The sequence below is a fragment of the Sandaracinaceae bacterium genome (assembly GCA_020633055.1).
GTDB lineage: Bacteria > Myxococcota_A > Polyangia > Polyangiales > Houyiibacteriaceae > JADJJE01.
The window spans coordinates 865,072-922,462 of sequence record JACKEJ010000005.1; the positions used below are offsets into that span (position 1 = coordinate 865,072).

The 57,391-nt window shown below is 70.4% G+C and carries 51 protein-coding genes and 1 pseudogene (1 of these 52 cut by a window edge); 24 read left to right on the forward strand and 28 right to left on the reverse strand.

Translation table 11 applies throughout. The annotated features are described in order from the left end of the window. On the reverse strand, nt 1-217 hold the 5' portion of the coding sequence (locus H6726_08515; protein ID MCB9657674.1) for a hypothetical protein. Its footprint begins 2,648 nt before the window's first position; only the first 217 of its 2,865 coding nucleotides appear in the window; its start codon is at nt 215-217; its stop codon lies off the left edge, out of view. 289 nt (nt 218-506) lie between these two features. On the opposite strand from H6726_08515, the gene H6726_08520 reads away from it, so the two are divergent. Then, complete coding sequence (locus H6726_08520) at nt 507-1,478, forward strand: aminoglycoside phosphotransferase family protein (GenBank protein MCB9657675.1); 972 nt, start codon at nt 507-509, stop codon at nt 1,476-1,478. 179 nt (nt 1,479-1,657) lie between these two features. Here H6726_08520 and H6726_08525 read toward each other — a convergent pair whose 3' ends face one another. Next, complete coding sequence (locus H6726_08525; protein ID MCB9657676.1) at nt 1,658-2,875, reverse strand: acyl-CoA desaturase; 1,218 nt, start codon at nt 2,873-2,875, stop codon at nt 1,658-1,660. Nucleotides 2,876-2,916: 41 nt separating this feature from the next. After that, the gene (locus tag H6726_08530; protein ID MCB9657677.1) at nt 2,917-4,026 is read right to left on the reverse strand and encodes a ferredoxin reductase; all 1,110 of its coding nucleotides are present in this window, start codon (nt 4,024-4,026) and stop codon (nt 2,917-2,919) included. A 221-nt stretch (nt 4,027-4,247) separates the two neighbouring features. Here H6726_08530 and H6726_08535 point away from each other — a divergent pair, with 221 nt between their 5' ends. The 4 genes from H6726_08535 (at nt 4,248) to H6726_08550 (ending at nt 8,215) form a co-directional block, all read left to right on the forward strand. Then, nucleotides 4,248-4,910 carry a TetR family transcriptional regulator gene (locus H6726_08535; GenBank protein ID MCB9657678.1) on the forward strand — a complete coding sequence of 221 codons (663 nt, stop codon included), beginning with the start codon at nt 4,248-4,250 and terminating at the stop codon, nt 4,908-4,910. Nucleotides 4,911-5,021: 111 nt separating this feature from the next. Next, the gene (locus H6726_08540; protein ID MCB9657679.1) at nt 5,022-5,783 is read left to right on the forward strand and encodes a glutathione S-transferase N-terminal domain-containing protein; all 762 of its coding nucleotides are present in this window, start codon (nt 5,022-5,024) and stop codon (nt 5,781-5,783) included. 35 nt (nt 5,784-5,818) lie between these two features. After that, a complete protein-coding gene (locus H6726_08545; GenBank protein ID MCB9657680.1) occupies nt 5,819-7,471 on the forward strand; it encodes a serine/threonine protein kinase in 1,653 nt (550 codons plus the stop codon). Nucleotides 7,472-7,510: 39 nt separating this feature from the next. Next, the gene (locus H6726_08550) at nt 7,511-8,215 is read left to right on the forward strand and encodes a sigma-70 family RNA polymerase sigma factor (GenBank protein MCB9657681.1); all 705 of its coding nucleotides are present in this window, start codon (nt 7,511-7,513) and stop codon (nt 8,213-8,215) included. A gap of 82 nt (nt 8,216-8,297) precedes the next feature. Here the strand turns inward: H6726_08550 and H6726_08555 are convergent, their stop codons facing one another. Together H6726_08555 and H6726_08560 are read right to left on the reverse strand one after the other, a co-directional pair. Continuing rightward, a complete protein-coding gene (locus H6726_08555) occupies nt 8,298-9,113 on the reverse strand; it encodes a hypothetical protein (GenBank protein MCB9657682.1) in 816 nt (271 codons plus the stop codon). After that, on the reverse strand, nt 9,110-10,042 hold the full coding sequence (locus H6726_08560) for a DUF2236 domain-containing protein (GenBank protein ID MCB9657683.1): 933 nt from the start codon (nt 10,040-10,042) through the stop codon (nt 9,110-9,112). Before H6726_08560 ends, H6726_08555 begins: the two co-directional genes overlap by 4 nt. 138 nt (nt 10,043-10,180) lie before the next feature. Here H6726_08560 and H6726_08565 point away from each other — a divergent pair, with 138 nt between their 5' ends. Further along, a complete protein-coding gene (locus tag H6726_08565) occupies nt 10,181-11,665 on the forward strand; it encodes a cytochrome P450 (protein ID MCB9657684.1) in 1,485 nt (494 codons plus the stop codon). On the opposite strand, the gene H6726_08570 is transcribed toward H6726_08565, so the two are convergent. Together H6726_08570 and H6726_08575 are read right to left on the reverse strand one after the other, a co-directional pair. Further along, complete coding sequence (locus H6726_08570; GenBank protein MCB9657685.1) at nt 11,635-12,648, reverse strand: AraC family transcriptional regulator ligand-binding domain-containing protein; 1,014 nt, start codon at nt 12,646-12,648, stop codon at nt 11,635-11,637. The genes H6726_08565 and H6726_08570 overlap by 31 nt on opposite strands. Beyond that, entirely contained in the window at nt 12,645-12,863 is a 219-nt protein-coding gene (locus H6726_08575) for a hypothetical protein (protein ID MCB9657686.1), read from the reverse strand. Before H6726_08575 ends, H6726_08570 begins: the two co-directional genes overlap by 4 nt. A gap of 143 nt (nt 12,864-13,006) precedes the next feature. On the opposite strand from H6726_08575, the gene H6726_08580 reads away from it, so the two are divergent. After that, nucleotides 13,007-14,455 carry a hypothetical protein gene (locus tag H6726_08580; GenBank protein ID MCB9657687.1) on the forward strand — a complete coding sequence of 483 codons (1,449 nt, stop codon included), beginning with the start codon at nt 13,007-13,009 and terminating at the stop codon, nt 14,453-14,455. A 39-nt stretch (nt 14,456-14,494) separates the two neighbouring features. Here H6726_08580 and H6726_08585 read toward each other — a convergent pair whose 3' ends face one another. From H6726_08585 to H6726_08615, 7 genes are all read right to left on the reverse strand, one after another. Next, nucleotides 14,495-15,130 carry a TetR/AcrR family transcriptional regulator gene (locus H6726_08585; protein MCB9657688.1) on the reverse strand — a complete coding sequence of 212 codons (636 nt, stop codon included), beginning with the start codon at nt 15,128-15,130 and terminating at the stop codon, nt 14,495-14,497. A gap of 105 nt (nt 15,131-15,235) precedes the next feature. Continuing rightward, nucleotides 15,236-15,655, reverse strand: coding sequence for a YeeE/YedE family protein (locus H6726_08590; GenBank protein ID MCB9657689.1), 420 nt, complete (start codon nt 15,653-15,655; stop codon nt 15,236-15,238). Further along, on the reverse strand, nt 15,652-16,275 hold the full coding sequence (locus H6726_08595; protein ID MCB9657690.1) for a hypothetical protein: 624 nt from the start codon (nt 16,273-16,275) through the stop codon (nt 15,652-15,654). The genes H6726_08590 and H6726_08595 overlap by 4 nt, the downstream gene beginning before the upstream one ends. Further along, the gene (locus H6726_08600; protein MCB9657691.1) at nt 16,272-16,493 is read right to left on the reverse strand and encodes a hypothetical protein; all 222 of its coding nucleotides are present in this window, start codon (nt 16,491-16,493) and stop codon (nt 16,272-16,274) included. The genes H6726_08595 and H6726_08600 overlap by 4 nt, the downstream gene beginning before the upstream one ends. A gap of 121 nt (nt 16,494-16,614) precedes the next feature. Continuing rightward, on the reverse strand, nt 16,615-17,052 hold the full coding sequence (locus H6726_08605; protein MCB9657692.1) for a hypothetical protein: 438 nt from the start codon (nt 17,050-17,052) through the stop codon (nt 16,615-16,617). A 152-nt stretch (nt 17,053-17,204) separates the two neighbouring features. Then, a complete protein-coding gene (locus tag H6726_08610) occupies nt 17,205-18,770 on the reverse strand; it encodes a hypothetical protein (protein ID MCB9657693.1) in 1,566 nt (521 codons plus the stop codon). After that, entirely contained in the window at nt 18,674-20,422 is a 1,749-nt protein-coding gene (locus tag H6726_08615; protein ID MCB9657694.1) for a fibronectin type III domain-containing protein, read from the reverse strand. The genes H6726_08610 and H6726_08615 overlap by 97 nt, the downstream gene beginning before the upstream one ends. 57 nt (nt 20,423-20,479) lie before the next feature. On the opposite strand from H6726_08615, the gene H6726_08620 reads away from it, so the two are divergent. From H6726_08620 to H6726_08635, 4 genes are all read left to right on the forward strand, one after another. Beyond that, nucleotides 20,480-21,895, forward strand: a complete 1,416-nt coding sequence (locus H6726_08620; GenBank protein MCB9657695.1) for a hypothetical protein — start codon at nt 20,480-20,482, stop codon at nt 21,893-21,895. A gap of 23 nt (nt 21,896-21,918) precedes the next feature. Further along, the gene (locus tag H6726_08625; GenBank protein MCB9657696.1) at nt 21,919-22,869 is read left to right on the forward strand and encodes a DUF1152 domain-containing protein; all 951 of its coding nucleotides are present in this window, start codon (nt 21,919-21,921) and stop codon (nt 22,867-22,869) included. A 254-nt stretch (nt 22,870-23,123) separates the two neighbouring features. After that, nucleotides 23,124-24,176, forward strand: a complete 1,053-nt coding sequence (locus H6726_08630; GenBank protein ID MCB9657697.1) for a sterol desaturase family protein — start codon at nt 23,124-23,126, stop codon at nt 24,174-24,176. Continuing rightward, nucleotides 24,160-24,774 (forward strand): TetR/AcrR family transcriptional regulator, encoded by a 615-nt coding sequence (locus tag H6726_08635; GenBank protein MCB9657698.1) that lies wholly within the window; start codon nt 24,160-24,162, stop codon nt 24,772-24,774. The genes H6726_08630 and H6726_08635 overlap by 17 nt, the downstream gene beginning before the upstream one ends. A 124-nt stretch (nt 24,775-24,898) precedes the next feature. Here the strand turns inward: H6726_08635 and H6726_08640 are convergent, their stop codons facing one another. From H6726_08640 to H6726_08650, 3 genes are all read right to left on the reverse strand, one after another. Next, nucleotides 24,899-25,411 carry a hypothetical protein gene (locus tag H6726_08640; GenBank protein MCB9657699.1) on the reverse strand — a complete coding sequence of 171 codons (513 nt, stop codon included), beginning with the start codon at nt 25,409-25,411 and terminating at the stop codon, nt 24,899-24,901. Nucleotides 25,412-25,533: 122 nt separating this feature from the next. Continuing rightward, nucleotides 25,534-26,184 (reverse strand): class I SAM-dependent methyltransferase, encoded by a 651-nt coding sequence (locus H6726_08645; GenBank protein MCB9657700.1) that lies wholly within the window; start codon nt 26,182-26,184, stop codon nt 25,534-25,536. Between the two features lie 80 nt (nt 26,185-26,264). Beyond that, nucleotides 26,265-28,067, reverse strand: coding sequence for a hypothetical protein (locus H6726_08650; protein MCB9657701.1), 1,803 nt, complete (start codon nt 28,065-28,067; stop codon nt 26,265-26,267). Between the two features lie 234 nt (nt 28,068-28,301). Here H6726_08650 and H6726_08655 point away from each other — a divergent pair, with 234 nt between their 5' ends. After that, complete coding sequence (locus H6726_08655) at nt 28,302-29,420, forward strand: LamG domain-containing protein (protein MCB9657702.1); 1,119 nt, start codon at nt 28,302-28,304, stop codon at nt 29,418-29,420. A gap of 43 nt (nt 29,421-29,463) precedes the next feature. Here H6726_08655 and H6726_08660 read toward each other — a convergent pair whose 3' ends face one another. The 4 genes from H6726_08660 to H6726_08675 form a co-directional block, all read right to left on the reverse strand. Further along, nucleotides 29,464-30,282 (reverse strand): hypothetical protein, encoded by an 819-nt coding sequence (locus tag H6726_08660; GenBank protein MCB9657703.1) that lies wholly within the window; start codon nt 30,280-30,282, stop codon nt 29,464-29,466. Between the two features lie 26 nt (nt 30,283-30,308). After that, on the reverse strand, nt 30,309-32,240 hold the full coding sequence (locus H6726_08665; protein ID MCB9657704.1) for a serine/threonine protein kinase: 1,932 nt from the start codon (nt 32,238-32,240) through the stop codon (nt 30,309-30,311). Between the two features lie 55 nt (nt 32,241-32,295). Continuing rightward, nucleotides 32,296-32,847, reverse strand: a complete 552-nt coding sequence (locus tag H6726_08670) for a hypothetical protein (GenBank protein ID MCB9657705.1) — start codon at nt 32,845-32,847, stop codon at nt 32,296-32,298. Nucleotides 32,848-32,909: 62 nt separating this feature from the next. Then, complete coding sequence (locus H6726_08675; protein ID MCB9657706.1) at nt 32,910-35,294, reverse strand: DUF5110 domain-containing protein; 2,385 nt, start codon at nt 35,292-35,294, stop codon at nt 32,910-32,912. A gap of 183 nt (nt 35,295-35,477) precedes the next feature. Here H6726_08675 and H6726_08680 point away from each other — a divergent pair, with 183 nt between their 5' ends. After that, nucleotides 35,478-36,101 carry a TetR/AcrR family transcriptional regulator gene (locus H6726_08680; protein MCB9657707.1) on the forward strand — a complete coding sequence of 208 codons (624 nt, stop codon included), beginning with the start codon at nt 35,478-35,480 and terminating at the stop codon, nt 36,099-36,101. Nucleotides 36,102-36,176: 75 nt separating this feature from the next. Here the strand turns inward: H6726_08680 and H6726_08685 are convergent, their stop codons facing one another. Further along, a complete protein-coding gene (locus H6726_08685) occupies nt 36,177-37,214 on the reverse strand; it encodes a hypothetical protein (protein MCB9657708.1) in 1,038 nt (345 codons plus the stop codon). A 367-nt stretch (nt 37,215-37,581) separates the two neighbouring features. Here H6726_08685 and H6726_08690 point away from each other — a divergent pair, with 367 nt between their 5' ends. From H6726_08690 to H6726_08715, 6 genes and pseudogenes are all read left to right on the forward strand, one after another. Continuing rightward, nucleotides 37,582-37,959, forward strand: coding sequence for a hypothetical protein (locus H6726_08690; GenBank protein MCB9657709.1), 378 nt, complete (start codon nt 37,582-37,584; stop codon nt 37,957-37,959). 420 nt (nt 37,960-38,379) lie between these two features. Beyond that, complete coding sequence (locus tag H6726_08695; protein ID MCB9657710.1) at nt 38,380-39,879, forward strand: TolC family protein; 1,500 nt, start codon at nt 38,380-38,382, stop codon at nt 39,877-39,879. 38 nt (nt 39,880-39,917) lie between these two features. Next, the gene (locus H6726_08700) at nt 39,918-41,048 is read left to right on the forward strand and encodes an efflux RND transporter periplasmic adaptor subunit (GenBank protein ID MCB9657711.1); all 1,131 of its coding nucleotides are present in this window, start codon (nt 39,918-39,920) and stop codon (nt 41,046-41,048) included. A 48-nt stretch (nt 41,049-41,096) separates the two neighbouring features. Beyond that, nucleotides 41,097-44,516: pseudogene (locus tag H6726_08705) on the forward strand (efflux RND transporter permease subunit). Nucleotides 44,517-45,163: 647 nt separating this feature from the next. Continuing rightward, nucleotides 45,164-45,832, forward strand: a complete 669-nt coding sequence (locus H6726_08710) for a hypothetical protein (GenBank protein ID MCB9657712.1) — start codon at nt 45,164-45,166, stop codon at nt 45,830-45,832. Between the two features lie 104 nt (nt 45,833-45,936). Next, the gene (locus H6726_08715) at nt 45,937-49,257 is read left to right on the forward strand and encodes a hypothetical protein (protein ID MCB9657713.1); all 3,321 of its coding nucleotides are present in this window, start codon (nt 45,937-45,939) and stop codon (nt 49,255-49,257) included. 16 nt (nt 49,258-49,273) lie between these two features. Here the strand turns inward: H6726_08715 and H6726_08720 are convergent, their stop codons facing one another. From H6726_08720 to H6726_08735, 4 genes are all read right to left on the reverse strand, one after another. Then, nucleotides 49,274-49,771: a hypothetical protein gene (locus tag H6726_08720; GenBank protein MCB9657714.1), complete on the reverse strand. Its 498-nt coding sequence runs from the start codon at nt 49,769-49,771 to the stop codon at nt 49,274-49,276. Between the two features lie 40 nt (nt 49,772-49,811). Then, on the reverse strand, nt 49,812-50,168 hold the full coding sequence (locus H6726_08725; protein ID MCB9657715.1) for a hypothetical protein: 357 nt from the start codon (nt 50,166-50,168) through the stop codon (nt 49,812-49,814). Nucleotides 50,169-50,237: 69 nt separating this feature from the next. Beyond that, the gene (locus tag H6726_08730; GenBank protein MCB9657716.1) at nt 50,238-51,128 is read right to left on the reverse strand and encodes a mechanosensitive ion channel family protein; all 891 of its coding nucleotides are present in this window, start codon (nt 51,126-51,128) and stop codon (nt 50,238-50,240) included. 45 nt (nt 51,129-51,173) lie between these two features. Next, nucleotides 51,174-51,380 (reverse strand): hypothetical protein, encoded by a 207-nt coding sequence (locus H6726_08735; GenBank protein MCB9657717.1) that lies wholly within the window; start codon nt 51,378-51,380, stop codon nt 51,174-51,176. A gap of 288 nt (nt 51,381-51,668) precedes the next feature. On the opposite strand from H6726_08735, the gene H6726_08740 reads away from it, so the two are divergent. Beyond that, entirely contained in the window at nt 51,669-52,226 is a 558-nt protein-coding gene (locus H6726_08740; protein ID MCB9657718.1) for a dihydrofolate reductase family protein, read from the forward strand. A 10-nt stretch (nt 52,227-52,236) separates the two neighbouring features. On the opposite strand, the gene H6726_08745 is transcribed toward H6726_08740, so the two are convergent. Next, nucleotides 52,237-52,674, reverse strand: a complete 438-nt coding sequence (locus H6726_08745; GenBank protein ID MCB9657719.1) for a hypothetical protein — start codon at nt 52,672-52,674, stop codon at nt 52,237-52,239. A gap of 221 nt (nt 52,675-52,895) precedes the next feature. Here H6726_08745 and H6726_08750 point away from each other — a divergent pair, with 221 nt between their 5' ends. Next, on the forward strand, nt 52,896-53,711 hold the full coding sequence (locus H6726_08750) for a ParA family protein (GenBank protein ID MCB9657720.1): 816 nt from the start codon (nt 52,896-52,898) through the stop codon (nt 53,709-53,711). Between the two features lie 531 nt (nt 53,712-54,242). After that, nucleotides 54,243-54,746, forward strand: coding sequence for a hypothetical protein (locus tag H6726_08755; protein ID MCB9657721.1), 504 nt, complete (start codon nt 54,243-54,245; stop codon nt 54,744-54,746). A 122-nt stretch (nt 54,747-54,868) separates the two neighbouring features. Here the strand turns inward: H6726_08755 and H6726_08760 are convergent, their stop codons facing one another. Continuing rightward, the gene (locus H6726_08760; protein ID MCB9657722.1) at nt 54,869-55,165 is read right to left on the reverse strand and encodes a PepSY domain-containing protein; all 297 of its coding nucleotides are present in this window, start codon (nt 55,163-55,165) and stop codon (nt 54,869-54,871) included. A gap of 128 nt (nt 55,166-55,293) precedes the next feature. On the opposite strand from H6726_08760, the gene H6726_08765 reads away from it, so the two are divergent. Both H6726_08765 and H6726_08770 read left to right on the forward strand, forming a co-directional pair. Further along, on the forward strand, nt 55,294-55,953 hold the full coding sequence (locus H6726_08765) for a response regulator transcription factor (protein ID MCB9657723.1): 660 nt from the start codon (nt 55,294-55,296) through the stop codon (nt 55,951-55,953). A 73-nt stretch (nt 55,954-56,026) separates the two neighbouring features. Next, entirely contained in the window at nt 56,027-57,385 is a 1,359-nt protein-coding gene (locus tag H6726_08770; protein ID MCB9657724.1) for a HAMP domain-containing histidine kinase, read from the forward strand. The last annotated feature ends 6 nt before the right edge of the window (nt 57,386-57,391 follow it).

Below are 57,391 nucleotides of genomic sequence, written 5' to 3' on the forward strand. Positions count from 1 at the left end.
TCTCCCTCGTCCGGTCGAAGCCGCCCGGGATGGGCCCCGTGGTGCAGCCGCAGCCATCGAGCGCGTCGCACTCTCCGCAGCCGCTGGCGCACGACTGCGCGCAGCCGCTGGCGTCGAGGCCGCAGCCCGACAGCGACAGCAGGCTCGCGTACAGCAGGGGCACGGCCATGGCCCATCGGGGCGCGTGCCCCACTCCGAATTCCAACGCTCTGCTCATGGTCACTCCTCGCGCGCCCGATTCCGTCGGCGCGTCGGGAGGCCGGATTGCAGGAGTCGGTCCAACCCGCTTTCGCGTGGAATCCAGAGGGTAACCGGCGGGAAAAGTGTGCAGCTCCGTGCGCACTGTGCAGAGAGCCCGCCAAGCGCTCGAAGTCCCACGTCAGGGAGGAGCCTCGTCGATTCCCTGTCGGCCGGCAGATCGCGAGGATGCTGACTGGCGACGCGTTGCATGGACGCCGGACCAGGTCAGTGTTGGAGATGCCTCGGAGAGGACCGTCACGTTGACCATGGGTCGTTCGTTCTCCGAGGAGTCTTGCGCCGCGGACTTCGGACTGGGACGGCCGAAGGCGGAGTTCACGCTGGCAGGGCGCGGCCAGATGAACCCGCTGGGCGTGCTTCGTTTGGAGACGGACCGCGGCACCTTTGCCATCAAGCAGTCGCTCTACCCACCTCGCCCCGTGGCGCTGCGCATCGAGCGAATGGCGCACGAGGCGGGCCTCACGATGCCGACGCCCATCCTCACCGTGGAAGGGCGGAGCTCAGCGAGGTACGCAGTGGACACCAAGCGCGTCTGGGTCCGTGCGTTCGGCTGGGTGGACGGAGAAGCGGGAGCCTGGGGAAGCGTCTCCGAACGCGCTTCGTTCGAGGTCGCTGGTGTCATCGGACGGGTTCAGCAATTGCCATTGATGGCGTTCATGCTCGAAGACAAGCCGCACCGCCCGCTCCACGAGCGGCACTGGCGCAAGCTGGCCCGCTCGGCGCGAGAGCGGCACAAGCCGTGGGCGCGGCTGTTGGACGAGCGCATCGATCTGCTGGTCGAAGCTGAAGCCCACGCGGACCGCGAGGCGCACTACCCGCAGTGCGTCAGCCATCGCGACTACCACCCACCCAACTTCATCGAGCCGAAGTCCGGTCCCCGTGCCCTGGTCGACTGGGACTCTGCCGGGACGGCCTCGCCCCGCCTCGAAGCGCTGCGCTTCGCACTGATTTGGGCGACGCCGGAAGTTGGTCCACCCCAACGCGACCTGGTGCGAGCGTTCGTCCGAGGCTACGAGGCCAGCGGGTTGCAGCTGCCGGCCCCGACGCTCGACGAGATGATCGCGCAGGCCCAGCCTAGGGTGCGGTGGATTCGCTTCAACGTGCTGCGAGGGCTGCGAAACGAAGTCGAGGTCGAGCCAGGCCTCGTGGAGGCGCTGCTGCAGACCGTCGCGCCGCTGGATCACGACGAACTCGAGTCGCTGCGCGGCTTCTTCGCATAGCGTGCTCGTCGGGCGCCTCCGCCACTCCTCGAGTGTGCCCTAGGCGTCGGACTCGGCGTGCCTCTTGAAGTTGTTCAGAATGGCCTGCCAACCCGCGCGCCGGCGGTCGCGTCCGCGCGGCGATCGCGATGACGTCGGACCCGCGCGAGCGCCGCACCATACCGCACCGCGCCCGAGGCTCACGAAAGGACGCGCAACCGGGGGCTGCGGGCGTCGCGTCGGGCGGCGACCTCGGCCGGGGTGGGGCTGCTGAGCCGGACGATGCGGCTGACCACGGAGCGGAACTGCGAGGACAGCGAGCCTGTGTTGTAGTGCTGCCCATAGCGCTCGCAGATCTCGCGCACCTTCACGGCCATCTCGGCGTAGCGCAGCGCCGGCACGTCCGGGAACAGGTGGTGCTCGATCTGGTGGCTGAGGTTGCCCGTGAAGAAGTGGAACACGGGTCCGCCCTCGAGGTTGCTGGACCCCTTGAGCTGCCGCAGGTACCAGGCGCCGCGCGTCTCGGTCTCGAGGGACTCGGGGGGGAACGTCTCGGCGTCCTCGGTGAAGTGGCCGCAGAAGATGATGGTGAAGGCCCAGAGGTTGCGCGCGAGGTTGGCGCTCATGTTGCCGAGCAACACGGGCAGGAAGCTGGGACCCGCGAGCAACGGGAAGAGCAGGTAGTCCTTGGCGCCGACGCGCGCCATCTTGCGCAGGACGGGGCCCAGCTCGGCGCGCATCTCGGCCCGCGACCGCTCGCCCTTGCGCACGCGGTCGAGCTCGAGGTCGTGCATGGCGACGCCCCACTGGAAGAAGGTCGCCAGCGCACCGGCGTACAGCAGCTGGAAGCGGTGTCGCGGTTCCCACGCCTCGTGCTCCGTCAGGCGCAGCACGCCGTAGCCGAGGTCACGGTCCTTGCCGAGGATGTTGGTGAAGTTGTGGTGGAGGTAATTGTGGCTGTGCCGCCACGCGTCGCCGGGGCACGCCGTGTCCCACTCGAACGTGTCGCCGCGGTACTCGGGGTCGTTGAGGAAGTTGTACTGCCCGTGCATCACGTTGTGCCCGAGCTCCATGTTGTCGACGATCTTGCTCACCGACAGCAGACCCGTACCGAGCACGAAGGCCGGCGGGAGCCACCCGGCGAACAGCAGCGTGCGCCCGCCGATCTCCGTGTAGCGAACGCAGGCGTGCACGCGACGGATGTAGGTGGCCTCACGCTCGCCGACGGTGGCCATGACCTCGGCGCGCAGCTGGTCGAGCTCGGCGCCGAACGCCTCCACCTCGGCGGCGGTCAGGGCGCGGCTGCGGCTGGGAGGCGCGGGTGGCGGCGGCACGAGGGCGACGTGGGGTGCGCGCTCGGGCGCTGGGCTCGGGGGAGGGGTCTTCTTGGTGAACGGGGTGCGAAGAGAGATGTTCATGGGGAACCTCGACCGCACATGGCGGCGACAGAGAGTGAGTTTCAGACGTCCAGCACGACGGGGCCGAGGGGCTCGCTGACGCACAGGCGGATGGGGCTGCCCGGGCGGTCGTCGATGGCCCCGGTCACGCGGTCGCGCACGACGCCTTCGACCTTGGTGCAGGTGCAGGTGTGGCAGATGCCGATGCGGCATCCGCTGCGTGGCTGAAGACCCGCCTCCTCGGCGGCCTCCAGGAGAGACGGCTTCTTGCTGATGGCCGTGACCCGGCTCTTGCGGAACTCGATGGTGGCCTCGGTGTCACGCTCGGCGCCGGCCGTGGGCAGCGCGAAGTACTCGCAGCGCAGGCGGTCCGTGAGACCGCGCCCGTCGAGCTCGCTGCGCACGCTGTGCACCAAGCCGGAGGGCCCGCACAGGTAGATGAGGTCCGGCGTGAGGCCGCCGAGCGCGTCGTCCAGCTGCGCGGAAGAGAAGCGCCCCACGTGCTCCGTGCTGGGCGCGCCCTGCAAGCTCGGGTGAGCTTCCGGGATGGCCAGCAGCCGGAAGCGTGAGTCGCGCTCGGCCAGGGCGCGCAGGTGCTGATGGAACGCGAAGTCGAGCACGCTGCGCGCGTAGTAGAGCAGCGTGACGCGCTGCACGTTGCGGCAGCGGAGGGCCGCGTCGAGCAGGCTGATCATCGGCGTGATGCCGCTGCCGCCCGCGATCAGGAGCAGCTGCGGGGGCACCTCGCGCGGGAGCACGAAGTCGCCCGCCGCGGCGCCCAGCTCGACCACGTCACCGACGCGCAGGCGCTCGTGGACGTAGCCCGACACGACACCGCCCGGCTGCTTCTTGATGCCGAGCTGCAGGGTGCGCGCCTTGGGCGAGCTGGTGAGGCTGTAGTAGCGCTCGTGCACGATGCCGCCGATGGTCACGCGCAGCGGGACGGCTTGGCCGGGGACGAAGCCCGCGAAGAGGCGGTTGGGGCGGAGCTCGACCCGCAACAGGTCGGGGGTCTCGTGCGTCATCGCGACGACGCGCGCCTTGACGCGCTGCACGCTGAGCAGCGGGTTGATGTGGGAGAGGGCGAAGTCGATCCAGTGCGGGTCGACGAAGTCGGTGAGGCCGAGCGTGGGGCCGGCCGGGGTCTGTGGGGTGTGGCTGTGGGGGAGCATGGTCACCTCGTGGTCTCCAGTCGTTTCAGTGAACAACCGTGTACTGAGATATGAGGCCTCCCCGCGATTCAGTCAACACTTGTGCTCTTAAATTTTCGCTACGAATCCGTAACTTTAGCTTTTATCGTTTATAACCAATACTTTACACATCGAACAAACGTATGCGTAACATATCGAAAACCGGCGGCGCAGCTTTCGGCGCGCACCTGCTAAGGTGAGGGGTGTCCACGCGCGCCCAGAAGAAGCTCGAGTCCCGCCAGGCCTTGATGGACGCGGTGATCACGCTCACGGCGCACGGACGTAGCTTCGACAGCCTGAGCCTGCGTCAGGTGACCGCCGAGGCCGGCTTGGTGCCCACGGCGTTCTACCGTCACTTCGACGACATGGAGCAGCTCGGCGTGGCCGTCGCCGAGCAGGTCTGCCGCGACCTCCGCCCCCTCATCCGCGACGCGCGCCGCGAGGCCACGACGGCGTCGGATTCCGCGGTGCGCGCGTCGGTCGAGCTCTTCCTGAGCTATGTGCGCCAGCACGAGGCGGCGTTCCAGTTCCTGAGCCACGCGTACGCCGGTGGACGGACGGCCGTGTTCCGCGCCGTGCAGCGCGAGGTGCGAACGTTCGTGATGGACCTCGCTGACGACCTGCGGCTCGTGCCCCCCTTCAGCGGCTTCCCGTCGGAAGACGTCGAGATGATCTCGAACATCGTCGTGCAGATGGTGCTGTCGCTCACGCGCGACGTGCTCGCGCTGCCCGAGGGGCAGGCGACGCGCGAGGCCGAGCTGGCGGCGCGCGGCATCCGCGAGATGCGCTTCATCCTACTGGGCGCGCTGCACTGGAACCCCGCCTTTGGCCAAGTCCCCCTGGAGCTGCTCCGGCCGAAGCCGTAGCACCGCTGCCACGACACGCTCTGCGTCACGCGTGGAGGCCCTTGCGATGCCCACCGCCTCGCGCGTAGAACGATCCGGCGCGCAGGCTGCGCGCGACCAGGAGGCTCCCCCATGAAGCACGCACTCGACTCCGTCGGTTCCCTCGCCGCATCCGTCGCCGCAGGCCCTTTCGGCGTCCAGATCGCCCGCACCGCGCGCCAACCCGAACAGCTTCTCGAGCTGTACGAGATGGAGAACTGCCCGTTCTGTCGGGTGGTGCGCAACACGCTCACGGAGCTGGACCTCGACGCGCTCGTGTTTCCGTGCCCGAAGGGCGGCACCCGCTACCGTCCGCAGGTGCGGGCGCGCGGGGGCAAGGAGCTGTTCCCCTATCTCCACGACCCGAACACGGGCACGCGCCTGTACGAGTCGGCCGACATCGTGGCCTACCTGTACGAGACGTACGCCGGCGGGAACCCGCCGAGCCATGCGCTGATCAAGAGCGTGCGAACGTCGCCCTCGATGGCAGCCTCCGCGCTGCGCCTCGGACGCGGGATCCGCGCGCGCACCGGGCGGCTGCCCGAGCAGCACCTCGAGCTCTACAGCTTCGAGGCGAGCCCGTTCTCACGCATCGTCCGAGAGCGCCTGTGCGAGCTGGAGATCCCCTTCGTGCTCCGCAACTGCGGCCGGACTCAGGCCGTGGAGTGGATCGTGGTGCCCGCCCTGCGCGAGCGTCTGGCGCCCGACTACGCGCCCACGCAGCGGAACCGCAAGGCGCTGCTGGCGCGCACGGGACGCATGCAGGTGCCGTACCTGGTGGACCCCAACACGGGGCACGAGATGTACGAGTCGGCGCGCATCGTCGAGTACCTGGAGGAGACCTACGGCGCCTGAGCGAGGCAACCCCGTACGCTTTAGCGCGGATCGGCATGACGGCCTCATCACACACGACGTCCTCGACCGGTGTCGCGCACGAACCCTCTCTGGTGGAAGGTGTGCGCGAGCTGGAGCGCGGTCGACTGCGCGCGGTGCTGCGGGCCCGCATGTTCGGGGGCCCTGCGACTGCCGTTCGGCTCGGGCGCTTCGCGCTGGAGCGGAAGATCGGCGAGGGCGGCGCCGGGGTGGTGTACGCGGCGTTCGACCCGACCATGCAGCGCCGTGTCGCGCTCAAGGCGCTCACCGCCGCCCAGAGTGACCGACGGGCCCTGCTGCGTGAGGCTCGCGCGCTGGCGCAGCTGAGCCACCCGAACGTGCTCGGCGTGTTCGAGGTGCACGACGAGGGGGACATCGCCTTCGTCGTGTCGGAGCTGGTGGAGGCCGGCTCGCTGCGCGAGTGGATGCGGGGCGAACACACGCTGCTGGAACGCATCGCCATCGTCTCCGGGGTGGCTGCCGGGGTGTCGTGCGCGCACCGCGCGGGCCTCGTGCATCGCGACCTGAAGCCCGAAAACGTGCTGGTGGGCGAAGGGCGGCCGCGGGTGGCCGACTTCGGACTGGCACGGCTTTGGGCCGCGGGGGGTGACACCTGGGGCGAGCACCGGGTGGTCGGGACGCCCGGCTACATGGCGCCCGAGCAACGACGGGGAGCCGCGCCCGCGCCAAGCCAGGATCAGTGGAGCCTGGGCGTGATGGCGTACGAGCTGCTGTTCGGCCGTCACCCGTACGCCGTGGGGAGCGACGGCGCCGACGGTCCGTCCCGACCGTCGGTGCACGTCGCGGGACCGCCACCGCCACCCGCTGCCGACCACCCCGCGGGCCGCGCGTGGCCGGTGCTTGCGCGGGCCTTGGACGACGACCCCCAGGCTAGGTGGCCCGACGTCGACGCCTTCGCGCGCGCCATCGAGGACGCCCTGGCGCCCGCTCCGGTGGCCCCACCCGCGCGTCCCCGCGCGCTCGTGGTGGGCGCCGTGGTGACCGCCGCGTTGGCCTTGGGACTCACCGCGCTGGCGCTGCGGGCGCGCGAACAACGCCCCACTCAGGACGCGTCGGTCGATTCGCCGGGAGACCCGTGGGCGGCGCAGTACCCGACCGTGGCGCCCATGCTCGCGCGACGTGACTGGGTCGCCTGCAGCGCCTTCTTCGAGGCCCACGAGACGTCCCCCGCGGGCCACGCGGTGTGGGCCACCTGCGCGCGCGCCTCTGGCGATGGCGCTCGAATCGCGCGCATGTGCGAGGCCTCGTCGGACGACGCCACCCCCCCCGAGGAGTGCGACGCGTTGCTCACCGACGCTCGCAGCGCGCTGAACGCGGGGCGCCCCGAAGAGTGCATCAAGCGGCTCTGGGAGGGTGAGCACACCATGCTGCGGGGCGTGCTCATGGGAGAGTGCGCAAGCGGCCTCGCCAGCGACCTCCGCGGAGGATGGCCCTGCCTCTACGCGACGCGCAGCGCAGGTCCCCGCGGCCCCCTCACGACCTGCGGCTTCGCGGGGCACGTCATCGGCACCAACGGGCTACTCACCCCGGTCGACGCGTATGCTCGTTCGTTCGCGGCGCAGGGCGAGTGGGCTGCCTGCCGCAAGCTGGCCGAGGTGCACGGAGGGCTGGTGGACGCGCGGACCTGCGTCCCAGGGGGTGGCCCTTGAGCTTGCCGCCCACGGAGCGTCGCGGCATGCTCGACCGCGATGCCAACGCCGCTGGGTGACGACGATCGCGCGCTGCTGGAAGCGTGGCGCGCGGGGGATGCGCAGGCAGGTGAGGCGCTCTTCAACCGCCACTTCGACGCCATCTACGACTTCTTCGCGTCGAAGCTGAGCATCGACGTGAGCGACCTGGTGCAGCGCACCTTCCTGGGCTGCGTGGAGGCGCGCGACCGGTTCCGCGGCGACGCCAGCTTCCGCACGTTCCTGTACGCCATCGCGCGGCACGAGCTGTATGGCTACTTCCGCAGCCGCAAGCGCAACGAGGCGCTGGACTTCTCGGTGTCGTCGCTGTCCGACCTCGCCCCGGGCCCCAGCAGCCTGCTGCGCGCGGGCACCGAACGCGCGCGGCTGGTGGAGGCGCTGCGCACGCTGCCGCTGGACCTCCAGATCATCCTCGAGCTGCGCTTCTGGGAAGACCTGAGCGGACCCGAGCTGGCCATCGTGCTCGAGATCCCCGAGGGCACCGTGCGCAGCCGCCTGCGCCGCGGGGTCGAGGCGCTGCGCGAGCAGCTGGCGCGCGGCACGGGGTCACCCACGGGTGTCGCACAGGCTGCTGCCGAGCTCGAGGCGTGGTCGAGCGCGCTGCGGGGCGAAGCGACTGGGGACGACGAGCAAGCGAGCGACGGGGGGACCGAGGACGCGACCAAGGACGACGGCCAGGCGAGGGGCGGCGACGCGGCTCGGTGAAGGCGTGCCGCGAGGACGCTCCTCGGAGGGCTACTCCGTCGGGGACGATGGGAAGGCGTCCATGCGACGCACCGTGGCGCGCTCAGAAGGTGCCGCAGTCGGGGTCCGCGTAGGTGTCCACCAAGCGGCGCAGCCCGCGCGCGAACGTGGCCGCCGTGCCGTCCAGCTCTCGCCTGAGCCACCAGGCCACGGTGGTCTGCACAATCTCGCCTTCGAAGGCACCCACTCCCCCACGCGCCTCGAAGTACCGATACCCCGCGTCGGGGTTCGCGCAGAAGTCGTGGTGCAGGAAGTAGTGGAAGCGCCAGACGTAGCCGTCGGCCTCGCCGCGCGCGATGGCCGCTGCGTAGAGGTCGCGCTCCCGCGCCGCGCACTCGGTCTCACGCTCGAGCTTCTGGCGCGTGAAGTGGAAGATGCGCGCGAGGGGCGCCACGTACGCGTCGAAGATGGGCTGGGTCTGCTCCCGGAACGCGGGGTCGCTCGCCCCAGGCACGGCGTAGTCCACGAGCCACCGCACGAAGGCCGGGTCGTAGTGACCGAAGGCCGCGTCGGCCGCGTACTCGAAGCGCGACCCGTCGAGCGCGTGAGGACCCGACGTGAACATGCGCGCGCCGGAGAGGCGCACCACGTCGGCGAGCGGCACCAACGAGAGCACGTGACAGCCGAAGCTGTACACACCGCCGCGGTCGATGGGCTCGGCGTCTTCGCAGGAGTCCTGCGCGCGATCGAGTCGGGTCCACACGTCGCGCGAGAGCGACGCGCTCCCCGCCGAGCGAGGCGTCCCCACCTGGGCCGCTTCAGGCAACGCGCGTGACGAAGCCCCGGAGGAGGCCGGTCCGCAACCCGCCGCGCACAGCGCCACCCCCCCGACGACGTGGACGAAGCGCAGGCCGCTCATGGCGCGCTCACCGACGCGGGCGCGAGGGGCTCGCCGGGGCCGCCGAGGCGGCGTCGCAGCGCGGGATAGAACACGATCGGAGAGACTTCCATGAAGCGCGGCATGACGGCGTAGTAGAGGCGCGCGAAGCCGCGCAGCACGCCGTAGACCGTGCGGCTGAGGGGCGTAGAGGTCCAGCCGAACGCTGCCCGGGTGCTGCCGGGGAGCCCCTCCACGGCCAAGGAGCGGAAGAGCCACCCGAAGAGCGTGAGCGGGAAGCGTGCCCCACTCACCAGCGACTCGGCCACGCGCTGCCCCGCGGGGGTCACGTGCAGGCCGCGTTCGAGCATGTCCGCGAAGTAGGCCTCGAAGTCCGTGAGCGTGGGTGGGATGTTCGCGGCGCGCACGTTGAAGGACAGCGCGAAGAGCTTCGACTCTTCGTACATGCGCTCGAGCTCGTCATGGGGCGGCACCGCCAGCACCTCGCGACGGCCGAAGAGGATGCCCTCCACCAGCGTGGCCCAGACCCACGTGGTGGCCTCGGGGTCCATGGCGGAGTAGCTGCGGTCCGGCACGCCGGGCTCGTCGCTCGGGATGGTGCCGCGCACCGGGATGTGTGCGCGGAAGACGCGGGCCGCAAGCCGGAGGGCGAAGCGCTGTCGTCCGAGCGTGACCGCCAGGATGCCCAGGAACGTGCGGAACGCGCGGGCGAGAGGACTGCGCGCGTAGTCGCTGTGGTCGTGCACACCTTGGGCGACAACCGGGTGAGCGATCTGCAGCAGCAGCGCGCGCGCCGCCCCGAAGAAGGTGGCGTGCGAGATGGCCAGGCGACGAAAGGCCGAGTCGAGCGCGAAGAGCCCGGTGTTGTCGTCGAGCCCCGTCGCGATGGCGGCCGCCGAGAGCTCGCGGCAGAACTTGGTCTCGGCAGGGGTGGGTTCGCTGTTATTCACCACCCGGCGAATATACGCCGGGGATGGCGAGGCGCCCAGCCGAACGCGTCCGCGCCGCGGGCGCTCGATGGCCGCGACGGAGCGTTTCCTGGCCGCGCGACACCGACGCCCATCGGGCTGCGCGGCTAGCGTGAGGTCATGCTCTTCGACCATCTCCGCCATCCCGAGCTCCCTCCCGGCCCGAGCATGCCCTCGTGGCTCCAGCTGTATCACTGGCTCGGGGACTCCCGCGCCTTCTACGCGCAGCAGCGGGCGCTGCACGGCGACGTCTTCACCATCCGTCCGTTCGGCGTGGTGCCCTCCGTCGTCTTCGCGCACCCGGCCGCGGTGCGCGAGATCCTGCAGGTGACGCCAGGGACCTTCGGACACGCCAACGACCTGGCGCAGATCTCGGTGGGCACCGACTCGGTCATCCTCCGCAACGGCGACCCCCATCGTCTGGCGCGGCGGCGCCTCATGCCGTCGTTTCTCGGCGCGCCGCTGCACGCGCTCGGACCGCGCATGCTCGAGGCGACCGACGAGGCCATCGACGCGCTCTCGCCTGGGGAGCAGGTGGACTTCCTGTGGCTCGGACGACGGCTGACCTTGCACATCATCTTCCGCACGCTGTTCGGGGTGGGCGCGAGCGGTCGCTACGACGCGCTCTTCCGCGAGGTGCTGACGCTGGCGGAGGGCGCTCAGGACCCCTTCGCGATGATGGCCGCCACGGTGCTCCCGCCTGGGCTGCTCGCCGCGGTGACGCGCGGGAGCCACGACGGAGAAGGACGGCGGCGGCGAGACCCCGCGTGGGTCGTGCCGCTGCGGAGCGGGTCGATGGTGCGCGCGAACCGACGCGTGCGAGACATGCTGTTGGCCCACGTGCGGGACGTGCGCGCCGGGCGCGTCGAGGCCCTGCCCGACTCGGTGTTCGCGCAGATCCTGCGGCGCGCCGACGCGAGCGACGGGCCCGCGCTGGGTGACGACGAGCTCGTGAGCGAGCTGCTCACCCTGTTGCTGGCGGGGCACGACACCACCGCCATCGCGCTCTCGTGGGCGCTGCGGCTCTTGCTGCACCACGAGTCCACGTGGGCGGCGCTGTGCAACGAGGTGGCGCGCAGCGTGGCGGAGCACGGCGCGCTCGACGTGTCCGCGGTGGACCGACTGCCCTACCTCGACGCTGCGGTGCGCGAGAGCATGCGGCTGCAGCCCATCGTCCCCGCCATCGCGCGCCGCGCGCTCGTCGACACGGTCATCGCCGGTGTGCGCATCCCAGCCGGGGTGATGGTGCAGGCGCTGACCACCGGCGGACAGCATGACGAAGACCTGTGGCCCGACGCGCGCGCGTTCCGACCGGAGCGCATGCTGGACACGTCGGCCCGCCCCGAGGCGCTCTTGCCGTTCGGGGGCGGCTATCGGCGCTGCGTGGGCGCGGCCTTCGCGACCCTGGAGCTGAAGCTCATCCTCGCGCGCCTCGCACAGCGCACCGAGCTGCGGCTCTTGCTCAGCGAGGCCCCGGTCCCGGGCCGCAGCGGCATCTTGGCGCAGCCGCACGGGGGTGCCCCGGTCCTGGTGACGGCACGCCATCCCCGTGAGACGAGGTCTGCCCGCCCGGCTCACTCCTCGAGCGCGAGCTTGGCCCGGTAGGCGCGGGGGCTCTCGCCCGTCCAGCGATGGAACGCGCGGCGGAACGCACCCGCGCCGGCGAACCCCAGCGCGAGCGCGATCTGATCGAGGTTCTGGTCGCGCCGCTCCATCAACACCAACGCACGCTCCCGACGGGCGCCGTCGACGACCTCGCGAAACGACGTGCCCTCCTCGGCCAGGCGTCGACGCAGCGTGCGCTCGCTCATGTGGAGCGCCCTGGCGGCGGCCTCGACGTCGACCGCGCCGTCGGCCAGCTGCGTGAGCACCAAGCGCTGGACGCGGGGCGCGTGCACCGCCCCGACCGGCAGCTGCGCGAGCAGCCCGAACGCCTGCTTCGACAGCACCTCCGAGAGCACCGGGTCGGCCCCCGCGAGGCGCGCGTCCAGCGGGGCGTGATAGGTGATGGTGCACGCCTCCTGCCCGAACACCACGGAGCCGCCGAGCGCCTCCCGATAGGTGGCCATCGGGGCACGCGCGGCGTGCACGAACGCGACGCGCTGCAAGCGCACCTCGACGGAACGCTGCTGAACACCCAGCACCGACCCCACCAGGTACTCGGCCAGCAGCGGGTCGTCGCAGGGTGAGCCCGCCTGCGACAAGCGGATGGTCACGTGCGACGCGTCCGCCGCGCTCTCGAGCACGCACTCGAGCCCATCGAACGTCAGCGGCGTGAGCTGCGAGGCCACCTGGTACGCGGCCCGCCCCGTCTCCTGGGTGATGGCCACGAAGGCGGTCAGCAGGAAGCTCGCGCGATCGATACCGAGCCCTGCGCGCAACCCGAAGAGGGGGTCGCGCAGCGCCCGCGCCCCCTCCCGCAAGAGGAGCAGCCCCGCGCCGAACGGGACGCGACGGTCGTGATCTTCGAGCGCCTCGACGGTGAGCGAAGCGCGCGCCAAGACAGGCTCCCAGTCGGTCGTGTGGTGCTGCAGGTGGCGCAGGGCGGGCAACCAGAAGCGCCCCGCGCTCGAGACGACACCCTTCACGGAAGGTCGTCCTGGATGTGCGCGCCGCACCACGGGCAGTAGCGCAGCGTGTAGCTCGCGTTCTTGGCCTCGAGGAACAAGCGCCCGCCCGCGCTGAGCTGGACCACGAGGTCCGGGCACGTCGACCCGTGCTCCACGCAGTCGTAGTTGAGCTGCCGGCCCATGGTGGCGCAGCACGGGTCGGTCACCAGCTGCCGCGGGTCTCTGATCGCCATCCGCGCAGTACAGCAGGAGAACGGCGCCCGTGGCCACACTCCGTCGCACACCGTGCGATTCGTGTCGTTGTCGCGCACCGGTCCGTCGGCTTTGTTGGCCTTGACGCAGCGCACGCCGCGCTCGTCGCGAAAGGACCCACGTCATGCATCATCGTTCCATCCTGGGCTGCACGGAGTTCGCCCTGGTCACCCTCGTCACAACGCTGGTCGCCTCGTGTGCGCCAGGCACCGGGTCCCCCGGCGCAGACCTCGGGGCGGGCGCGCAGGATGCCGACACGCCCGACGCCTCACAGCCCATGGACGCAGGTGAGGACGACGCCGGGACAGATGGGAGCACGGAGGACGGCGGCGATCAGGACCTCGGCCCCGGGGACGCCGGCCCCTGCCCGGACGCCGACATGGACGGCGTCTGCGACGACGCGGACGTGTGCTTGGGTGCCGACGACCGCGTGGACGCCGACATGGATCTGGTCCCGGCCGCGTGCGATTGCGACGAGGCTGGCGCGTCGTGCATGCAGAACGGTGGGACGTGCACCGAGAGCGCGAGCGGCGTGAGCTGCACCTGCGCACCAGGCACGTACGGTCCGAGCTGCGCGGGGACATGCGCGTGCGCGGCGGGTAGCGCGTGTGACGACGGCGCGACCGGCAGTGGCGCCTGCACCTGCGCACCCGGTCGGTATGGCGTCACGTGCTCCGGCACCTGCACGTGCGCGACGGGCAGCACCTGTGACGACGGCGCGGACGGCGACGGGTCCTGCACGTGCGCTCCGGGTCGATACGGTCCCGCCTGCGCGGGGGTGTGTGCGTGTCAGAGCGGCACGTGCGACGACGGCGCGGACGGCGACGGGTCCTGCACGTGCCCACCGAACCGCTTCGGACCGACCTGCGTGGGCGTCTGCATGTGCTCGGGCAGCACGTGCGACGACGGCGCCGATGGAAGCGGGACCTGCACGTGCGCGGCTGGTCGCTACGGTCCGACGTGCGCCGGGATCTGCCTGTGTGCGGCCGGCAGCACCTGCGACGAGGGGGCCTCGGGCAATGGTAGCTGCTCGTGCGCAGCCGGGACCTACGGCAACCTGTGCAGCGGGCAGTGCGCGTGCGGGCCCGGGCTCACGTGTGATGACGGGCGCACTGGCGACGGCGCGTGTTCGTGCGGCCCGAACATGGGGCTGTGCGGGAGCACGCAGGCGAGCTGTGTGGTGGCCGCGTTGGACCAGAGCAACGTCACCACGGGGGGCACGCGCCTGGCGACCACCATCGGGCAGACCTTCACGGCCGGGATCACGGGGCAGCTCACGGGCATCGACCTCCAGGTCGAGTCGGGCACGTCGAGCGGCGCGGTGACCGTCACGAACGAGGCCGGCACCGTGGTGCTGCGCTCGGACGCCTTCGCGATCACGCAGGTCGGGGCGAACCGCGTGGACTTCACGGGCCCGGTGCCCGTGGTGGCCGGGACGGTCTATCGCTTCCAGGTCAGCCTCGCGTCGGAGGTGCGCGTCCGACAGTCGGTGGACACGTACCCCGGGGGCAGCGTGGCGGGTGCGACGGACCGCGACCTCGGCTTCGCGACCTACGTCGCGCCGTGCCCCTGATCCGCACGACGGGGTCCCGCATGGACCGCCGTGGGCGGCTCACCCCGCCTGCGGCGCCAGCGCCCCGAGGAACAGGGTCTTGGCGTGGGCGACGAGATGGTCCTCCACCGCACGCAAGGCGGCCGGGAGCTCGCCGAGGCCCGTGATCTGCAGACACTCCTCGTCCGTGTGCAGCGCGTAGCGGCTCACAGCCAGCTCGAGCGTGTGCGCCGCGAGCCGCAGGCGCACCTTGACCGGTGCATCCGGCGCCAGCTGGCCGCCCACCTTGTCCAACAGTGGCAGCAGCTGCCGCACGAGCCGCTGATCGGGCAGGGCCCCGCGCTCCATGGTGGTCATGTAGCGCATGCGGACGAGCTCCTGGTTCTCCCGCGTGAAGCGGAGGGCCTTCCTGGTGATGCGCTCCAGCGACGAGAGGACGTCGCCCGAGGCGGCGATGAGCTCGAGCTCGGCCAGCACCTCGCGCGTGACCCACGCGTAGAGGTGGTCCAGGCATGCCTCGAGTAGCCCGGCCCGGTTCTCGAAGTAGTACTGGATGGTGCCGGTGCTCACGTCGGCGCGGCGCGCGACCTCGCGCAGGGAGCACGCGTCGGGGCCGCTCTCGCGCACGATGGCGAGCGCGACGTCCAGGATGGCGTCGTAGGTGTCTTCGCTGCTCGCGTGGGCCGGCCGAGCCATGCCCGCATGGTACGCGTTCGTGTCGAGGACCTTCCGGCGAGATCGGAGTGGTCCGCAGCCACGGCGACCGGGCCCAGCGCCAGCAGCCGCGCGCGTGATGTCGCGTCAGCCCTCGCAGCTGCCGACGCTGAAGCGGAAGTAGCGCTGGTGCACGGCCGCGTAGAGTGCGTTCCCGAGGAACACACCGGCGAGGGTCACCAAGGCGCCCAGCTTGCCCTCCCCGACTTGCACCAAGATGATGCCAGGGCACGCGCCGGACAGCGCCCAGCCCACGCCGAAGAGGACGCCGCCCACGACGGTGCCACGGTGGATGGGACGCGCGGAGAAGGGGGGGTCGTTGGGACGCACGCGTCGCACGACGACCCAAGCCACGCCCAGCGTGACCACGGCCAGCAGGAACGTGAACACCAGGCGCGGATCGCGCAGCGTGAACATGGCGTGGACCTCGTCCCAGCTGCTGAAGCCGATGCGGCTCAAACAGAAGCCGAGCGCGACGGCAGTGAGGAGGGCAAAGCTGTGCTTCACAGCACGGCCTCCAACAAGAGGCTGACCAGGATACCCGTGCCGAAGAAGGCCGCCGTGGCGAGCAGCGAGCCAGGTTGCGCCCGGCTCACCCCGCACAGGCCGTGACCCGAGGTGCAGCCGCCGGACATGCGCGTGCCCCAGCCGACGAGCAGTCCCCCGACCAGCAGCACCGCATAGCTCGACGCGCCCTGCCCGAAGGCCGCCTCGAAGCCCGCGCTGCCGATCCCGAGCTCCGGGCGGAGGCCTACGCCCGTCAGAGACGCCAGCAGCCCTCCGAACGCGATCGCCAAGAGGAACGCGCCGTGGAGCCATGTGGGCTGCGGCCCCGGGGCGGCGATGGCTGCGACGGGGGTCTCGTGCGGCTCGGGAACATCTGGGGTCTGTGCCGCCTCCTCGAGCGCTTCGGCGCCGAACTCCGCGAGCGCCATGGCCTGCACGGCCGCGATCAGCTCCTCCTCGGTCATGGCCTCCTCCGCTTCGGGCGACGGGCGCTCGCGCAGGCGGTTCACGAGCTGCGTGAAGCGCCCGGACACGGCCAGCATGCGCCTCACCCCGAGCCAGTGCGTCAGCGCGACGAGCGCCAGCGCGAGCCCTCCCAGCCAGGCAGGCCAGTACGTCATGGCACCTCCGGCGCCTTGAGCGTCTGCCCGTTGGGCATGAGGCGCAGTGGGACCACGCGCCCCTCGCTGGCGACACGGTAGCGCGCGCAGGACTCGAACGCGCCGTTGCAGTACCGAATCTTGAACACGCTGAGCGTCCCGGCGTGTTTGAAGAGGCCGTACATCGCGCAGGAGCCCATGTTGGGGCACGCCACCTTCGCTTCCGACACATCCGTCATCGCCTGCTTCCCTTTCTTGGCTGCGCCAAGCCTCGACTGACAAGATGACACGTCACCTCGTCGAGGGGATAGCCCCAGATGCGGACAATGACGACGGCAGGGGCCCGCGCGCGAGCCTCGGCTACGGGACGTCGACCTCGGCGAGGAACGCCGCGAGGCGGGTTCGCTCTTCGGGCCCGAGCACGTCGGCGAGCCACGACTCGAGCTTCGAGACCTCGAAGAAGAGCTTGCGGTCGGGATGGTGCGCGTCTCGGATCACGCGCAGGAACTGCATGACGGTGACTGGCGAGTTGTTCTGGGCGAGCGCCGCGCTACGCAGCGTCGCGTCGTTGGTGCCCGAGATGAGCTGAACGATGCGCTCCGCGGCCTCGGGAGCCATGATGGGACACAGCCGCCAGTCCACGACGGTGACATGCTGCGTCCCCGGCGGCAGCTGCTGGACGGCCGCGCCCACCTTGGCGAACAGGCGGTCCACGTCATCCGCGCACTTGTAGCCCGCGGCGGCACGGATCTCGAGCAGACGTCCGACGGCAAGCTGAGCGGTGTTCTCCGCAGGCATGGCTGTGACGGTACACCAGCTCCGACGACCCCGATAGGGGCTCGCTCAGCACCGCCTGGGGGTGCGCGACCAGACGCGACATGTCGCTCGGTCACATCGCCGAGCAGGTGCCCGCGCGCGGTCGCAGGGTCGGCGCGCTCACAAGGCAGGACTCAGTCGCTGCGTCGCACGACGAACACGGCCGCGAAGGAGTCTTGGTACGCGGGCGCATAGCGCGCCGGGTGGCGCCGCAGGTGCTCGTAGAAGGCGCGCCCGTTCGCGCTGTTCTCGACGTAGACGTAGCGGGCGCCGAGGCGCTCGATGAGCGGGAGCGGGTCACGCGAGAGCCGCACGGCAGCATCGTACGCGCGGTAGAGGTCGGGGTCGTGGGCGCGCATGAAGCCCGGGTCGAGCCCCAGCGTGTAGACGTTGTGCCGGTTGGCGCGGAACAGGCGCGGGAAGGCGCCGTAGTCCTGCAGGAACACCTCCGCGCCCTCGTCGGTGTGCCGCGCGAGCCACGTCGCCGCGCCGCTCGCGTCGATGCGCTCGAAGGCGCGGCTGGTCGTGAACGCGGCGTGGGCGTGTAGCGCGACGAACGGCAGCACCAGCAGACCGAGCACGACCGCGGGGGCGCGCGTCGCTCGGGGTCGAACGGAACGGGTGGCGACCGCTGCCGCGGCGACCGCCACCGGCACGAAGGTGTCGACGCCGCGCACGTGACGCAGCGCGAGGAGCAGCGACATGAGCGCCAGCAGCCCCCAGGCGAGCAGCTCTTCGCGACGCGCCGCCGTGGCGCTGGGGTCGGGCGCGGGCACCTCGCGCCACGCCACGATGCCGCCCAGCACGAGCGCACCGCATGCGAGAGCGGCATCCCCCATGAACGCCAGGATGTCGGGCGCGGCGTACTCCAGGTTGCCGCCCGCGTGATCCACCGCGACCTCGAAGAGCTGCACGCGCAGCACCGTGAGGAACGCGGACAGGTTCGGATGTGCGAGGACGCCCACAAGAGCGCCGAGCGTGACCGCGAGCACGGGCCGCACCGCGAGCTGACGGCGGGTCACCGCGCGCGCGAGCACGTGGGCCAGCAGCGGCAGCGCCAGCAGCGGAAACGCGGCATACGAGAACGCGTAGAGCGCCGCGAGCAACGTGAGCAGCGCATGACGTCCACGCGCCGCGAGGGGGATCACCGCCAACGTCGCCGCAGCGGCGAGCGGGATGGGCCGCATCCCCATGGAACGCAGGAGGAACACACCGCTCGCTCCGAGCAGGAGCAGGGGCAACAGGCCACGCGCCGGGTGCTGCGGGCCGGCGACCCACAGGAGCACGACCAGCAACGTCGCGACCGACAGGACCGTGAGCACCTTCCCCCCCACCACGCCTCCCAGCACCAGCACGAACGGCGCGAGCAGCGCGTGGTAGCCCAGGTGCAGGTCCGAGAAGCCGTCGGCCAGGATGGTGTGCTTGGCCCAGGGCAGCGCGCGCGGGAGCTCGCCTCCGGCAAGCAGCTCCGCCAACGCGAGGTGGTAGGGGTCGTCCTGCTGCAGCCCTGCCTGACCGAGCGCGAGAAACGCGAAGACCGCGGTGGCCGCGCCCCAGCCCAGGAGCGCGGCCAGGTCGGGCCCGCCACGGCGCGCGGGGTTCGTCAGCGGTACGTCCGAGCCACGGCGTTGAAGTTGGACTCCGTGGGGTTCCAGACCGTGTAGACCACGGTGGCCCGCCGCCGCACGTCGAGGATGCACGCGAGCGACTCCGAGCCGACGCTCTCGCCGCCGTCCTTGAGCGTCTCCGTCGTTCCCCACTGTCCGTCGTCGCCATCCGAGATGCGCGCGTAGATGGAGCCGCTGGCCGCCCACACGGCGAGGAAGTCGCCACGCGCGTCGCCGCTCAACAGATACGCGAAGGAGAGCGAGCCCTCGATGGTCTCCTCCGCCCCCCACGTGCTGCTGCCCGCGACCAGCCTGCGACCGACGATCGCGGCGCCGTCGGACCACGCCACCAGCACGTCGTCGCCTGCCGTGGCGAGCCTGACCGCGCCGTAGGAGCCCGTCGTGCGCGACGCGAGGGGTACGCCCGCGGACCAGGCGCTTCCGTCGTGCGTGTAGACACGGATGGTCGACGTCGCGGTTCCATCGGCGTACTCGGGAACCGCCACGAACGCCCTTCCGTCGGCAGACCGGCCGAAGGCGGGCGAACCGTTCAACGCGTCCGTGCTGAGCGTCGACGCGGCAGCCATGAAGGCGCCGCTCGATGCGTCGTACACGCGCTGCGCGAGCGCGGTCTCGGAGCCCTGGTTGTCGCGGTAGAGCACGACGTGATCGCCCCCTGGGTCGCACACGAGCTGTGGCCTCTCCACGTCGATGTCCGCCGAAGGGCTGACCAAGAGCGGCGCACCCCAGGAGGTGCCGGTGCGTACGCGCGCCCAGATGACCCGCATGGTGGAGCTGGTGCCTTCGTCCCAGACGACCATCACGTCGCCCGTGGCCGACACGCATACGTCGCGCCCGAAGGCGTAGTCGCCGCCGATGCCCAGCGCGACCTCCTCGAACGTGGCCCCGCCGCTGGGCGTGCCCTCACCGAACAGGATGTCCCTGGAGTCGTCCATGTTGCGGCGCAGCGTGACGCTGGCGAGGCTGTCGTCTCCGTCGTAGCCAAGCCGCGCCGTGTAGGTGCCCGCGGTCCCCCACGGGAGCAGCTCGCCGAACTCGGAGGCGTCGGTCGGCCGGGTCACGTAGTGCGCCTCCCACGTGGGCTGCCGGTCCCAGCGCGCGAGCACGTCGCCGCGGCCGTTCGTCGCGAGGGTCGAGTAGTAGACCGAGCCGGCGTCGTAGTCCTCGAGCGGCTCTTCGGCCCCCCAAGCGCCGTCCGTGGTCGCGCTCGTCGCACCCCCATAGACCGCCATGTTCCCAGCCGCGTCGCGAACCACGACATTGAACCCGTAGTCCGTCCCGAGCGTGAGCCCCGTGACCGTGAGGGACCCGAGGTCATCGGTCCAGTCGTTGGCGGCCACCCCGTTGGCGAGCACGTTGGCCACGGTGTCGAGCGCACCGTCCTCGGCAAAGTACACGCGGTACTGCAGCGACGTCGCCGCGGTGGTGTCATCCGTCGCGGCCGTCCAGGAGAGGTCCACAGTGCTCGATGTGGGGTTGTCGGCCGTGAGCGCCCCGGTGGCGCCTGGCTCGGGTGGGGTGCCATCGGTCAGGCCCTCGTCGGGGCTGCCGGCGTCGTCCGCGCCGCCGTCGTCCGCGCCGCCGTCGTCCGCGCCGCCGTCGCCCGCGCCGCTGTCGGGGCGGCCGCCGCTGGAGCCGCCGCAACCGGGCGCGTGCACGAGCAGCGAGAGGGCGAGCAGCGCGCGGAGCCGCATCGTAAACCTGTTGGGGAGGATGGAAGTCATCTGCGCAGTACACCAGACCATGCGGCACCTCGCCACCACATCGGGTATTCGTACGGCATGACGCCTCGCGCTCGAGCTCTCCCGGTCGCGCTCCTCGCTGTCCTCTCCACGTGCGCGGGGGGGTGCGGCGGGGGCGCGGGCCAGAACACACCTGACGCGGGGTCGCGTACGGACCAAGGCGGGCCTCAGCCTCCCACCCCGACGTGCGCCGCGCGCAGCGCGAGCCTGCCGGACCGGCCGGGCGCGACGATCCGGGTCAGCCCGCTCCCCGACGGCGAGGTCCAGGTCGGGACCGAGACGCGCACGCTGCGACAGGTCGTGGCGAGTGCGGCGGCGGGGGACACCATCCTGCTGGCGGACGGCGTCTACACCTTCCCCGCGGCCCAGGAAGGAACGTACACCGGGCTGTACTTCACGACCCCGGACGTGACGCTGCGAGGCGAGTCGGGTGACCCGAGCGCCGTCGTGCTCGACTCGGCCTACGGCAGCCACGGAGACGAGACCGCGCCCATCACGGTCGCCGCGTCGGGCATCGTGCTCGCGGACTTCACCGTGCAGCGCTCCATCTTCCACCTCATCCATCTGTGGGAGGCCGCCGACGACGTCGTCGTGCACCGCGTCACGCTCGTCGACGGGGGCCAGCAGTTCCTCAAGGGCAGCCCGGGGAGCGGCACCAACAACCGCGTCGAGGTCTCGTGCAGCCGCTTCGTGATGACCGCCCAAGGGCGCGACAACGTCTGGGGCTATGGCGCTCAGGACGGCAGCACCACCTGCTACACCGGCGGCATCGACTCGCACGGCGGGCGCGACTGGCACATCCACGACAGCACGTTCGAGGGCATCTACTGCGACGCGAGCGGTGTCGCGCGACCCGCGCACGGCCAGGCGGCTTCGCTCCGCGCCGGGATGACCTACACCGGGGGCCTCTCCGAGCACGCGATCCACATGTGGGACAGCGAGAGCGGCAGCAGCCACGTCATCGAGCGCAACCGCATCGTGGACTGTGCGCGAGGGATCGGCCTCGGCTTGCAGGCCGAGGTGTTCGGCGGGGTGATCCGCAACAACATGATCGCCTCCCGCTTCCCAGGCAGCGGCGAGCACGACGTGGGCATCATCATCGAGCGCGGACACGACACGCTCGTCGCCAACAACACGGTGCTGCTCAGCGCACCCGACAGCTATGACAACGCCATCGAGCTCCGCTGGGCGAGCAGCAGCGGGCTGCGCGTGCTCAATAACCTCACCAACCGGCGCATCCAGCCGCGCGACGGCGCCACGGCGACGCTGGGCGGGAACGTCGAAGACATCACTGGCGACGTGTTCGTCGACCCCTCGAACGGAGACCTGCACCTCGCGTCATGCGCTGCGCCGTCCGTGATCGGCGCAGGGCAGAGCGTCGCCGAGGTGAGCGACGACTACGACGGCGACGCCCGCACGACCAGCCTGGACGTCGGCGCAGACCAGTGTGAGTGATCACCCTCCACCCCGTATTCCACATGCAGCTCGCCACACCGCCGCTCCTCACCCGCCTCGAAGGCGCCTCCCACGTGCTCTTGGCCGGCGCGGGCGGCGGCTATGACGTGTTCGCCAGCATCCCCCTGGCCACTCACTTGCTCACGCAGGGCAAGCGGGTGACCTTCGCGAACCTGACGTTCACCTACCTGGGCGGGACCGACGCGGACTACGTCGCGCCCCATGTGGCTCGTGTGACCCCCGACACGGTGGGCGAGGACCGGTACTTCCCCGAGCGCTCACTGTCGCGCTGGCTGAGGTCACGGGAGCTCGACCCTACCGTCTACGCCCTCGAGAAGGTGGGCGTGCGCCCGCTGACGGCGGCGTACCGGCACCTCGTCGCGCACACGGGCGCAGACGCCATCGTCCTGGTGGACGGCGGCACGGACATCCTGATGCGCGGCGACGAGGCGGGCCTCGGCACGCCGCAGGAGGACATCGCCAGCCTGGCCGCCGTGCACGCGCTGTCCGTCCCCACCAAGCTCGTCGCCTGCCTCGGGTTCGGCGTGGACACGTTCCACGGCGTGTGCCACGCGCACTTCCTCGAGAACACGGCGGCGCTCGACCGCGAGGGAGCGTTCCTGGGGGCCTTCTCGGTGCCACGCGCCTCCCACGAGGGCGCGGCCTACTTGGACGCCGTGGAGAGCGCCCATCGCGACCACCCCGCGCGCGTCAGCATCGTCAACGCGAGCATCGCTGCCGCGTTGCGCGGTGACTTTGGCGACGTCCCCTTGTCCGAGCGGACCCGGGGGAGCGAGCTGTTCATCAACCCGCTGATGACCATGTACTTCGGCTACGAGCTGGACGCGGTGGCACGGCGCTGCGTGTACCTCCCGCTCTTGAAGCACACCGAGAGCATCTTCGACGTGTCACTCGTCCTCGAGGGCTTCCGCCACGAGGTGAGCCTGCGCCCGCGGCGCAGCATCCCGCACTGAGTGAACCGCTGCGACGGACGCATGGCCTGGACGCGGAGCACGAAGGCCACGACGACCCATGGAAGCAGGCCGTCGTGAACATGGGCCGGTCATGACATGTCACACCGGCGGTCCATCCGATGGCGCGCCGGTGCACGCGGGGAGCGAGCCCCGTGCCGCGTTGGACGTCGCGACGGTCCGCGAGTCGGCGCCAGGACGTCGGTTCATCGTTGGAGGGTATTGACGCGAGGATGCGTCCGATCTATTTAACGGGAATGACGTTACCACCAAATGAGCGCAGCTCGTGGATCAGCCACATCGGGTACGGGGGCGCCCTCTTGCTGGCCCTCGGCCTCTTCCAGCTGGGGCTGTGGCTGGAGCTGCCCGCTCCACAGGCCTCGCTGGGCGCCGTGTTCCTCGTGGGCGCGCTGCTCTTGGTGGTCGAGCGGCTCATGCCGCACAGCGAGCGCTGGAAGCCGACGTGGGGCACCGTGGGCATCGACGTGCTGCACAACATCGTGACCGCCGCGCTGGTGGCCCCGCTGGTGAGAGCGGTCGTCTTCGCGCTCCTGGTGGGCGTGGGGGCGCAGCTGGCGACGGCCATCGGCTTCGGGCTGTGGCCGAGCGACCTGCCGCTCGCGCTCCAGCTGTTGCTCGCCCTCGTGGTGGCGGACCTGGGCGCGTACAGCGCGCACCGCGTCATGCACCTCACGCGCGCGGGATGGCGCGTGCATGCCGTCCATCACTCGGCCGCGAAGCTCCACGTCATGGCCAGCGCGCGCACCCACCCGCTCAACGCTGTGCTCACGCTCACCTGCGAGACGGGCCCGCTCATCCTGCTGGGGATCTCGCCAGCCGCGCTCGGCGCGTGGACGGTGTACAAGGCGGTCAACGGGCTCCTGCAGCACGCCAACATCGCGCTTCGCCCCGGCTGGCTCAGCTACGTGGTGGCCACGTCCGACGTCCACCGCTATCACCACTCCGTGCACCTCGACGAGTCGAACCGCAACTTCGGCAACACCACCATGCTCTGGGACCACGTGTTCGGCACCTTCCACCTGCCGCGCGGCGAAGAGCCGGGCCTGGACGTGGGCATCGCCGACGCCGCCATCCCCGAGTCCTACTGGGCGCACCTCGCGGTGCCGTTCCGGTTGAGCCACTACGAGGCGCTGGCCGCACGGAGCGCCGCCCTCCCCAGCGCAGGCCTCGCCGTGACGAGCGCGCCGGACACCGTCGTGGACGACGCCGACGGCGCCTCCCATGGCCCAAGCGCCGCCGCTGTGGGTGCGCTCGGCGCGCCCCTGATCCCCCATGCCGAGCAAGCCTGAGACCCGCCCCTATCGCATGGGCGCACGCGCCGAGAGCGCCCAGCGCACCCGCGAGCAGGTGCTGGACGCCGCGGCCGAGTGCTTCGGAGAGCAGGACTACGACGCGGTGTCGCTGAAGGAGATCGCAGCCCGCGCGGGCGTCGGCCTCCAGACGGTGGTGCGCACCGGAGGCTCGAAAGAGGCGCTCTTTGCGCTGGTGGCCGAGCGCTTCTTGAGCGCGACCATGGCGGGGTTCGATCTCTCGCGCCTCCATACCTGGCAAGACGCGCTGGCGCACCTGATGACGTTCTACGAGACCTTCGGGGACCGCACCATGCGCGTCATCACCCAAGAGCACCGCGTCCCCCTGGTGCGCGAGTACACGCAGCGCAGCCGCGCGCTGCAGGCCGCGTGGATTCAGCTGCACCACGGCGACGCGTTCGAGGGGCTGAGCGACTCCCAGCGCAAGCGCCGCATGGCCATGGTGCTGACGCTGACCGGCGCGCGCACGTGGTACGCCCTGCGCCGGGACTACGGGCTGAGCCCAGAAGACACGCTGAGGAACGTCACCGAGCAGCTGACGGCGCTGTTGGACATGAGCGGGCCGAACGCGACCTGATGCACACCGCGCTGCGGAGACCGTTCGCGGCCATCGCGGCCCTCTCCATCGAGCCGAGCCCAGCCGAGCCCAGCCCCAGGAGACGCCTCGTGGTCGCCGTGACCGAGCCTGGGGACGCGCGCCCCTACATGCAGAGGTTCGCGGTGTACACGTGCGTGATCGGCCCGCTCAGCGTGGCGCCCGACGCGATGGCGTGCTCGTTCCACGCGCCGGCCGACGCGACCAGCGCGTCGAGGTCGATCTCGAGGCCCTCGGCTTCCACGTCACCACGCAGCTCCTCCACCTGCTCCGCGAAGATGTCTGGCTCGGTGCTGCTGCCACTGCAGAAGCGGAACGCCCCAGCGAACTGCTCGGGTGCGAGGTCGGCCGTGAAGAACCACTCGAAGTAGCGTCCGTGCACCGCGGCGAGGTCGGCGTGGGCCTGCTCGTCGAGCAGGCCCGCTGGCAACGCGAAGATGCGCGCCTCGCAGTCCTCGTCGACGCCCAGCACGGCGAGGACGATGGGTGCGCCGTCTTCCGGCCCCGCGGTGACCTCGACGTCGGCCGTCGCGAGCCACTCACGGGCACGCTGGTCGATGTCGGGCCCAGTGGAGCGAGGGGACGACTTGATGAGGTTGCGCAGCTGGTCGAAGTCCATGTGCCGAAGGTCGCACACGTCCGAGCGGCTCGAAAGACCCCCGACGGATGATCACCGCACCCGCCACGAGAGCGCTCTACGCGTGCTGCGGCAGCTGGTGGTGCGCCCCGCTCGTTCGGCCGTCAACGCTTGACGGCCCGGCCGACCAGCCCGGAGCGCACCACCCAAGGCAGGCCCAGCTCGCGACGCTCCAAGCCGCTCACGTCGAAGCCGTGTCGCTCCAGCGCGCCATCGAGAGACTTGTGCGGGTCACAGCCGCCGAGCGCGAGCTTCCACGCGGGCCGCACGAGCCGCTGTACTCCGGCGCGCGCGCGCATCACACGCGACGACCCCTCGGCAGCGACGTGCTCGGCGAGCACGACGGAACCCCCAGGGCGGAGCATGCGCCGCGTCTGCGCCAGGGCCTCGTCGAGGCGCTCGATGGAGCAGAGCACGAACAGGATCACGACCGTGTCGAACGAGCCCGCGTCGAGCGGCAGAGGGCGCGTGGCCGACGCCTCGAGCAGCGACGCGGGGACGCTCCTCTCGGAAGCGAAGCGCTGGAGCCGCTCGCGCCCGATGGCAGCGAGCTGTGTGGCGGGCTCCACCGCGACCAGCTCGGAGACCTCGCGCCCATAGTGCGGCAGCGAGGCCCCCGTGCCGAAGCCCAGCTCCAGCACGCGACCGGTGGCTGCGGAGAGCACTTCGCGCCGCACGGGATCGACGCCGCGCATGCCGTACTCGAGCAGGCGTGAGAGGGCCTCGCGCTCCCACAGGTCAGCGACGCGGCTCATCGCGAGACGGGATCCTGGTGTTCGACCATGTCGGGATTCTAGGCGAGATGCGGCTGGACACAACGGGCCCGCCGCGTGTCTCAGCGGCGAAGCGGGACGCCCAGCACGACGGCTTCGGGGGCGGCGTGATCCGGACGGACCGCAAGAGGATACGCACGGCGACCCTCTCCGACAGCGACGGCCTCGAGAAACACACCGACGGCAACGCCCGACGCGAGCTCCGCGGGTATCTCGATGGGCTCGGGTGCCACGTCGACCGGACGCTGACCGACGACGACGCAGTCTTCGTGGTAGCGCACTGTCCCATCACGCTCGATGCGTGCGATGCGGTTGGTCGGCGTGCAGCGCCAGATGGGCTCCTGCCGGATGTCGGCCCGGAACTGGACGCGCACGACGTCGCCACGCGGGACGGCCTGGAGGACGACCCCTTGGGCCGAACGCGCCACTCCCGTGGACCCGAACGAAGTCCAGTCGTAGTCGCTCGGGATCGCGCCGAAGAAGCGGTCGACGAGCACTTGGTACGCGAAGGCAGGGTTGGCCTGCGCCTCGATCGCCGACTGTCGGGCCGCGGCCATCAGCATCGCGACGCGCGGCCCCCGCTGGACGGCGACCCGCGCGAGCGGGTCCCCCAGCGCACGCACGGCCCCGCTCGCCTGGGTCGGATCGTCGAACTCGCAGCGCGCGACGGCTGCCGCCAACGCGAAGCCCACGGGGCTGTCGAAGGCCGACATCACCTGCTCTCGAGACGCAGGCGTCCGCCCCTGCAGATAGCCCAGGAGGTCACGGCGCGCAGGGACCGTGCAGCGTGCGAGCGCCGCCTGGTCACGGGCGAGGAACGCTTGCTCCACGTCCCACGCGCGCCGCAGGGCCTCGGCGTGCCGCGACGCCTCGACCGTGTAGTCGCGCAGCGCGGCGGCCGGGGCCTCGACGAACACACGTCGCAGCGCCGGATCAGCGCGCAGCGCGTCGTCGAACGCGCGCTTGGTGGCGAGCGCGACGACACGGATGCGCGCGACGACCGCGGTGGCGAACGCGCGCTCGTCCGCACCAAGGCCCGACGCCGCCAGCTCACGCGCGGCCCCCGCCACGTCGATGTGCTCCAAGTCGGAGTAGGCCAGCAGCTGACCGATGAATTCCACTGACCCCGGGTCGACGACGACCTCCGGGATGATGCCCGAGTGGCGCGCGACGCGTACGAGCTGCCCCACGAACGCCGCGCGGTCCGCGTGCGGCGTCGTGCTGCGTTCCAGCCCCGTGCCGCCGTCGATCCAGTACGTGAGGCTGGCGGCCAGTCCGCCCCGCTCGACACCGCTGCAGAGGATGGTCCGCATGTCCGTGACCGCCTGCTGAGGGGGGGTCACCGCCACGGGCATCCGAGGGTTCTGGCACGCGAACTCCCAGCGCTGGCCGTGTTGCCGGGTAGCCGCACCGAGGAGGGCGTCGATGGACGCATCGTCGAGGTCGAACGCGTTGACGAGCACCTGCCGGTAGGCGCTCAGCCAGGCTCCCGTGTTGGGGTCCTCGTAGTGATGGCACGCGAGCGCCGCGACCGCGGCGAGGTGCGGCGGGTCGAACTGCAGGCGCCCACTCCCCTCGGCGACGCGCCGCAGCGCGAGGTGCTCGCGCAGCCGCGTGGCCCGGAGGTCGGAGTGACGGAGCGACCCGACGCCGAGCCCCAGCCCGCAGAAGGCTCGCCCTCCCGCGGTGGCTCGCCGACGTCCCGGCGCTGGCGTCACCGCGAGCTCCACGGGCATCGGCTCCACCGTGGGCGTGGGTTGCGCTGAGCCCGCGCTGCCGGTCAGGGTGACGGCGAACCAGAGGAAGGCGGCGCGCGCGGCGCAGAGCGCAGTGTGGCGTGTTCGTGAGGGCTTGGTGGTGGGCATGGATTCTCCTGTCCGAACGTGCGGTGCGAGGAGGTAGTGCGGATGACTCGCCATTCGATCACGAGAAGCGACGACGACGGTGAGTCGTGCCGACACCGCTCCAGCCGTGCACCCGAACGACGCCCGGTGAGGAGCCTCCCCCCACGCCCGGCACAGGCGCGGCTCCGAAGGAATCCGTATCCGCAGGCGCTTCCCGAACGCCTGCTGCCCCAGCCACGTTGCTACTGTCGACGGATGCGCTCGCCCCGCCGGCCTCCCTTCCGCCTACTGAGTACCGTGTTCTCGTCGTGCCTGCTGCTCGCGAGCGCGAGCGGCTGCGGTTCGCCAACGCCGCCCGCCGACCAGGGTCAGGACACCGACGGCGGCGCGGGAGACGGTTCGGTCGGCGACGGTGCAGTCGTCGACGTGTCCGCGCCGGACGGAGACAACCTGGTCGACGCCGCGAACGAGGACCAGGCCACGCGAGACTCCAGCGTCGCGCACGACGGTGACGTGACCCTCGACGCCAGCGACGACGCAGCCGTGCTGGTGGACGCGAGCACGTCTGACGCAGGCACCCACGGGGACGCGGGCACGAACGGAGACGCAGGCACGAGCGGAGACGCGGGCGCGAGCCGAGACGCGGGCGTCGACGCTGGACAGGACGCGTCGGTGGCCGATGGTGGCCCCATGGACGGAGGCGCGCCCGTCTGCCACCAGGCAACGTTCAGCGGCGCGGGCCGCGTCGAGGTGCCCACCGACGCGTCGTTCAACCCCGGGGGCTCGTTCACGCTCGAGGCCTGGGTCGCACCCGCCACCGCGTCGTCCGTGCTCGCGAGGCGGGTCATCGCCGCGCACTACGGGACCGCTCAAGACCAGAACTTCGCGTATCGCCTCGCCCTCACGGACGACGGCCGGGTGGCGGCGACCGCGTCGCGCTTCGGCGCTACGGCCGCGGACTATCTGCACCCCACGCCGCTCACCGCGGACACCTTTCACCACGTCGCGATGGTGGTGGACACGAGCGCGCAGACGCTGACCATCTTCGTCGACGGCGTCCCTGGGCAGAGCTGGTTCGCTGGCTTGTCGGCGATCAACGCGACGGCGCAGCCCTTCACCATTGGCGACTACGACGCGACCGTCACGAGCAGCCCGTTCAGCGGGGTCATCGCCGACGTGCGGCTCTCCACCGGCACCCGCTACACGTCGATGTTCACGCCGTCTGCACGCCTCGTGGCCGACGCTCAGACGGTCGCCCTCTACCCGCTCGACGAGGCCCCGGGCAGCGGGACCGTGCGCGACGTGTCGGGCAACGGCTTGAACGGATCGGTCGCGAGCGCCGCGGTGACGTTCGCGACCGCTGCCTGCCGCTGAGCCCGGCCCCCGCCGCGCGCAGACGGCCCCGCGTTCCCCACGGTCAGCGCTCCACCGAACCGTCCGTCGTCCACATGCGCCCCGTCGCCCGCTCCACGTGGAGGGTGCGTTGAAACGGGCGCTCGACGAGCTGCGCCTGGTAGCGGTCCCCCACGGCGCGCACCACGGGCACACGCGCCGGGTCGGGATAGCAGCGCCGCAGGTCGTAGACGCGTTGCGTGACGTCGTCGGCGTCCACCACGCGCACCGACCGATAGCCCGCGAGCCGCGTCATGTATTCGGCCTCCGCGAGCGCCCCGGCGCGTTGGGCCAGCTCCGCCCAAGCGCCGGCGCACGCGAGGCTCTCGGCCAGCACCGCGGCGCCACGGCCCAGCGCGCCGTGCGCCTTGTCGCGCGCGTGGTGCGCGACGATGGAGGCCACGTAGGCGCGCTTGGTGCACCCCGCGCCCACCTCCTCGAGCAGCGCGGGGATGAGCGCGTCTTCCATCACCATCAGGTCCTCGTCCTGCGACAGGAGCGTCCACTCGCGCGTCCACGTCCACCGGCGCACGTCCTCCGTGGACGCGTGCATGCGGTCCCACACGCACCCGTGCAGCAGCTCGTCCGGCAGGTCTCGCAGCACGCGGCCGAGGGCGCGCAGCTCGGTCAGCGCGCTGGTCTCCGGGAGGACGCCGCGCAGCTTCCCCTGCACGTACCCGAAGTAGAGGAGCTCGCTCAGCACCTGGCCGTCACGAAGGGGTAGCGCTTGTAGCGCGGGGACCCAAGCGTGCAGCGCGTCCTCCCCGTTTCCCTGCGGTGGCGGCAGCTCCGCCAGCAAGAGGGCGGCTTCGTCGCTCGGCTCGGACTCGGGTGGAGGGCTCATGGTCCCCATAGTGCACTGCGCACGCCTCAGCGTGGGGGGCGCTCGGAGGTGGACGGTGGCGCGGGCGTGCGGGCGAAGTGTCGCGCCTCCAGCGTGAGGTCGACGGCAGCGCCCAGCACCACCAGCTCGACCAGCGCCATGTGCAGGTAGCGCGCGAGCGCTGGCCACACCAGGCTCGCCAGGCCGAGGCCGAGGCCCACCACACCGAGAGCGAACGTGCCGCGCAGCGGCACGCGGAGCACGGTGAGCACCGCCGAAAAGACGAAAGTGTCGCGCGCGAGAATCGTGGGCACGTCCTGGCCCCCGAGGACACCGGCCACGCGCGACACCAGCAGCGACACGAGCAGGCCGGCCATGACCTGACGGAACTGTCGGTCCACCGCCGTGAACGCCAGATCGCGCGCGCGGGAGGCGAGGTAGCCCGCCATCAAGAAGGTGGCCGCGAGAAACGGGTAGAGCAGGTTCATCGGGCTGCCACCGAACCCCGGGCTCGGGTCCGCCCAGAGCTGGGCCAACTGCGTCCCCGTGATGAGCGCGCACGCCACCCACATCGCGCGCAAGCGCACCGCCTGCGCCAGGCGCGGGTCGGCGTCGCGTTCCAGGGCCGTGATGCGGGCGCGCTCGCTCTCGCGCGCCTTTCGGGCCGCAGTGAGCGCCTCGTGTTGGGCGGCCGTGGCGTCGTGGCCCAGCTCGTCCAGCAACGCCGCCGCGCGGCGCAGCTCGCCCAGCTCGAGCGCATGCTGGAAGAGGAGCGCCTGACAGCGCGTGAGGGCACGCCGCGCGACGGGCAACCCGGGCCGCGCGCGCAGGGCCTCGGCGAGCACGAACTGCGCTTGATAGAGAGGCCGCGGATCGTGCCCGTCCGCCGCGGCGAGGAGCGTCTCTGCGCTCGCGACGAGCGCGTGCGTCTCCCGCAGGGACAAGAAGCCCTCGACGGCCTCGCGGAACGACCGCACGTTCGGATAGCGGAGGCTGGGCTCCGCCGCGCACGCGCGGTTGGCGATGGCCCCCAGCTCGCCCGGCACCTCGTCCCCGTAGACCACCACGTCGGCCTGCAGCGCCCGCAGCATGGTCTCCGACATGGAGCCCGCGAGGTGCCGCGGCGCCCCACACAACACCTCGTGCAACGTCGCCCCCAACAGGAACACGTCGGTCCGCTCGTCGATGGCGTCGCCGTCTCCTCGGACCATCTCGGGGGCCATGTAGGCCGGCGTCCCCGCGATGGGCAGCTCGGCGCCGGGCGTGTGGCTCTCGAGGCGCAGCGCCAGCCCCCAGTCCATCAGGTAGACCTCGCCGAACTCCCCCAGCATGACGTTCTCGGGCTTCACGTCACGGTGCAACACGCCCCGGCTGTGCGCGTAGTCGAGCGCGTGACAGACCTGGATCAGCACGCGCAGATGGCGCTCGAGCGCGTCCGCTTCTTGGGGGAGACGCGTGGCGTCGGCCAGGATGGCCTTGCTCCACGTCTGTCCCGTGACGCGCTTGAGCACGACGGTCGGCCCGAACTGGGGGTCGGCTCCCACCGCATGAACGGGCGCGACGTTTGGATGCTCGAGGCTCCCGTGGATGCGCGCCTCGTCCAGCAGCCCATAGCCTTGCGCCTCGTGTTCCGGCTTCTCGCGCAGGCGCTTGAGCGCCACCTCGCGCCCCAGCGAGCGTTGCTCCGCGAGCTCGACGACGCCCATGCCCCCTTCGCCGAGACGCCCGCGCACCACCAGGTCGGGCCCACCGAGCCCACCATCGACGGTCGCTAAAGGAGGGTCGCTCCCTGGCGGGGTGCGGGCAACGTGCAGCGGCTGGAGCGCGTGCAGCATGCGTCCCAGCTGGCTGTGGGCGAGCACGGTGCGCAGCTCGTCCGACAGCACCGCGTCCACGCGCGACCGCGGGTCCACGTCGCTGGGCAGGTTGGCTGCGGTCAGGCGGGCGTGCAGGGTCTCGAGCGTGCTCGGGGTGTCCACCGGCGCGAGCGTCTTCCATCCGCCCGCGGGCCGCAACTGGGCACGCGCACGCCTATCAGGGGGCGTTGGTCGGCGGCGGGGAAGGCGCGTCGCTCGCGGTCCCACGCTCACCGCCCTCGAGCACCTCGTCCAGCAGCCGTCGCAACGTGTACATCTGCTCCGCGCCCAGGCCCTGTCCGATGAACGCCGCGCCGTACTCGAAGCCCATCAGCGCGAGCGCAGCCGGGAAGCCGAGCGCCGCCCAGGGTGCGTGTCCCAGCGACCACTGCACGTAGGCGTACACGATGGACAGCAGCGCCACCATGGAGAGCACGCCGTAGCCCGCCATGAACCCCGTCCACACGTTCGGGTGCGGCGCGAAGCGGCCCAGCAGCGTGCGCTCACCGTCTGGGCGCGACCCGAAGTGGACGTGCAAGCACGGCGAGTAGAAGCGACGCCGCTCACGCGTGAGCCACAGCACGGCGGTGCGTCGGAACACCACGCCGCCGATCCCCGCAGGGTCCCGTGACATGACCACGCGAAGCCCGTCCAGCACGGCGTCCTGGCTGGGGCCGCGTACACCGAGGGGCAGCTCGAACGTGGGCCGCATGCGAGGCGGGCGGGACATCCCCGATACCCTACCTGATCGCTCCCTCGCGCAACATCCCTCCCAGGGACGTCACCCGCGCGTCAGCTGCAGCTCCCCACGCTGACGCGCACGTCGGCGCTCGTGGGCTGCGGACCCGTGCGCACCGTCAGCGTTCGCGTCGTGGCGTCGTACTGGTAGCCGGGCGCGGCGTCCCCAGCGGTCACGTCCACGTCGCCGATGCGCACGCGGGTGGGCTCGGGCACCCCCACCAGACGCAGGTGCCACGTGCGTGAAGCCAGAGCCCCTGGGAAGCTGCGCCCCTCCGACGCTCCGATCTCCACCGTCTGGCAGCTGGCGCCGTCCTCGTAACGCACCGGCGTGAACCGATACCGGCCACCTTCGTAGTCGAAGCCGACGCCAGCATCTTCGTACAGGTCGAACGTGCCGTCAGCGCCGGCCCACACGTGCAGGGTGAGCTCGTCTTGCGGCCCAGCGCTGCTGGTGAGCATGTCGGGCTGGGTCGGCACGATGGTCCCCGCACGCGCATACACGGGGTACTCGGCGAGCGCGACGTCACGGGCGATGGTCGCGTCCCCGCTCACGGGCTCGCCCGTCCAGAAGTCGAACCACTCCCCCGGCGGGAGCCAGAAGGAGACGGCCGCCTGCGTCCCTGGAGCTGCTACCGGCGCCACGAACAGCCCGTCACCGAGCGTGAAGTGGCTGCCCTCGACGTAGGCCTCTTCGCGGGTGGGCCACTGCAGGTACAGCGCGCGCACCATCGGCAGCCCCGTGTCGTGCGACTCCCGCGCGAGCGAGTACAGGTACGGCACCAGGCGCTCACGCAGCCGCAGGAACTCCGTGGCTACGCTCTGGGCTTCACCAGTGTACTCCCACGGCAGCCTGCGCCCGTGCTGCGAGTGCAGCCGCATGAGCGGCTGGAACGTCCCCAGCTGCACCCAGCGCACGTACATGTCGTCGGGGAGCAGCGGGGTAAAGGGGGCGATGCCGCATGCGGAGCCCTCCTCGCGCGCGCCGTGGAAGCTGCCGATGTCGTGCGACACGTACGGCAGGCCCACGGCCGCGCCCTCGGCCGCGGTGAACTCGGCCGCGAAGCGCAGCAGCTCCCAAGTGGAGCACGTGTCCCCCGTGAAGTGCAGGGTCGCGCGGTGCTCCGCGAAGGCCCCCTGCCCCACCAGCCCTTGGCCCGCTTCGGGCCGCGCACCCCAGGAACCTCGCGAGCTCCCCATGCGCGAGAACGCCGGCCAGCGGGAACCCATGCGGCGATGCTCCGCGAGGTAGGCCTCGTTGAGCCACGTGTCCCCCGTGAGCCCGGCGACGTTCACGCGCGTGGTGGAGCAGCACCAGTCCAGCCACCAGAAGTCGATACCGCTCTCGGCGATGGGCCGGTGGAGCTCCATGTACGCGTCCAGCTGCTCACGCGCTCCCAGGTCGAACACCAAGCAGCGGCTGTCCGCGTCGCCCTGCAGGATGCCGCAACCGACGATGTCGGGCCGCAGCGAGTCCACGAACTCGCCGAGGGTCGTGAGCAGCGGGTCGTCCGCGTTGATCGACGGGTGAACGTTGAGCCCCACGCCCACGCCGCGCTCGTGCGCCCAGGCGACGAACCCCTCGGGGTCCGGGAAGAGCGACGTGTTCCAGTCCCAGCCGTTCCACGAGCAGGGCGAGCCCTCGGGGGCACCCGTGAAGCTGTTGAGCAGGGTGCAGTCGCTGCCCTCGGGTGTCTCCTTCCACTCGGTGTCGAGCGAGATCGTGTCGAGCGGCACCTGGTGCTGCGCGAAGTCCTCGACCACGGCCTGCCACTCGGCGCCGGAGTAGGGCCAGTAGCGCGAGAACCAGACGCCGAACGCCTTGCGCGGCAGGAGCGGCGCGGCGCCCGTCAAGACACGCAGATCGGCGAGGGCCGCGCGGTACTGGAGCCCATAACCGAAGAAGTACCCGTCCTGGTAGATCCCCTCGCGCTCCGGACGCACCGCATAGCCCGGACGCTCCGCGGTCAGCAGCGCCGTTCCACTGTCGTCCAGCAGGTACCAGCCTCGCCGGCTCAGCACGCCCGGGTTCATGGGCGCGGAGGTCCCCAAGAGATCGAGCGCGCGCAGCCAGCCGCCCAGCTGCTCGGCGTTGGGCTGATTGTCCCCGAAGACGGGCCGCGCCGCGACGTCTTCATCACCACGACGCAGCGCGATGGTGAGGTTGTCGGCCGCGAACGGACCGGAGTCGACGCGGTAGCGCAGCGTGAGCGCCTCGGTCTCGATGACGCGCTCGTCACCCTCGAGGCGTGTGGTGTACGGAGTGCGACCGACGGGTCGCACGCCGACCGTCTGCGACGGGCGATCTTCGAACTGCCCGTCCGCCGCGTACTCGAGCCGGATGAGCGTCGGCGTGATCACCGTGAAACGAGCGCTGCCCTCGACGACCGACGGCAACCTGCCGTCGCTGCTGGCACACGCGCCGAGCGTGAGGCTCATGGCGAGCCATACCCACGACGCTCCTGTGCGAGGCCGCATGCTCCGCCATGACCGAGACGAGACCGCGCGCGTCGCGCGCTCCACTTCCAACGACTGCATGCCGGCAGAAGAGCACGCCACCACTCAACCGTCAAGCGTGACTGTTGAGATGACGGGGACGGCGCCCCGCGCTACAGTCCTCGTGTGTCGACCAAGCCCACGACCCGCACCCGCGCCGAGTACGACGCGCAGCGCTCGGCCGCGACCCGCGCGCGCATCCTGGACGCCGCGCTCGAGACGCTGCTGGACGTCGGCTACGCGAAGACGACCACGGTCGAGATCGGGCGCCGCGCCGGGGTCGCGCGTGGCACGCTGCTACATCACTTCCCGGACCGCGAGTCCCTGATGGTGGCCGCGGTGCGTCACGTGTTCGAGCGCCGCCTGGCCGAGTTCGAGCAACAGGTCGACGCGCTCGGGCTGCTCGACGACCCACACGGCGCGCCCGACACCGACGCGCTGATCGAGCTCCTGTGGCGCGCCATCGACGGCGGCACGACCCTCGCGTGGGTGGAGCTCGTGGTCGCCACGCGCAACGACGCCGTGCTGCGGGCCGAGCTGATCCGGCTGATGGAAGAGTTCGACGAGCGCATCGCGGAGCGCTACGTGCGGTTCTTGCCGCGTGCCGCCGGAGCCGAACCGCCGCGTCGCCTGGTGTTCGCGCTCATGAACGGCCTGGTGCTGGACCGCATGAGCGGCCGCGACGCCCACGTCCCCGCGGTGCTCACGCTGCTGAAGGTAGCCACCCGCATGACCGGCTTGGGCGGCTGAGGCCTTCTTGGCAGGGACGACGACCTCACCACGCTGCGCAGCTCCGCTGCCACACCGGGAGCCACCTGCGGACCCTCAGAGCTCGTCGAACAACGCGTCGAACGTGTGGGGGAGGCCGCGCGAGAGCGGGAGCTCGACCGTGTCCGTCTCGAACGAGGAGGAGCGCGCCGCACCACCGAACTGCAGCAAGCCGACCTCGCCTCGCAGCCCGAGGCACACGTTGCCCACCTCCGTGAAGTTGGACGAGTTGCTCAGCATCATGTCGACCTTGGCCGTCGCCCGCCCCGAACCGGGCTCGTATTGGGGGTCCCAGAGGCGCACGCTCAGCTCGGTCACGTAGCGGCCCGGTCCAGAAGCAATGCCGTCCATGGCGTGCACCTCGACGCAGCTCGGGTCGATCCGCCCGGGCACGTTCAACCAGAAGTCGAAGCCGGTCAGCCCGAGGAGGCCGTTGGGCAGCCCCGGCTCTCCCGTCACCGTAGCCTCCTGCGCCGACGGGTCGGCGTGCTCGTGAACCGTGTTCTGGCCAAACGTCGCGTAGCTGAGCGTGTACTCGGCCGCAGCGCGCGCGCCGTGGCTGCGCCCGAAGGCTCCCACCAGGAGGTAGTCCACGCGCACCCACGTCGTCGCCTCGGACATGGCTTCGTTCATGTCCGCCCGATCCGAGAGGCCGAGGCTGTTCCGGGCCTGAACCGCGAAGCGGATGTCGTCGCCCTCGACGGCGGGCGCACCCAGCTGGATGCCGAGCCCTTGCGACGTGTAGCCGAGCGCCGGGTCGTAGGGGATGCGCTCGGCGAAGTCCGGCGCCACCTCGTAGAGGTCGGTGTCGATCCGATAGCCGCGGATGAACGCGACCAGCGTGTCGGCCGAAGCCAGCCTCTCGTCGGTGACCGTCGCCACGGCGCTCGCGACGTGCAGCTCGGGCATCGCCGCCGCGTGCGGTGGGATGGTGATCAGCACGCTCCCCTCGACGCTCTCGAGACGTGCGCTGTCCCAGCGCTCGACCCCGACGCGGACGTTCGGACGGTCGAACAACCCCGCCGCGCCGCCATCGTTCTGTGCCACGACGCGCAGACCGCTCTCGTCCAGAAGCACCTCGGACGTGAGCTCCATGCGCGAGAGGCGATGCGGGAGGTCGCGCCACCGATGATGGAGTTCCGTCGTGACGACGACTGGCGCGTCAGACCCACCGGAGCCGCACGCGGAAGGGAGCGCGCATGACGCGACGGTCAGGATGGCCGCCGCGAGCCTACGCGGATGATGGAGGGGTGATCGCATGGGGCCTCACGCGGACCCGGGCCCGCCATGGGAAGTGCACGACAGGGGAGCACGTCCATCTCGGGGACTCAAGCGTCACCACTCCGTGTCGCCGGGGGGAACGGTGGGTGGCGACCGAGCGCAGGCCGTCAGCAGCGTCATGTGAATTGACACGGCGCAGCGTGACGGCTTGCGCCTGCGTCATTCCGGGCCTAAAGAACCCGTGTTCGAGATGCCCGCGCTTCCCACACTGCGAGCGACCGCCTTCTTCGCCTGGCTGGCAGCGGCCTTGCTCTCCGCGAGCACGCCCATCGCCACCAGCGCACAGGTCGCCCAGGTCATGGAGCACAGCGAGTCCGGTTCCGGGCACGCGGTGCTGTCCATGGACGAGGCCGCGCAGGAGTTCGAACCCGACGTGCGTCGACCGGACAACCTGGACGAAGACCAGGTGGAGCTCGAAGACGCCCTCACGACCTTGCACGCGCCCTTCGGGCCGCAGCGGGTCGGCGAGCCGAGCGAGGACTTCGTCCTCGGTCATCAGCAGGTAGAGCCCGCCCACTTCACCGCGGCCGTCGGCGCACGCGCGCCGCCCCGCGCCTGAGCCGTCGCGCACCCCGCGCCTGCCCGCCCTGACCTCGTTTCGTCCGGGCCGACGCTGGTGAACACGGCTGGAGTCACACGATCACGTGTGCGCTCCCACGTTCGCATCGTAGCGCCGTCTCCGTAGCGCCACGTCGTTCGCACACAGTCTCGCCACGTCCGTGCTGGGCCCGTCCCACGCGCTGCCACGCGGCCCGATGCGCCTGTAATTCGCGCCGCAACCCGGCCCTGCTCGACCATTGCCCCTCAGGGGTCCCCCGCATGCGTCAAGAGTTCATCCCCCCGTCGCTCCATACCCACGGCCTCTCGCGTCGTGGGTCCGAGCTTGTCGTCATCGGCAAGCAGGACGGCACGCTGGCCGTCCGTCGTCTTGCGCATCGACACGGGCTGGGGTCGTCGCTCACGGAAAGAGAGAGTCAACATGAGTAGCCGCTTGGTTTCACCGCTCTCGGTGCTCGCGGGCGTGTCCTTGATGGTCGCGGGCTGTGTCCCTGCGCTCCCTCAGGGCGCCGCCCGGGCCCCGAACACGGAGGTCCCGGACGCGTTCGGAGGTGCCCTCGACACCAGCAACTCCGCGCTGGTCGACTGGCACGACTTCTTCGAGGACCCCCAGCTGGTGGCCCTCATCGACGTCGCCCTCGAGAACAACCAGGAGCTCAACATCCTGGTCCAGGAGATGCTGGTCACGCAGAGCGAGATCCGGGCGCGGCGCGGCGACTACCTCCCGCGCCTCGGCATCGGGGGTGGCGCCGGCATCGAGCGCGTGGGCGAGCACAGCAGCCAGGGTCGCAGCGACGAACAGGCGGGCCTCCGCCAAGACCTGCAGGACTACCGGGTCGGACTCTTCGCGTCCTGGGAGGTCGACATCTGGCGCCAGCTGCGCAACCTGCGCGACGCGGCGGTCAACCGATACCTGGCCAGCGTCGAGGGGCGGAACTTCATGGTGACCCGGCTGGTGGCCGAGATCGCCAACCTCTACTACGAGCTGCTCGCGCTGGACGCCCGCCAGGAGGTCATCACCAACAGCATCGCGCTCCAGGAGACCGCGCTGGAGTTGGTGCGCGCGCAGCTGCAGTCGGCCCGCGTCACGTCGCTCGCCGTCACCCGCTTCGAGGCGCAGCTGCGCGGCTTCCAAGCCAACCAGTACGAGATCGCCCAGGCCATCGTGGAGCGCGAGAACCGGCTGAACTTCCTGTTGGGGCGCTTCCCGCAGCCCATCCCCCGCAGCTCCGCGGACTTCCTCTCCCGGCAGCCCATGGTGGTGTCTGCCGGGCTACCGACGCAGCTGCTCGAGAACCGACCCGACGTGCGCCAAGCGGAGCTCTTGCTCGAGGCCTCGTCCTTGGACGTCCGGGCCGCCCGCGCGCGCTTCTACCCCGCGCTGCGCCTGGAGGCGGGCGTAGGGCTCCACTCCTACAACATCCGGCAGCTCATCTCGCCGGGCTCCATCGTCTACAACCTGTTCGCCAACATCCTCGCGCCGCTGTTCAACCGGAACGACATCACGGCGCAGTACTTCGCGTCGAACGCGCGCCAGATGCAGGCGGTCATCGTGTACGAGCAGGCCATCCTCGGCGCCTACGTCGAGGTCATGACGTCGCTCAGCCGCATCAACAACCTGCGCAGCATGTTCGAGCTGAAGGAGATGCAGGTGGCGCGGCTCACGGAGTCCATCGAGATCTCGAACAACCTCTTCAACTCGGCGCGCGCCGACTACCTCGAGGTCCTGACCACGCGCCGCGACGCCCTCGAGGCCCAGATCGAGCTGATCGAGATCCGCCGGCTGCAGCTCAGCGCTGCGGTCGAGGTGTACCGCGCGCTGGGCGGCGGTTGGCGCACAGGAGACGACGCGACCGAAGGGTCCACGGCACCAGGGTCCACACAAGATTCCGCGGAAAGCACCGCCGGAGGAGAACAATGATGTCTAGAGCACGATCCACCGCGAGCACCGGGCCCTCTATGCGGTCCTTGGCCTGCGCGCTGCTTCTGTCCCTCCCGTCCTCCGCGATGGTCGCGTGCAGCTCGGGCCACGCCGAGCACCACACGGAGGAGGCCCACCACCCGGTCGTGCTGACCAACCCGGCCGTGATGGACTTCCCCACCAGTGAGGAATACGTAAGCCAGATCCACTCGCGGCGGCACGTCGAGATCCGCGCGCTGGACGAGGGCTACCTGCGGGCCATCCCCGTGCAGGAGGGCCAGGCCGTCACCCAAGGGCAGCTGATGTTCAAGCTGCTCCCGGTGGTCTACCGCGCGCGCCTCGACAGCCACCGCGCCGAGCTGCACCTGGCCGAGATCCGGGTGCGCAACGCCCGCCAGCTGTTCGAGCAGCACATCGTGTCGGACCAGGAGGTCGCCATGGCCGAGGCCGAGCGCAATCGGGCGCGCGCCGAGAACGACCTCGCCGAAGCCGAGTTCCGCTTCACGAACATCGTCGCGCCCTTCGACGGCATCATGGACCGGCAGTACGTGCAGGAGGGCAGCCTGGTCGAGGCCGGCGACATGCTCACCACGGTCTCCGACAACAGCCTCATGTGGGTGTACTTCAACGTGCCCGAGGCCGACTACCTGCGCTTCAGGGCCATCCCCGACGCCACGGATCCAGAGCACCCGCAGACCCTACGCATCCCTGGCGCGCGCGTGGAGCTGCGCCTCGCGAACGGGGCGCTGTTCGACCAGGTGGCGGCCGAGACGCTCACCATCGAGTCAACGTTCGACAACGAGACCGGCAACATCCAGTTCAGGGCGGACTTCCCGAACCCCGCCAACCTCCTACGGCACGGCCAGACGGGCACGTTGGTCATCAACGAGACCCTCCACGACGTGCTCGTCATCCCACAGCGCGCCGTGTTCGACGTGCTCGACAAGCAGTACGTGTTCGTCGTCGACGCGGAAGGCATCGCCCACCAGCGCGAGATCACCGTCTCGAACGAGTCGGACGACGTCTTCGTCATCAGCCGCGGCCTTACCGCCGAGGACCGCATCGTGCTCGACGGAGTGCGCCAGGTACACGACGGAGAGCACATCGAGAGCACCGAGTTCCGCTCGCCCGAAGACGGTCTCTCGCATTTGAAGCAGCACGCCGAATAGACCTTCCCAGGCGGCGCTCCACGGGGCCTCACAACAAGACAGGCGACCATGTTCACGAAGATTCTCAAGCGACCAGGTCTGGCGATTGTTCTCTCGATCGTCATCATGTTCCTTGGTGTTCTAGGTATCGAAAGCCTCCCCATCGCGCAGTTCCCCGACGTGGCCCCGCCGACGGTCTACGTGTCCATCGCGTACCCAGGCGCCAGCGCGAACGTCTTGACCGACTCCGTGCTCGTGCCGCTCGAGCAGTCCATCAACGGCGTGCAGGACATGCGCTACATGGTCTCCAGCGCCACGAGCGCCGGCGAGGCGACCATCGCCATCTTCTTCGAGCCCGGGACCAACCCGGACATCAACGTCGTGAACGTGCAGAACCGCGTCAACATCATGTTGAGCCGATTGCCACCCCTCGTCGTTCGAGAAGGCATCCTCGTCAGCCAGGTCGTGCCGAGTATGTTGATGTATCTCAACATCTTCAGCACTGATCCGAACGCGGATCAGACTGACCTCTTCAACTACGCGAACGTCTACATCATGCCGGTGCTCAAACGCATCCAGGGCATGGGCATCCCGCGCAACCTCGGCAACCGTAGCTTCGCGATGCGCATCTGGCTGAACCCCGAGCGCATGCGCGCCTACGACATCTCCGTCGAGGACGTCATGGAGGCCGTCGCCGAACAGAGCATCATCGGCTCGCCGGGGCGACTCGGTCAGGCGACCGGCATGGTCTCGCAGTCGCGCGAGTACGTGCTCACGTACATCGGCCGCTACAACGAGCCCGAGCAGTACGGCGACATCATCCTGCGAGCGCGACCCAACGGCGAGATCCTGCGCCTGAGGGACATCTGCGTCCGCCCGAACACAGTGGAACCCATCGTGGTGCCGGCAGGAGACGACGCCGACGACACGGCGGAGGCCGACGCCGATGACCACGTGGCGGCCGCCCGCCCGGCGCACGGCACGAACGAGCACGAGGGCATCGAGCTGGGCTCGGAGTTCTTCGACATCTACTCGGACGTCGATGGACACCCCACCGCGTCCATCGTGCTCAAGCAGGCGCCAGGTTCGAACGCGGCCGAGATCATCGAGGAGGTCAAGCGCACCCTCGACGAGCTGCGCGAGTCGTTCCCCCCTGGCATGGACTACGAGATCGCCTACGACGTCTCGCGCTTCGTCGACGCGTCCATCGAGCAGGTGCTCCACACGCTGCTCGAAGCGTTCCTGCTGGTGTCGCTCGTGGTCTTCATGTTCCTCGGCGACGTCCGCTCGACGCTCATCCCGACGCTGGCCGTGCCCGTCTCGCTCATCGGCAGCTTCTTCGTGCTGACGCTGATGGGCTTCTCCATCAACCTCATCACCCTCTTCGCCATGGTGTTGGCCATCGGCGTCGTCGTGGACGACGCGATCGTGGTCGTGGAGGCCGTGCACGCGAAGATGGCCGAGAAACACCTCACGCCCTATCGGGCCACGTGGGAGGTGCTCCAGGAGATCAGCGGCGCCATCATCGCCATCACGCTCGTGATGACCGCCGTGTTCGTCCCGGTGACGTTCGTCCCGGGCCCGGTCGGCGTGTTCTACCGCCAGTTCGGCGTGACGATGGCGTCGACCATCATCCTCTCGGGCGTGGTCGCGCTCACGCTCACGCCCGTGCTGTGCGCGATGATCCTCAAGCCACACGACCCGCACGCCCACGGCGAGCACGACACGCGTAGCCTGAAGGAGCGCTTCCAGGCGCTGAGCGGCAAGCAGATCGCCGTGTACGCGCTGCTGGGGTTGCCCGCGTTGCTCGGCATCACCTACCTGGCCCACGAGCTGTGGGGACCCATCGGCTTCCTGCTCCTGCTGGTTCCCTTCGTTCAGGCGCCCTTCAGCCGCGGCATCGACAAGATCACGAACTTCTACGCGCTGCGCCTGCTCAAGCCCATCGTGACGCGTCGGCTCGTGACGGTGCTGGTGGTCGCCGGCTTCGCGATGGGCATCGTCGGCGAGAGCTCCCTCCTCCCCAGCGGCTTCATCCCCGGCGAGGACCAGGGCATCATCTACGCCGTGCTCCAGACCCCACCCGGCTCGACGCTGGAGTACACCAACGCCAAGTCGCAGGAGCTCGAGCGCATCGCCCACGACATCGAAGGAGTGCGCTCCGTGACGTCCGTCGCGGGCTACGAGATCCTCACCGAGGGCCGTGGCTCCAACGCCGGCACTGCCATCATCAACCTCGAGGACTGGTCCGAGCGCGAGCACACAGCCCAGGAGATCATCGAGGAGCTCGAGGAGCGCACGCACGAGATGACGGACATCAAGCTCGAGTTCTTCGAGCCGCCTGCCATCCCGGGCTTCGGCGCCGCGGGCGGTATCGCCATGCGCGTGCTCGACCAGACGCAGTCGAGTACACCGGACTACGAGCGGCTGGGGGTCGTCACCGAGGAGTTCATCGCGGCGCTGCGGGAGAGGCCGGAGGTGGGCAGCGTCTTCACGTTCTACGCGGCCGACTATCCGCAGTACGAGCTCGTCATCAACAACGACGTGGCCATGCAGAAGGGCGTGTCCATCGAGCGCGCCCTGAACAACCTCAACATCCTCATCGGCAGCACGTACGAGCAGGGCTTCGTGCGCTTCAACCAGTTCTACAAGGTCTACGTGCAGGCGTGGCCCGAGTTCCGGCGCATGCCGGACGACCTCAATGACCTCTTCGTCCGCAACGAGGCCGGCGAGATGGTCCCCTACTCGTCGTTCATGCGTATCGAGCGGAGGCAGGGCCTGAACGAGATCACCCGCTACAACCTGTATCCCTCCGCGGCCATCCAGCTCGTCCCAGCGTCGGGCTACTCCACGGGTCAGGCCATCGCCGCCGTCCGCGAGGTCGCCGAGGCCACCCTCCCACGCGGCTACGACCTCGGCTGGGAAGGCCTCTCGTGGGACGAGTCGCGGCAAGGCAACGCAGCCCTCTACATCTTCCTGATCGTCGTCGCCTTCGTGTATTTGGTGCTCGTCGCGCAGTACGAGAGCTTCCTGATCCCGTTGGCCGTCATCTTCTCGCTCCCCATCGGCATCTTCGGCTCCTTCTTCCTGCTGCAGGGAGCCGGCCTGGCGAACGACGTCTGGGCGCAGCTGGGCATGATCATGTTGGTCGGTCTGCTCGGAAAGAACGCGATCCTGATCGTGGAGTTCGCCGTCCAGCGGAGACACGAGGGGGCGTCGCTGAAGGACGCGGCCATCGAGGGCGGCAAGCTGCGCTTCCGGCCCATCCAGATGACGTCCTTCGCGTTCGTCGCCGGCCTCATCCCGCTCGTCGTGTCCCACGGCGCCGGCGCCATCGGCAACCGCACCATCGGCATCACGGGCGTCGGCGGCATGCTCTTGGGCACGGTCGTGGGTGTCATCGTCATCCCGGGCCTGTACTACCTGTTCGCGCGCATCTCGGACGGCAAGAAGCTCTTGCGAGACGAGGTGGACACGCCGCTCAGCGAGCCCTCGGAGGACACGCCGTTCACGTTCGAGGACCTGCCCGACGAGCCCGCGGCTTCGACCACGTCCGGCCCGAACGATACCAAGGCGCCACCCGAGACGGCCACGACCGCGGCAGGGGCAGCGCCAGTGGTGGTCGGAGCGCCGGTCGCCGCTTCGCCTGAACCGGCCGCCCCGCCCGAGAGGCCGGAGCCAACCCCGCCTGCGCCGACGTCCGCCAAGGCCGAGCCCGCGCAGTCGACGCCCGCGCCGACGCCCGCCGAGGCCGAGCCTACGCAGACCCTCGCGCCCGTCGCGCCGAAAGCCCCCGAGCCCAGCGCGGCCACTTCGCCGGCGGCATCCGTGCCGCCCCCCGCCGCAACGCCCGAGTCCGCCAAGCCCACGCCGTCAGCCACGGCGGAGCCCGAACCCACGAAGCCCAGCGCAGCGACCACCGACGCGCCGCAAGCACCCGCAGAGACCACTCCCCCGAAGCCCGAAGGGACCGACGAGTCCTGACCTCCTGTGAGGCGGCGGCCCAGATCCCGCGCCGTCGGGCGATGACTCGACGGCGCGACGTTCGGCCACACTCCCTGTGGGGCGAATGCTCCGCGCGCGTCGGTGCTTCGGCTCGACACCCCGCCTCGCCCTGTGGTTGACTCCCGCCGTCGATGGAAGCCGTCATCCTCACGATCGTGTTCTTCGTCCTCGCCGCCCTCGGCCTGGGCGTGTGGTGGTTCTCGTCGGACCGCGTCGGCAAACGCCGCCTGCAGAGCGTCGCGAGCACACCCATCGAGAGCGCTGCGGAGGGCGCGCTCGTGAAGGTCACGGGCACGCTCTCGCTCGCGGACCACCCCGAGCTCGAGGGCCCCCTCACCGGCCGACGCTGCGTCGGCTACGTGGTCGAGGTCAAAGAGCGTACGCAGTCGGGCGCCAAGGCGAACTGGGACACCATCGTCATGACCGAGGACGCGGTGGCGTTCGTCGTCGAAGACGCCACGGGGCGCGCCCTGGTGAAGGCCGCGGGCGCCCACCTGGTCCTGGTCCGCGACGGGCACGTCCACTCGGGCGCGCTCAGCGACCACGCGGAGCGCGCGAAGGACTTCCTCATGCGGCAGGGCACGGAGAGCGAGAACGTGCTGCGCTTGAAGAAGGCCCTCCGCTACGAAGAGGGCGTGCTCGAACAGGGCGAAGAGGTGAGCATCCTGGGAGTCGCCAACTGGGAGCCCGTCCCCGCGACCCTGCGGCGAGACGGCGACGCGACCGACGCCAAGTGGCTGGTCCTGAGCGCCCCGAGCAACGGGCAGCTCACCATCAGCGACGACCCGACGACCATCTGATCCCGCGCTCGGGCGGGGAGTACCCGACGCAGCGCCAGGTTGAACTCCCTCGTGCACATGCGTGGTACGTTGCCTCTGGAACAATCGACCTCACGGCGCTCCACATGTCACGTCCCGCACCCTGCTCCCTCGCCGCCTTCCTGCTCGCCTCCCTCTCCACGCTGACGGGCTGCGGTGGCGACGGAGGAGGCGACGGTGGGACCACCACGTTGTGCACGGCGGACATCGAGTGCAGCGACGGTCGCTTCTGCAACGGCGCCGAGCGCTGCGCCCCGGGGAGCGCCGACGCCGACGCGCGAGGCTGCGTCGCCGCCGTGAGCCCGTGCCTCGCCGCACAGACGTGCGACGAAGGGGCGCAGCGCTGCACGACCGAGTGCGAGATCACGGGGGACGCCGACGGCGACGGTCACCTCGACGTGTCCTGTGGCGGGGACGATTGCGCCGACAACGACGCGCTGCGCTTCCCCGGCAACCTCGAGGTCTGCGACACGGCGGACCACGACGAGGACTGCGATCCGAGCACCTTCGGCGTGCGCGACCTCGACCAGGACGGCATCGCCGACGGCGCATGCTGCAACGTCAGCGGCGACGAGCGCTTCTGCGGCCGGGACTGCGACGACACCGCGGCGGGCGTGCACCCCAACGCGCCCGAGGTGTGCGACGGGGCGGACAACGACTGCGACGGGACGAACGACGAGGGCGTGTTCGCCACGTTCTACCGAGACGCGGACGGCGACGGATATGGCGACCCCACCGCGCCCGTGGAGCACGCCTGCGGCTCGGCCCACGACGACTCGGAGAACGGCTTCGACTGCGACGACGACAACGACACCGTGCGCCCCGGAGCCGTCGAGCTGTGTGACGGCGTCGACAACAACTGCGACGGCCTCTACGAGCGTGACCTGGATCGGGACGGCCACCTCGACCCGGCCTCTGTGTGCGCGCCCGCGCAGCTGCCCACGGACGACTGCAACGACTTCGTGGCTGGCATCTACGGCGGCGCCGAGGAGCGCTGCGACGGAATCGACAACGACTGCGATCAGCTCATCGACGAGCGCGCAGACGCTGACGCGGTGTGCGCCACGACCGGGACGCGTGCCGCCTACTGCCTCGACGAGAGCTGCATCGTGGCCGCGTGCGAGCCGCTGCGCGGAGACTGCAACCGCGATGGTTCGGACGGCTGCGAGCAGGATCTCGCGAACGACGCCGCCCACTGCGGCGCGTGCGGCGCGGCGTGCCCGCTCGGCGAAGCTTGCGTCGCGGCCGCGTGCGTGGCCCCGACGGTCGTCGACCTCGCCATTGGGGAAGCGCATGGCTGCGTGCTCACCGCGACCGGCCACGTGGGCTGTTGGGGTCGCAACGAGTACGGGCAGCTGGGCCAGGTCGCGGGCAGCCCCCGGGGTTACGTCGCGCACGCCCCGCAGCTACCGGTGGCGCGGGAGCTCGCGACGACCGCTGCCACGACGTGCGTGATCGACGAGACGGGGCACGTGGTCTGCACGGGTCGCAACGCGTACGGCGAGCGCGGCATCGGCAACCGCGGCGCGCGTAGCGGTCCCACGGAGGTGCTAGGCCTCGCGGACGCGGTGGACCTGCGCGCGAGTCACAACGTCGCGTGCGCGCGTCGACCCGACGGCAGCCTCGCCTGCTGGGGCTGGGGTGCAGGGCTCGTGGACGCCACCATCCCGGTCACCCTCGCGATGGACGTGGGGGACTACGACGTGGGGTCCGGGACCGTCTGCGGCATCGACGGACCGCTCAGCGGCCCGTGGTGCATGGGCGGCGACGAGAGCGGCGCGCTCGGCGACATGGCCGTGTTGCCCACCTGCATGTCTCGCAGCCCAGTCGAGCAGTTCAGCCTGAACGCGCCCTGCGCCGCGAGCCCGACGCCAGTGGCGACGGGCACGGCGCTCACGTCGATCGCCACGGGCGGAGGCTACACCTGCGCCACGACGGGCATCGCGGTCGGGTGCTGGGGGCTCAACACCTTCCAGCAAGCGCTCGTCCCACCGCCGACCCAGTACACCCAGCTGACGGCGCTGGCAATTGCAGGTGGGCCGGGCGCGCCCACGTTCACCGCGCTCGAGGCGGGCGACGACCACACGTGTGGCCTACGGACGGACGGCTCGCTCATGTGCTGGGGCCGCAACGACGGAGGGCAGCTGGGCCGCGGCAGCGTCGCCCCCTACGCAGGGCTCGGACCCGTGACCAGTGGGCTCGTGTTCGAGCGCGTGGTGGCGGCGGGGCGCACCACGTGTGCATTGGACGACGCGGGGGACGTGCTCTGTTGGGGGCGCAACACGGACGGCCAGGTCGGCGACCGCACGAGCACGGCGCGCTCCGTCCCGACACGCGTCCTCGGCTTCGAGACCACACGCGCGCTCGGCGGCGGCGGGGGCCGTCCGTGCGCCGTGTTGTCCACCGGCGACGTGACCTGCTGGGGAGACGGCACGCCGACTCCCGAAGCGCAAGACGCGGGGGCCGTCGCGGTCGCCGTCGCCTCCGGCGGGCGGCACCGCTGCATCGTCACCGAGGACGAGGGGGTCCGGTGCTGGGGTAGCAACGAAAACGGGCAGCTCGGCCGAGGGACCACCACGGGCTCGGGCGAGCCCGCCGGGGACGTCACGCTGCCGGCTGTCCGCGCGCTGGACGCGGCCGCGGACACCACCTGCGCGGTCACGACGGCGGGCGAGGTGCTCTGCTGGGGCAACAACAGCGCGCGCCTCCTCGCCACGGACAGCGTGGCCATCTCCAACACCCCGGTGTCCATCCCCACGCTCGACGACGCCGTGCAAGTCGCGCTCTCGGGGTCGCACGCGTGCGCGCGACGCGCCGACGGGCGCATCCGCTGCTGGGGGACCGGGACGTACGGCGAGCTCGGCGACGGGACGGCTGCGGACGCGCTCGAGCCCGTCGACGTGGCCACCATCGACGACGCGCTCGTCGTGGGTGTCGGTGAGACCTTCAGCTGCGCGCTGCGCGCTTCCGGCCAAGTGTGGTGCTGGGGCCGCGGCGACCTGGGACAGCTCGGCGCCGGGCTGACCCGCACACAGGCCGCAACGCCCACTCGTGTCCTCGGCCTGACCGACATCGTCCAGCTGGCCGTCTCGGGCGCGGGGGCGTGCGCGCTCGACCGCACCGGCGAGGTGCACTGCTGGGGTGAGAACCGCTCGGGACAGCTGGGCGACGGGGGCGCTGGCGGCAACGCGTTCTCCGCCGTGGTGGTCCCTGGCCTGCCCGCCACCGCCATCACCGCTCACGCGAACACGCGCTGCGCGCTCGACGTGGACGCCGCTGTGCGCTGCTGGGGCGAGAGTGGGGCAGGCAACGCGGGGGTCGTCGTGACGAACTGCCCGGGCTACTGCGACGGCAACGGCTGCTACTCGCGCTGCCCCGCGCCCGTCACCCTCGTCGGGGGGCTGTGAACGCACAGAGCGCGGCTCAATGCGCTGGTGGGAACATGGACGCGCGCTTCATCGCGCGGTAGCTGCCGGGGGTCCTCGCCTCGGCGGCTTCGAGCGCGACGCCCAGCGGGACATCCGCTGCACGCAGGCGGTCGCAACAGATGGTCAGCCCCTCCCGGAAGGTGGCCACCGCGACCTGCTCGTTGGGCGGGCGGAACACCCAGTTCATGGCCGTCATCGCGCCGCGCACGAGCGAGTTCTCGATGACCGTGGCGGTGATCACGTTGTAGCGACGGATCACCTCGATCGTGCGGTTCTGCCACTCGGCCAGCGCCTGACGCTCGCTGGCGCGCGGCAGCGTCTTGACGGCCGTGGTGTCGACCAACGTCGCGAAGTGCTCCTTTCGCTCGTGGAGCTTGTCCACGCGGCGAATCAGGTCGGCCACGGACGCCGCGTCCAGCTGGTCGGGGACGACGACGATCAGGAGCGGCCAGTAGCTGGCGTCGACCTCGATCGCGGACTTCGGTTCAGTCATGGTGCGGACCATACGCCCCATCACGACCCAAGCGGTAGCGTCACCACTCGGAACCGCCCGTCGACTCGACGTCGAAGGGGTCCACGGTGAGCCCTGGGTCGCCGCGACACTCGGTCCCCATGGGCGTCAGCGTACACGACATCCCACCCGGGCACGCGGGGTCGCAGTCCCCGCGCTCACACAGGCCGCTCTCCCGGTCGCACGCGAAGCCCGGTGAACACCGCCCCCAGCAGCTCCCGGTGCTTGCGCGGTGAAGGGCGGTGCCCGCGACCCCCACGGCCAGCCCCGCGGCGGCGTCACCGTAGTCGCTGTCGCCGTAGTCGCCGGCACCGCCACAAGACACGAGCGACGCGACGAGAACCAGCTTGAAGAGACCCCTTGTGAAGCGACCCCGCACGCCCCCGAGTGTAGCGACGTGCGCATCGGACCGCCACCGGCCCCCCGTCGAGTCACCGCCCCCGAGCGTCTACTCGGCGGCCTCGGCGGTGCTCTCGTCGTCCCGGCGCTCGTCGACGAGCGTACGCACCACGCGCTGTGGGAACGGGATCTCGACGCCTTCGCGCTCGAACGTCCGATGGATGATCTTGATCGCCTCGCTGCGCGCCTCGAGCAGCGCGAGCTTGACGCGCGCGTCGGTCCAGAAGCGCGCCTGGAAGTCGACCGAGTTCGCGCCGAACTCCAGGAAGTGGAACTCGATGCCTTCGGTCTCCCGCTGTGGAAATCGCTCTTGGAGGGCAGCCGTGACCAACCGTTGTACGTCGTCGAGGTCGCTCCCGTAGGCGACGCCACAGCGCACCGAGGCCCGGACGCGCTCCGTCAGGCTGAAGTTCTTGAACGGGTTCTCCACCACCGTCTTGTTCGGGATGATGACGAGGTTGTTGTCGCTCCCCCGCAGCACGGTGTTGCGCAGGTTCAGCTCGTGCACGGTACCCGAGTAGCCGGCGGTCTCCACCCAGTCGCCCACGTTCAGCACCTTGCGCACCGCGAGGTACATGCCCGCGAAGGTGTTGGACAGCGACGACTGGAGCGCGAGACCAATCGCGACACCGGCCACACCGGCACCGGCGAGCATGGAGTGCAGCACCGTGTCCAAGTTCATCACGTTGAGCGCCACCAGCAGCCCGAGCGTGATGACCACGCCCGACGCCACGCTGGCGATGAGCGCCCGCAGCGAGGCGTCGTGCACGCCCGTGAGGCGACGCGCGACGACGCGCCGCGTCCCGACCGCGAGCAGATAGGCGATGGAGAAGGCGACCAACGCCACGACGAAGTTGGGGAGATTGGTGACCACCGCGTCGAACCAGTCGCGCAGCTTCTCCATCAGTTTTCCGTACGACGTCGCCCATTGCTCGCCCATGTCACTCTCCTCGCCGGTGGTTGCCCGCGTGCTTGTCAGCGTCGATCACTCGGTCGCTTCCCGCACTGTGTCGCCGACCGCCTCGCCGGCTTCCTCGATCTCTTCGGCGGCGTTCTCCGCCGGGGTGTCGCGGTCGAACGCGTCGTCCACGCGCTCGCCGGCGCTCTCGAGCGGCCCCTCGTCGTCGCAGCCGGCGGTCGTCGTCAGGGCGAACACCGCCAGCGCGGTGAAGATGATGTGCTTGATGTCCATGGGGTCGTCCTTTGGTTTCGAGAAAGGCGGTCGGGGCTCGAGGCAAGTCGCTTGCGCTCGGGGGGGCCGACCTGTGCACCGGACCTGAGCACGTGCTGTGCCACCGCAGGAAACGCTTGGTTTCGACGGGTTCCGCGCGGTCATGCAGGCTGGTGCGACCCGACGCCTGCGCGTGTCGGAACGCGTCGGGTGGGGCATTGCGCCACAGTCGGGTGCGACGAGCGCCTCGCGGCGCGGGACGGTGAGGGAGCGCTCGCGTTCGTCGTGTCCGCGGCGCAGACTCGCCGCATGGGACTCCTGACCTTCAGCATCAACGTCACCCTCGACGGCTGCGTCGACCACCAGGAGGGCATCGCGGACGACGAGACGCACGCCTTTTTCACGGGGCTCATGGACGACAGCGGCGCGATGCTGTGGGGCCGCACCACCTACGAGATGATGGAGAGCTACTGGCCATCCGTCGCCCGGGGGGACGTAGACGCCCCCGAGGCGATCCGCGCGTGGGCCACCAAGCTCGAGACCAAGCCGAAGTACGTGGTGTCCTCCACGCGCAGCGACTTCCCGTGGACCAACAGCCACCACCTCACCGGCGACCTGCGCGACGCGGTGCAGCAGCTCAAGGACGCCACCCCGGCGGGCGTGCTCCTGGGGAGCGGAAAGCTGGCGCTCGCGCTGGACGCGCTGGATCTCGTCGACGACTACAGGTTCCTCGTGCAGCCGAGGATCGCGGGACACGGCCCGACGCTGTACGCAGGCGGGTTGCCCAGCACGCGGCGCCTCGAGCTGGTGTCGGCGCTGCCGCTCCGCTGTGGCGCGGTGGCGATGCACTACCGACGCGTGCCCTGACGTGCTGCTGCTAGGGCCCCCTGCGGTAGGGCTCGCAGAAGTCTTCCCAGCTACCGAACACGGCGCCACACCCAAAGGTCGCGGCACGACCGTGGGCAGCACAGAAAGCCACGCCGGGCTCCTCGCCCGGAGCCGACGGCGCCCAGCTCGGGGTGCGGCAGAAGGCCGTGGGGTCCGCGGGCACCGCTCTGAGACAACCCGAGTGAAACGCGCCCACGTTGAACCCGCACGACATGTCCATGTTGGGGCACGCATCGCCTCGGACGAGCGCGGCGTCGACGCATACCTGATGCGCGGTCGCGCCTTGGCCCACCTGCGCGCCCTCGAGGGCAGGTCCCGCGGCGCCCACGACGCTGACGGACACCAGGCCGATGCCGCAGCAGGCGCACAGGCCGATCAACACGAGGGCCGCGATGCAGCCGAACAGGATCTTCTTGTCTCTGGACACGGGTCACTCCCTGCCGAGAGAGCCCCTCCGGCAGCCGCGCCATGCTACCACGAACCAGCGGCGCTCGACGATCGTCGCACCGCGCCCGCGGAGGGGTCCGAACCGCGAGATGGGTGGCCCGTTTCTCGGGTTGCGCCTGAAATCACACATCTCCGCTTCAGTCACGCGCCCCATGCTGCTATGACGCAGTGCAGCATCGCCATTGATCAGGAGAGTTTCCCATGCGTCGCGTCGTGTTCACCCAGAAGGGCGGGGTCGGTAAGTCCAGCATCGCCTGCAACTTGGCCGCCATCGCGGCGGCGCGCGGCCTCACGACGCTGGTCGTGGACCTCGACCCGCAGGGCAACGCCAGCGAGTACCTGCTGGAGAAGCCCGTGGCCGAGCTCTCGCGCACGGCCCACGACTTCTTCGAGCAGACCCTCTCCATCAAGAACCTGATCACGTCGACCGACCCCGAGACCTTCGTGCACACCTCGCGCTTCCCCAAGCTGCACGTGATGCCCGCGGGCCCCGAGCTCGACTTCCTGGCCCCCAAGCTCGAGGCGCGCCAGAAGATCTACAAGCTGCGCGACGCGCTCGAGAAGCTCGGCCGGCGCTACGACCGCATCTTCGTGGACACCGCGCCCGCTGCGAACTTCTTCACGCGCTCGGCGCTCATCGCGGCCGAGCGCTGCCTGGTGCCCTTCGACTGCGACAACTTCTCGCGCCAGTCGCTCTACCGCGTGCTCGAGACCATCGCGGAGCTGCGCGAGGATCACAACCCGGGCCTGATGCTCGAGGGCATCGTGGTCAACCAATACCAGTCCAGCGCGCGCCTACCGCAGGCCCTCATCGACGAGCTGCTCGCCGAAGGGCTGCCGGTGCTCAGCCAGCACCTCGCGCAGTCGGTCAAGATGCGCGAGTCCCACCAGGCGCACCTGCCGCTCATCCACCTGGCGCCGCAGCACAAGCTCACGCTGCAGTTCGTGGAGCTCTTCGAGAGCATCGAGCGCACGCGGAGCGCGAGCACGCGAACGGCCTCGTCGCGCGTGGGGTGAGGCGCCATGGAAACTCGGCATGGCCGCATGCGCGCCGCTTATCGAGGCGCCGCACACGCCTGAAATCGTCGAGGTTTCCGCTTTCCGAGCCACGCCTTCTGCACCTAGGGGCGTCGTTGCGCGTCGAGTAGAACGCGTTCTACAGATCAGCTCATGACCCAGAGCACCCGCCGCTTCACCCCGCCCTTCCCCAACGGTTGGTTCCACGTAGCCGACAGCGCCGACGTGACGTCTCGGGGTCCTCGTCGACCTCTTCAGCAGCCTCCTCGACGCGCGGCGCGAGCAGCAGGCCCGTGGCATCCGGGATGCGCACAAGACCGCGGGGCTGTCACTCGCTGGCAGCCTGGTGCAGCAGGTCGGTAGCACCGTGACCAGCCTCGCGCGCAGGGCGGCGGTGGCGACGCGGACGACGGTGCGTGCACGTCTCCCACGGGCGCCAAACCTGCCCGCAACGCGAGCGACCTCGGGCCCGACATCACGATCTCGGGTGGAGCCACGGGCGCGGACGATGGGCGCGCGCAGCAGGAGGTTGTGTGCACCACGAGCCACCCCGAGACACCCGTGTGGGGCGCTTTCCCTTCGCTGGAGCTGATGGTGCAGGCGGCCCAGCGTGGGCTGTGCATCGCGCTGATGCCCACCTGCGTCGCCGACCAGGCACTCGTATCGTGGCGGCGTGACGAGCACGATGACGACCACCACCACGCCTTCCCCCTCCGTCGATGCGCCCCGACACGAGGGCGCCGCCTTCTTGGATGGCTGGATGGCGTGTGCGCGTACAGCATCCTGCACCTGCTGCAGGACCCGAACGACGCCCTCGCGCGCATGCACCGCCTGCTCGCGCTGTGCGGCTTCTCGGTGTCGTCGACCGCGTGTCTGTGCGAGTCGTGGGTGCCCTACGCGCCGCTGATCGCCATGATGCGCTGGTTCGGGAAGGCCCCCTGGGTCGGCCAGCTCAGCAAAGAACAGCTCCGCGAGCTGGTCACCGCGCTGGCTTCGTGGACATCACGGAGCCAGACGTCGGCGCGGACGGGATGAACAGCTTCTTGGTGGCGCGCAAGCCTGCATGAGGGCGGGTGGAATGCACCTGCTGTGAGGCTCGACGTGCAAGGCTCGTGAGGGAACCGCCCGCGACACCCAGCTCCAAGGCCAATGTTGACTCAGTCGTCGACGCGTGTCCGGATCACCCGGCCGTCGCGCGCATCGATGATGACCTCGTGTTCTACGCCACGGTCGTCTCGCAGCTCGACCTCGTACACGGCGATCCCACGGTCACGTTCTCGTTCGACGCTCTCCACGGTGGCCCCTGGAAATAGCTGGAGCGCGATGCGTTCGGCGTCCTGAAGTCCGATTCCGCTTGCCGTCTGTCCGAGTGCGGGAGCGACCGCAAGGCTGATGAATAGTGCCGCGAGGGCGGCGAAGAAGTGCTGGTGGAGGCGGGGGGTTCTCTTGAACATGGGAAGATCCTTTCCCACCGACGATGAAGCACGCTCCTCAACGGTCCTTGAACGAGACAGCTCACCACCTCAACAGCGACTGAACGACGCGGTGGGCGTCTCATTCGTGGACACCGTACGCTCTCTGCGTGCACCTGCTCGTCGTCGATGACCACCCCGAACTCCTTGACATGCTTTCCCGCTCGTTCGAACGGGAGGCCCACCGCGTCGTGTTGGCGCAGACCCTCGCGGAAGCCCGCAGGGAGCTTTCTCGACGCATCCCCGACGTATTGGTGCTGGATGTCGAACTACCGGATGGGAGCGGCGTGGACCTTTGTCGGGAGCTGCGCCGAGAGGGGGCGCGCGTTCCGATACTCCTCCTCACCGCACACGGCGAAGTGCGGCAGCGCGTCGAGGGTCTCGACGCGGGTGCGGACGACTTCCTCCCCAAGCCGTTCGCGGTCGCGGAGCTGCGTGCGCGAGTACGCGCGTTGGGGAGGCGAGGTCCTATCGAGCGCGGGGTGCGGCTGACCATCAGCGACGTCGTGCTGGACTTCGACGGGTGTCTCGCTACCCGCGGCTCGAGCGAGGTCCCCATCACGGCGCGCGAGTGGGAGATCCTCAAGCTGCTGGGCAGCGCCCCCGGTCGTGTCTTCTCCCGCGCGACCATCTTGGACTTGATCTGGGACGACCAGAGTCCAGGTGCGAGCGCGAGCCTCGACACGCTCATGGGACGAATACGCCGAAAGCTCGGGACGCGGGTGGTTCGGACGATACGCAGCGAGGGATATGCGCTCGACGGCAGATGACGCCGCAGGTGCGACCCGCGCCACTCGTCCACTGGCGAGGCGCGTCGCGCTCGCATGCGGACTCGCCGCCGCCATGGGAGGCGCGGCGGCGGCGGTGGCCGCGGGGACGTCGGCGGACCGCCTGTTGGCAGCGCACGACGACGAGACGTTGCGACTCGCCGCGGTGGACCTCCTCGACGAGGTCCGCGAGGAGGTGGAGGAGGAATGGGACGACCACCCGACTCTCGCCATCACGCGTTCATTCGGGGCCGCGGAGGACGATGCCACGGCTCGCTCCGTGTACGACCGTGCCCTCCTGGACGAGTGGGACGAGGTCGAGCACCTGCCAGCTGCCCACGCCCGCCTCGACGGCGCCGGAGGCTACCTCGCCGGGGACCGCGAACTCGCGGCCGTTCCACCGGGTACGTGCGACGATGCCGTGATCGCTGGATCCTCCCTACGCGCCTGCGGAGTCGGCTCCGGGGCCGCTCGCCTGACGCTCGCCATGGCCTCCGGCGCGGCTGACGCGCGGAAGGCGCTACTCGGTTGGTCGGTGTTGGTTGGAGTGCTCATCGGCGCCTCGCTCGGTGGCGCCGCGAGCTACCGCGCCTCCGTGTGGGCTCTCGCGCCATTGCGTGCGCTCGCTGAGCAGGTCCGTCAGGTCGACACAGCCAACCCGCGCCCTGAAGTGTTGGGCGGGGCACTAATCCACGCCGAGTTGGAGGATGTTCGCGCCTCTGTCGCGAATCTCGTGATGCAACTGGGGGAGGCGCTCTCGACGGCGCAGGGCTTTGCTGCCCTGGCTGCTCACGAGCTTCGTACGCCGCTCGCATCACTCGTGGGCGAGCTCGAGCTGCTTTCCGAAGCCTCGTCTCCCGACGCTACGGCCTCCATCGATGTCGCTCGACGTCGCGTCGCAGACCTCGTGGGGTTGGTGCAACGTCTCCTCATTCTCGCGCAACCAGACAGTGTCGCGAACGACGAGGCGGACGCTGTCGATCTCGGCGATGTCCTTGAAGCCACCCTGGCAACGCTGGCGCCGAACCAGCGAGAGCGCGTACGCGCCACCGCCGACGATGACGTGCTCGTACGGGGGGACTCCGCGCTGCTTGTCTCGCTGCTCTCGAACGCCGTCGAGAACGCCCTCAGATTCTCACACGACGACGTGGCTGTGCGCATCGCCTGCGATGGGGACGACGTCACGCTCGCGGTCGAGGACCGCGGCCCCGGCATCCCAGCAGGCGAGCGTGAGCGCGTGTTCGAGCCGTTCTATCGCAGCCGCGCAGCGCGTCAGTCCGCGACGCTGGGGCATGGCGTAGGGTTGGCTCTGATCGCTCACGTGGCCAGAGCACACGGCGGTTCGACGTCTCTGGGGTCTGCCTCCCCCATGGGTACAGTGCTCGTCGCACGGCTGCCTGCGTGGCGGCCGCGGGCCCGAACCGACACGCGCTGACGTCGG

Bases quoted from the DNA above. Each gene is read 5' to 3' on its own strand.
- H6726_08520 (MCB9657675.1), top strand. From the start codon at position 507: ATGGGTCGTTCGTTCTCCGAGGAGTCTTGCGCCGCGGACTTCGGACTG.
- H6726_08525 (MCB9657676.1), bottom strand. From the start codon at position 2,875: ATGAACATCTCTCTTCGCACCCCGTTCACCAAGAAGACCCCTCCCCCG.
- H6726_08530 (MCB9657677.1), bottom strand. From the start codon at position 4,026: ATGCTCCCCCACAGCCACACCCCACAGACCCCGGCCGGCCCCACGCTC.
- H6726_08540 (MCB9657679.1), top strand. From the start codon at position 5,022: ATGAAGCACGCACTCGACTCCGTCGGTTCCCTCGCCGCATCCGTCGCC.
- H6726_08545 (MCB9657680.1), top strand. From the start codon at position 5,819: ATGACGGCCTCATCACACACGACGTCCTCGACCGGTGTCGCGCACGAA.
- H6726_08550 (MCB9657681.1), top strand. From the start codon at position 7,511: ATGCCAACGCCGCTGGGTGACGACGATCGCGCGCTGCTGGAAGCGTGG.
- H6726_08555 (MCB9657682.1), bottom strand. From the start codon at position 9,113: ATGAGCGGCCTGCGCTTCGTCCACGTCGTCGGGGGGGTGGCGCTGTGC.
- H6726_08565 (MCB9657684.1), top strand. From the start codon at position 10,181: ATGCTCTTCGACCATCTCCGCCATCCCGAGCTCCCTCCCGGCCCGAGC.
- H6726_08575 (MCB9657686.1), bottom strand. From the start codon at position 12,863: ATGGCGATCAGAGACCCGCGGCAGCTGGTGACCGACCCGTGCTGCGCC.
- H6726_08580 (MCB9657687.1), top strand. From the start codon at position 13,007: ATGCATCATCGTTCCATCCTGGGCTGCACGGAGTTCGCCCTGGTCACC.
- H6726_08585 (MCB9657688.1), bottom strand. From the start codon at position 15,130: ATGGCTCGGCCGGCCCACGCGAGCAGCGAAGACACCTACGACGCCATC.
- H6726_08595 (MCB9657690.1), bottom strand. From the start codon at position 16,275: ATGACGTACTGGCCTGCCTGGCTGGGAGGGCTCGCGCTGGCGCTCGTC.
- H6726_08600 (MCB9657691.1), bottom strand. From the start codon at position 16,493: ATGACGGATGTGTCGGAAGCGAAGGTGGCGTGCCCCAACATGGGCTCC.
- H6726_08605 (MCB9657692.1), bottom strand. From the start codon at position 17,052: ATGCCTGCGGAGAACACCGCTCAGCTTGCCGTCGGACGTCTGCTCGAG.
- H6726_08615 (MCB9657694.1), bottom strand. From the start codon at position 20,422: ATGACTTCCATCCTCCCCAACAGGTTTACGATGCGGCTCCGCGCGCTG.
- H6726_08620 (MCB9657695.1), top strand. From the start codon at position 20,480: ATGACGCCTCGCGCTCGAGCTCTCCCGGTCGCGCTCCTCGCTGTCCTC.
- H6726_08625 (MCB9657696.1), top strand. From the start codon at position 21,919: ATGCAGCTCGCCACACCGCCGCTCCTCACCCGCCTCGAAGGCGCCTCC.
- H6726_08630 (MCB9657697.1), top strand. From the start codon at position 23,124: ATGACGTTACCACCAAATGAGCGCAGCTCGTGGATCAGCCACATCGGG.
- H6726_08635 (MCB9657698.1), top strand. From the start codon at position 24,160: ATGCCGAGCAAGCCTGAGACCCGCCCCTATCGCATGGGCGCACGCGCC.
- H6726_08640 (MCB9657699.1), bottom strand. From the start codon at position 25,411: ATGGACTTCGACCAGCTGCGCAACCTCATCAAGTCGTCCCCTCGCTCC.
- H6726_08645 (MCB9657700.1), bottom strand. From the start codon at position 26,184: ATGAGCCGCGTCGCTGACCTGTGGGAGCGCGAGGCCCTCTCACGCCTG.
- H6726_08650 (MCB9657701.1), bottom strand. From the start codon at position 28,067: ATGCCCACCACCAAGCCCTCACGAACACGCCACACTGCGCTCTGCGCC.
- H6726_08655 (MCB9657702.1), top strand. From the start codon at position 28,302: ATGCGCTCGCCCCGCCGGCCTCCCTTCCGCCTACTGAGTACCGTGTTC.
- H6726_08660 (MCB9657703.1), bottom strand. From the start codon at position 30,282: ATGAGCCCTCCACCCGAGTCCGAGCCGAGCGACGAAGCCGCCCTCTTG.
- H6726_08670 (MCB9657705.1), bottom strand. From the start codon at position 32,847: ATGTCCCGCCCGCCTCGCATGCGGCCCACGTTCGAGCTGCCCCTCGGT.
- H6726_08675 (MCB9657706.1), bottom strand. From the start codon at position 35,294: ATGAGCCTCACGCTCGGCGCGTGTGCCAGCAGCGACGGCAGGTTGCCG.
- H6726_08685 (MCB9657708.1), bottom strand. From the start codon at position 37,214: ATGGAGCTCACGTCCGAGGTGCTTCTGGACGAGAGCGGTCTGCGCGTC.
- H6726_08695 (MCB9657710.1), top strand. From the start codon at position 38,380: ATGAGTAGCCGCTTGGTTTCACCGCTCTCGGTGCTCGCGGGCGTGTCC.
- H6726_08700 (MCB9657711.1), top strand. From the start codon at position 39,918: ATGCGGTCCTTGGCCTGCGCGCTGCTTCTGTCCCTCCCGTCCTCCGCG.
- H6726_08710 (MCB9657712.1), top strand. From the start codon at position 45,164: ATGGAAGCCGTCATCCTCACGATCGTGTTCTTCGTCCTCGCCGCCCTC.
- H6726_08715 (MCB9657713.1), top strand. From the start codon at position 45,937: ATGTCACGTCCCGCACCCTGCTCCCTCGCCGCCTTCCTGCTCGCCTCC.
- H6726_08720 (MCB9657714.1), bottom strand. From the start codon at position 49,771: ATGACTGAACCGAAGTCCGCGATCGAGGTCGACGCCAGCTACTGGCCG.
- H6726_08730 (MCB9657716.1), bottom strand. From the start codon at position 51,128: ATGGGCGAGCAATGGGCGACGTCGTACGGAAAACTGATGGAGAAGCTG.
- H6726_08735 (MCB9657717.1), bottom strand. From the start codon at position 51,380: ATGGACATCAAGCACATCATCTTCACCGCGCTGGCGGTGTTCGCCCTG.
- H6726_08740 (MCB9657718.1), top strand. From the start codon at position 51,669: ATGGGACTCCTGACCTTCAGCATCAACGTCACCCTCGACGGCTGCGTC.
- H6726_08750 (MCB9657720.1), top strand. From the start codon at position 52,896: ATGCGTCGCGTCGTGTTCACCCAGAAGGGCGGGGTCGGTAAGTCCAGC.
- H6726_08760 (MCB9657722.1), bottom strand. From the start codon at position 55,165: ATGTTCAAGAGAACCCCCCGCCTCCACCAGCACTTCTTCGCCGCCCTC.
- H6726_08770 (MCB9657724.1), top strand. From the start codon at position 56,027: ATGGGAGGCGCGGCGGCGGCGGTGGCCGCGGGGACGTCGGCGGACCGC.